This window comes from Bacillus siamensis, from assembly GCF_051628075.1.
GTDB classification, from domain to species: Bacteria; Bacillota; Bacilli; order Bacillales; family Bacillaceae; genus Bacillus; species Bacillus siamensis.
The window spans coordinates 2,222,053-2,276,887 of the sequence record NZ_CP155579.1 but is presented as its reverse complement, the minus strand read 5'-3'; the positions used below and the strand labels follow the sequence as shown (position 1 = coordinate 2,276,887).

Here is a 54,835-nt window from a genome sequence, read left to right as displayed (position 1 = left end):
TGCCGAAATCGGTTGAGACTCTTACACCGCGTATAGCCGCTATCGCTGATGACCTGCTTCAGGCCGTCCGTTCAAAAGGCAGGATGGACATTATTGAAGATTACGCATTTCCGCTTCCGATTATCGTGATCGCAGAGCTTTTAGGATTTCCTCCGAAAGACAGGGATATCTTTAAAAGCTGGGTCGACCAAAGCCAGAATGTAAAAGATGAAAAGAAAATGAATGAAGTGCAAAAGCAGATGATCGGATACTTCATGCAGTTTATTTTACAGCGGAGAAAACAGCCGGAAAATGATTTAATCAGCCATTTAATTTCAGCTGATTTAGACGGAGAGCCGCTGTCAGACAAGCAATTAATCGGTTTTTGCGGCTTGTTGATCGTCGCGGGGCACGTAACGACGGAAAATGTGATCGGAAATTCATTTCTCAGTCTCAAGGAGTTTCCGCATATTCTGCCCCGGCTGCTTGAAAATAAGGCGTTCCTCCCTGACTTTATTGAGGAAGTCATCCGTCTCAGACCTTCCATTCAGCGGGTAACCCGCTATACTGCGATTGAGAGCGAGATTGGCGGAAAAACGATTCCGGCCGGAGAAAAAGTGTATGCGTGGATTGGATCGGCGAACAGAGATGAAAAGAAGTTTGAAAATGCCGATCAAATTGATTTGGGACGAAAGCCGAATCAGCATTTGTCATTCGGTCAGGGCAGCCATTATTGTTTAGGAGCGCCGCTGGCCCGGCTTGAAGCGAACATTGCGCTTTCTCACTTTTTTGAACAGATGCCCGCATGGCGTTTTACTGAGGATCAAGAGCCGAATCTGGTTCCGAGCCCTGTATTTCACGGCGTTGACAGGCTGCTTGTTGAGTTTTGAGCGAAAAAATAAAAGAGGCTTCACGTGAAGCCTCTTTACTCTGGGGGCTTGGAGAAATGAATGTAGGAATCGAAGCAATGAACGTGTTTGGCGGAACCGCGTATGTAGACGTCATGGAGCTTGCGGAACATCGGAATCTGGATAAAAAAAGGTTTGAGAACCTGCTGATGAAAGAAAAAGTGGTGGCGCTTCCGTTTGAAGATCCGATTACGTTCGCCGTAAATGCCGCAAAACCGATTATCGATTCTCTGTCAGAAAAGGAACGGAATCAGATTGAAATGGTCATTACCTGTACGGAATCCGGGATTGATTTTGGCAAATCCATCAGTACATACGTCCATGATTATTTGCAGCTGAAGCGGAATTGCCGGTTATTTGAGGTGAAACAGGCTTGCTATTCTTTAACGGCCGGATTTCAAATGGGCGTGAATTTCATCTTATCGCAAACATCACCGGGAGCGAAAGCGCTCATCATCGGAACGGATATTTCCCGTTTTTTAGTGGCTGAAGGCGGTGACGCGTTGACGGAGGAATGGTCCTATGCCGAACCGAGTGCGGGGGCGGGAGCTGTGGCGCTTTTAGTCAGCAGCACCCCTCATGTCTTTTTGCTTGATCAAGGCGCAAGCGGGTATTACGGGTATGAAGTCATGGATACCTGCCGCCCGATTCCGGATAGTGAAGCGGGGGATGCTGATCTGTCGCTCATGTCTTATTTGGACTGCTGTGAAAAATCATTTCAGGAATACCGAAAGCGTGTGAGCGGTGCGGATTATAAGAGTACATTTCAATACCTTTCTTTTCATACTCCGTTTGGCGGAATGGTAAAAGGAGCGCATCGGACGATGATGAGAAAATTGGCAAAGACTAAGCCGCAAGACATTGAAGCGGATTTTCAGCAACGCGTGCTGCCTGGGATTCAATACTGTCAGCGCGTCGGCAACATCATGGGGGCCACCGTATTTTTATCTCTTGCCAGCACGATTGATAACGGCTCTTTTGAAACGCCGAAACGCGTCGGCTGTTTTTCATACGGTTCGGGCTGCTGCTCTGAATTTTACAGCGGTGTCGTTATGCCGCAAAGCCGGACGCGGCAGAATCAATTTCAGATCAGCCGGCATTTGGATGAACGCGTCCGTTTATCGATGGCTGATTATGATCGGCTGCTCCAAGACAGCGGCATCGTAAAATTCGGCACAAGAAATGCCGCGCCCGCAGCAGACATCCCGAATGCGCATCAAGGAAAAACGCGATTGGTGCTGACTGAAATAAAAGAGTTTCACAGAAAGTATGAATGGGCGACCTAATATCAGAAACACTCAGAGCCGGAAAGGCTTGAATATTTTTTAAGAAGCGGAGAATAAACATGAATCCAATGATTGATGTACAGGAAACAGAACCGGGCATTGTGCAGGTCACAATGCAGGATACGGCCGGGAAAAACGGGCTGTCAGAAGAATTTGTAAGAGAGCTGCACCGGGTATTCCAAGACATCAATGCCCATCCGTCCTATAAAACGGTCCTTCTGACGGGTTATGGAAATTATTTCTGCACGGGAGGAACGCAGGAGGGGCTTTTGACCATTCAGAGCGGAAAGCTCCAATTTACAGATTTAAAGCTTCACAGTCTTTTATTGGATTGCAGGATTCCCGTGATTTCCGTCATGCAGGGGCATGCGATCGGAGCCGGCTTTACGATCGGTCTGAGCTCGGATTTCGTGATTTTAAGCAGAGAGAGTTTTTATTCTTGTAATTATATGAAGTACGGATTTACACCGGGAATGGGCGCGACGTATATTGTGCCTGAAAAACTGGGAATTGTCCTCGGGGAAGAAATGCTGTTTACGGCCGCGAATTTCAGCGGCGCCGCTCTGGAAAAAAGGGGAGTTCCGTTTGAAGTGCTGCCGAAAAAAGACGTCCTTCAAAGAGGCCGCGAATTGGCCCGGCTGCTGGCGGATAAACCGAGAGCCTCACTGGTTGCGCTGAAAACCAATGTGACCGCACGGATCAAAAGAGAGCTGACAAAAGCGGTTGAGGAAGAGGTGAACATGCACGAAGCCACATTCCATCTTCCAGAAGTAAAAGAGAGAATCAGCCGCTTATACGGCAGTTAAACAGAATGAAAAAAGCATGGGGAGCCCCCATGCTTTATGATTGGTCCGTCTTTTGCAGCACGGAGCCTGCGAATTGTTCTTTAATTTCGGCGCTTCGGGCTGCGGTTTCTGTAATGCAGTGAATGATGGCTTCTTCAAAGCGGCGCTCGTTTAATGCGCGAAGGCCTGCTTCAGTTGTGCCGCCAGGGCTTGTGATTTCCTTGCGCAGGCGCTCAGGGCGTTTGCTGCTTTTTCTGAGCATTTCCGTCGCCCCGGCCATGGTTTGTAAAATCAGCTCTTTTGCCTTTTCTTCCGGCAGACCGACTTGAAGGGCGGCTTTTTCCATCGCTTCGACATACCGGTACACATAGGCGGGGCCGCTCCCGGCGATGGCTGTGACGGCATCAAGGTGTTTTTCTTCAAAGAGCGTCGCTTCTCCGATTGTTTCCAGCAGCTCTTTTGCCGTCCGGATTTCTGCCTCACTCGCCTCAGAGCTTGCGGAAAAACCGGTCGCCGATTGCTGAATGGCCGCGGATGTATTCGGCATCGCGCGGATGATGGTGAGCTTTCTGCCGAAATATTGCTGAATGGTGTGAATCGTCAGCCCTGCGATGACAGAAATCACAAGCTGATCTTTCACGTATTCGCGAATGTTTTCAATGCTTTCTGCCGCATCTTTCGGTTTAAAGGCGAGAACGATAATGTCGGTCTTGCTGAAAAACTCTTCTTTATCCCGGCACGGTTTCACTCCGTACGTTTTATGGAGCTCTTCAAGCCGGCTGTCATTTGACCGGTTTGTCATGTATATATGCCCGGGGGCTGTCAGTCCGCTTTGCAGCAGTCCGTTCACCATTGCTTCCGCCATTGATCCGGCTCCGATAAACCCGATTTTCTTCATATAAATCCTCCTTCTTTCCAAAACACAAAAAAACCTTCCCGTCAAAAAGGACGAAAAGGTTTCGCGGTACCACCTTACATTAGCACGAATCAGCCGTGCTCAGCTCAAATCCCGTAACGAGGGGATACGTTTAGGTTTTCCTAACCGCTCTGAGGGCAGGTTCTGTAAACAAGAGGGCCGCAATGTCTTTCAGCCGGGGACATTGCTCTCTGCTGCCGTTGTTTATATACTAGTTCCTCGTCATCGCGTTCCGTGTTTTCTAGTTTGTTGTTCATTATGCTATGCGGCAGAGCGGGATGTCAATCTTTTTTTCTGATATACGGCAATAATGACACAGGGAAGAGAAAAGGCTAAAATATGAGTATTCAGGAATGAAAAGAACGAAGGAGCGTAAATATGGCAGCGAGAAAGATCATTCCGATACGTGTACCGACTCCCTTTGCAGTCGGCGACGTTATCGTTTATTTAGTAAAAGATGAAGCCTTAACCCTCATTGATTGCGGCCCGAATACAAAGGAAGCGGCTGAATCGCTCTTCATGCAGCTTAAAGAACACGGCGTTTCTGCGGCGGATATAGATCAGGTGGTGCTCACTCATCATCACGCAGATCATTCAGGTTTGCTGCACCTTTTTTCCGATGATACGGAAGTAATCGGGCATCCGCTGAATGACAGGTATATTACTCAGAACCAGTCGTATATCGCCCGGCAGGAGGATTTTTTTCTGTCGCTTATGACAGAGATGGGCATTCCTCTGACATATGAAGACATACATAAAACAGTTAAGCTGTCATACTTATTTTCTGCAAACCGTCCGTTAACGAAAACAGTGGGCGAAGGCGGAAAAATTGACGGGCTGGACGGCTGGACGGTGCTCGAAATCCCGGGGCATGCCGCGTCTCACATTGCGCTTTATCATGAAAAAAACGGTGAAATGTTCAGCGGCGATCTGCTTTTGTCCAACAGCTCCACAAATCCGATTTTGGAGGCTCCGGAAAAGGGGAGCGTGCGCACGTCTCCGATGCTGGACTATTTGAAATCAATGAAGCGGCTGTATGATATCAACCCGACCCTTTTATATCCGGGACACGGCGAGCTGCTGAAAGACGTTAGGTCTGCTGCTGACAGGCGGCTCGAAAAACAGCGAAACCGGGCGGAATATGTGCTGCACCTGCTGTCAGAGGAAACGCTGACGGCTTTCCAAGTATGCCGGCGGCTGTTTCCGGCTGTGTACGAAAATGAATTGTTTTTAACGATGTCAGAAACGATCGGCCATCTTGACGTGCTGGCTGCAAAAGGGAAGGCCGAATCCTTTCAGTCGGGAAATACTCTGATGTTTAAAGCTGTGAAGGGGTGAAGGTAATGGGCAGATTAACGGATAAGCGGATTTGGATCACCGGGGCATCCGGCGGACTCGGAGAACGGCTTGCATATTCCTGCGCGGCAGAAGGGGCTCATGTTTTTTTATCCGCAAGGCGGGAGGACCGCTTGCAGGAAGTAAAAAAAACGATTACTTCGCGGGGCGGACAGTGTGATGTCATTCCGTTTGACGTCCGGCATGCAGAAGAGGCTGAAAACGTAAGGCGTTTGATCGGTCATGTTGACGTATTAATCAATAACGCCGGGTTCGGCATTTTTGAAACTGCCGCTGATGCATCTTTGGATGATATGAAGGCGATGTTTGAAGTCAATGTATTCGGATTAATTGCCTGTACGAAAGCCTGTCTTCCGGTGATGCTTCACGCCAAAAGCGGCCATATTATCAATATCGCTTCACAGGCCGGCAAACTGGCGACGCCGAAATCAAGCCTTTATTCCGCTACGAAACACGCCGTTTTAGGGTATTCCAATGCGCTGCGGCTTGAGCTGGCCGGTTCGGGTGTAGCTGTGACAACGGTTAATCCCGGCCCGATCAAAACAGACTTCTTTACAATTGCAGATAAAGAGGGCGGTTATGTGAAAAGCGTCGGCAGGTGGATGCTTGATGCCGACTATGTGGCAGAGCGCATTACGTCCGTGATTTTGACGGATAAACGGGAAATGAATCTTCCGCGATGGATGAGTTTCGGGACGAAGCTGTATCAGCTTTTCCCATCGTTTACAGAAAAACTGGCCGGCCGCGCATTAAAGAAAAAGTAACAAGGGGGAGACAGCAAATGTCCAATCGGGATATACGCACGGCATTGATGGAAGAGCCTTTAGTCAGACAAATGGCGGAGGCGCGGGAAGTATTTTGGATCAACCCGCATAAAACCGATGATCCCGTAATACATGGCGCTGAATGGGAAAAGGAGATTGCCGAAGCGGAAGAAAGGCTGCGCCGGTTTGCGCCTTATATCGCGTCGGCTTTTCCGGAGACGGAAGAGGCGGGGGGCCTCATTGAATCTCCGCTTGTCTTGATTAATGAAATGAAGAAGCGTCTGGAACACAGCGCCGCTCAGGCTTTTCCCGGACGCCTGCTTTTGAAGTGCGACCATCAACTTCCGATTTCCGGTTCCATTAAAGCGCGCGGCGGGATTTACGAAGTGCTGAAGCATGCCGAAGATCTCGCGGTAAAAGCGGGAATGCTCTCAGCAGACGACGATTACAGCATATTGACTGAGGAACGGTTTACCGCTTTTTTCTCGAAATATTCTATAGCCGTTGGTTCTACGGGCAATTTAGGTTTGAGTATCGGCATAATCGGCGCGAAGCTCGGTTTTTGTGTGACCGTGCATATGTCGAGTGACGCCAAGCAGTGGAAAAAAGAGCTGCTCCGGGAAAAAGGGGTTCGGGTCATCGAATACGAAGCAGACTACAGTCTGGCTGTCAAAGAAGGGCGCATTCAGGCGGAGCAGGACCCTTATTGTTATTTTATTGATGATGAGCATTCCCGGGATCTGTTTTTAGGGTATGCAGTTGCGGGAAGCCGTGTAAAAAAGCAGCTGGATCAAATGAACATTAAGCCTGCTGCAGATGAGCCGCTTTTCGTCTATCTGCCGTGCGGGGTCGGAGGAGGCCCAGGCGGCGTCGCGCTCGCCCTAAAGCTGATCTATGGCGAACATGTCCATATTTTTTTCGGTGAGCCGACGCATTCACCGTGTATGCTGTTAGGCCTGTTTTCCGGCTTGCATGACGGAATCAGCGTGCAGGATATCGGTCTTGATAATCAAACGGCCGCCGACGGACTTGCGGTGGGAAGGCCGTCCGGACTGGCCGGCCCTCTGATGGAACCTATACTCAGCGGCTGTTATACCGCCGATGACGGCACGCTTTTTTCGCTGCTCTATCAATTAAGAGCCGCCGAGAATAAGAGCCTTGAGCCTTCTGCCCTCGCCGGCATGGCAGGAGCTGTCAAGTTCGTTCAGACTGAAGCGGGTAACCGTTACATAAAAGAGCGGGGGCTTGAGATGGAAAATGCCGTGCACCTTGTGTGGAGCACCGGCGGGAGCATGGTTCCGGAGAAGGAAATGGAAGAGTACAGCAAGCTCGGTTCCTCATTTGCGAAAAAAATGGGCAGACAGTAGATCGGTTTTCCGTTACAATCTTTGTAAGCGTTTGTTTTTTTACCGGAAAGCCATACAGAGAGATTGGTGTGAATTGTGAAAAGTAAAGAATTGAACTTACATACATTGTACACGCAGCACAGCCGCGAGTCTTGGGCCGGATTCGGCGGTCATCTTTCCATTGCCGTTTCAGAAGAAGAAGCCAAGGCCGTAGAGGGGCTGAATGACTACCTATCGGTGGAAGAAGTAGAAACGATTTATATTCCGCTTGTGCGCCTGCTCCATCTTCATGTCACGTCTGCTGCAAGACGGAATCAGCATGTCAACGTGTTTTTGAAGCATCCGCATTCAGCGAAAATCCCGTTTATCATCGGAATCGCGGGCAGCGTCGCCGTCGGTAAAAGCACCACCGCAAGAATTTTGCAAAAGCTTCTTTCCCGTCTGCCTGACAGGCCGAAGGTGAGCCTGGTGACAACTGACGGTTTCTTGTATCCGACGGCGGAATTAAAAAGGAAAAACCTTCTGTCCAGAAAGGGATTCCCAGAAAGTTACGACGTGAAAGCGCTGCTAGAGTTTCTGAATGATATAAAATCAGGGAAAGAGAGAGTGGAGGCGCCCGTATATTCCCATCTTACGTATGACAGGGAAGAGGGCGCCGTCGAAGTGGTCGAAGGTGCGGATATCGTTATTATCGAAGGAATCAACGTCTTGCAGTCGCCGACCTTAGAGGACGACAGGGAAGATCCGCGGATTTTTGTATCGGATTTCTTTGATTTTTCAATTTATGTGGATGCCGAAGAAAGTCGGATTTTTACGTGGTATTTGGAGCGTTTCCGTCTTTTGAGGGAAACCGCTTTTCAGGACCCGGCCTCTTATTTTCATAAATTTAAGGATTTATCTGATGCAGAAGCGGATACCATGGCCGCCTCCATTTGGGAGAGCGTCAACCGTCCGAATCTGTATGAAAATATTCTGCCGACAAAATTCAGGTCGGATTTGATTTTGAGAAAAGGTGACGGCCATAAAGTTGAAGAGGTGCTGGTAAGGCGTGTGTGATGTGAGGAGGAAGCGAATATGATGATGCATCATATTGAATTGTATGTATCTGACTTGAAAGCCTCCGCCCGGTTTTGGGGATGGTTTTTAGGTGAGCTCGGTTATACGGAATTTCAAAATTGGGACTCCGGCATCAGCTGGAAAAACGCAGGATTTTATGTTGTGCTTGTTCAGACAAAGGAGCGTTTTTTAACACCGGAGTACCACAGATGCCGGGTCGGGCTGAACCATCTGGCTTTTCATGCTGCATCAAGAGAGCAGGTTGACGAGATGACAGAAAAGCTGCTTGCCAGAGGATGCACCGTGCTTTACAGGGACCGCCATCCATATGCAGGCGGAAGCACGCATTACGCCGTATTCACGGAAGACCCGGATCGGATAAAGGTAGAGCTGGCTGCTCCTGCCTCTGATTCTGAATGAACTATACCTTTTCGTTTTTTTCTTCGCGCAGCGCGTCGAGTTTCTTTTCGATTCTGTCCAATTGTATGCGGCGCTTGTTCAAGCTTCTGAATACATATATCACGGCAAACAGGAAAACCGCGGCTGCGGCGAATGAAATCAATTGAAAAATGACATCACCGATGTTCATCTTTTTACCTCCGTGTGCGGCGGGCTTCCTCAGCCCGTCGTTTTTCATTTTAGTGTCTCTCTAGCCTTGTTTTTTTCTCAGTATGAACAGTTTCTGCATGTGGCTTATGATCACCTTTGCAACCGCATATCCCGGAATGGCCAGCAGCATCCCGGCAATTCCTGAGAATTTGCCGGCGGCAAGCAGAAGAAAAATAATGGTCAGCGGGTGAATGTCCAGCTTCCGGCCCATAATTTGCGGGGAAATCAGCTGGCTTTCAAGCTGCTGGACAATGACGACAACCGTAATCACAAGCACCGCCTGCGTCGGTGAGTCGAACAATCCGACAATGACTCCGGGAAATGTGCCGATCCAAGGTCCGATAAACGGAATCAGGTTTGTCACCATGGCGAACGCGCCCAGAACGAGCGGATAATCGAGCCCGATGATGAAATAGCCGATCGTGACGAGAACGCCGACACAGAAACTGACGAGCAGCTGTCCTTGTATGTATGAACTGAGAGCCTCATCCATGTCCCGAAGGATTTGTTTTCCTTCCTTTTGATGTTTTTCCGGAAGAAGCCGGAGCAGCCGCCGGGGCGCTTTATTTCCTTCTTTTAACATATAATACAGCGCAAACGGAATAATGGCGGCGGTGATGGCGGCATTGGCCGCCGCACCGGCCAGGCTGCTGAGAGAATCAGCGATTGAACCGGAATAATTTGCGGCTTTGTCTGCTAATTTTTTGAAGGAATCCTCATGCTGAAGCCGGGAAAACCATTTACTGTCCTGGAGATGCCCGATCCAATTTTCAGCTTTTGCGGAAAGCTCGGGAATGTGATCTGTGAAGGCTGTAAACTGTTTTTGAACGGCAGGGCCCGCCGTGTAAAGGAAGAGGACAAAAAGGCCGGCTGTTCCCGCATAAATCGCTAAAATCGCGATTCCTTCGGGCAGCTTTAATTTCGCATGCAGCACTTTGACGAGCGGGCGGCACAAATAGTAAAGGACGCCCGATAATACAATGGGCGGAAACAAGGTTTTAACCGTAATCACAACAGGCTGGAACAAAAAGTCTATCAATGTTCCGAGATAAATGATGAGAAATAACAGAAGAACGGCATAGCCGATCTTGAAATAAGGCCCGACAGGCATATTCTGCACCACGCAATCTTTAAGGGTTTACTCTCGATCGTTTCCCTTATCGCCCGGCGCATAAACGTCCGTGTCAGGAGAACTGCCCCTGATTGGTGACATAATCGTAGATAATATCTTCTACATGGGCATGGAGGTCCTCATCGGGTTCTTCGTTCCTTCTTTCTTCCAAAGCTTTTTTCAAACTCTGTTTTTCATAGGGGCTCAGCGGATCTGTCGACACATTCCGTCCATACTGGCGGAGGGCCTGTCCCAGCATTTTTTCTATAAATTGATCCATCGTATATTCTCCTATTCTTATCATTCATCTTTATTCTACTAAATATCATGTGATCCTCCCACTCTTCTATCATATTTTCTGTCAGGACGATTTAGGTTCTTTTATTCCAGTTCAGCTGAGAGAATAAGATGAAACGGCAGGGTTAACGCATCTTCATCGTTTATGATTTTTAAACGTTTTTCGTCATGCTTCACTTGTTTTACCCATCCCCAAAACCGGCGGGGGCCGTGTGCGGAAGCGTAGGTGACTGAGATGGCCCTGTCTTCTTCAATCGACGCCGCAATGATGCGGTTCATGTCGTTCATTTGCTCTTCGCTCAGTTCCGGCGGCCGGAATTCCCGTTCTTTTCGTTTCTTTGCAAGCAGCTGCTCCCGATGTTCGGGGAGCATCATCCGGCTTGACTCCCACATGACATTATATCCGGGTGTTAATTTGTTCGGATTCATGTATATCACCTCAATTATTTGTAATGCCCGCCGATTTTTTCAGCCCGGTGAAAGGCTTGGCCGGCCTCTGTCAGCGACGCGGCATGGAGGAGCGACGCCGGGCCGTACCGTTCATGGATATCATCCAATACTTTGCCGAGACTGATCTTTTTTTCCTGGGCATCGAACAGGCTCAGCTGAACATAATCACAGGGCTCCAGCTGGGAAAGGGAGACGCCGGCGCTGCGGACGGGCTCCCCGTTCCAATGCTCTTTAAAGAGCTTGACCGCCGTTTTAAAAATATCCATTCCGAAATTGGTCGGAGAGACGAGCTTTCTCTGTCTGTGAAAACCTGAAGGGAAATCAAAATCGGCGCCCCTGATGCTGACTGAAACCGTATGGCCGATGTATTGTTTAAAACGGGCGCGGCGGGCCACTTCTTCGCTTAACTCCAGCAATACGACTTTGATATCCTCAAAGCGGCTGTAGTCTCTCGGAAGGGTCATGTTATGGCCGATCGCTTTTTGCCGGCTGTGCGTGTTGACGGTGACCGGAGAGGGATCGATGCCGCGGGCTGTCCGCTGAAGCAATTCGCCATTAATGCCCCAGCGCTTTTTCAGCAGTTCGGGAGGATGCCCGGCAAGCCCGCCGATTGTGCTGATGCCCATCCGCCTTAAATGATGCTCCATCCGTTTTCCGATGCCGAATAATTTTCCGACCGGCAGCGGCCACAGATCCTGCCTGATATTTGACATATCCAATCTGTGAATGCCGGATGCGTTTTTTTTGGCAAAATGGTCGCAAGCCATTTTCGCAAGCGCCTTATTCGGCCCGATGCCGACACGGGCATAAATACCGAATTCACGCATAATCGCTTGTTGAATGTTTTTGGCGATTGTAAAAGGATCACCGAACAGCCGCCTGCTCCCGGTCACGTCGAGAAACTGCTCATCAATGGAGTAGGGTTCTACAAGATCGGTATACCGCTCGAACAGCTCGGTAATCATAACGGAGACATCAATATACCGCTGCATCCGCGGACGGACGATAACGGCGTCTGGACATTTGGCCTGCGCTTCCCCCAGCCGTTCAGCGTTTTTTACGCCGTATCGTTTGGCGAGCGGACAAGCCGCAAGCACGACGCCGCTGCGTCTTTCGGGATCTCCCGAGACAATGACGGGCCGGTTTTTAAGATGAGGCGCTTCCGCTTTTTCCACAGACGCATAAAACGATTGCATATCAACAAGAAGAATATCAGCCATAAAAAACCTCCGGGAACGTTTGTTCTGTTTTTCATTTTACCCGAACAATGACCGCGTTTATACTGGTAAATCATTCCCCGGTTGGAAGACGGGCTGATTCGTCCGCTTGAAAAGAAATCATTTACAATTGCAAACAACCCACATATAATTTTTTATATTCCAATGAAAGAAGCTGACATTCATTTTGCCGGACGAAAAGGAGAGTCAATCGATTATGGATATTCGAACAATTACCTCTGAAGACTATGAAATGGTTACGTCTGTTTTGAATGAATGGTGGGGCGGCAGGCAGATGAAAGACAAACTGCCGCGCTTGTTTTTTGAACATTTTCAGGACACAAGCTTTATTACGTTCGGGCCGGAGGGAATGACCGGTTTTTTAATCGGGTTTCAGTCACAATCAGACCCTGAGACGGCATATATTCATTTTTCCGGTGTGCATCCGGATTTCAGAAAAATGCAAATTGGAAAACAGCTCTATGACCGATTTATAGAGACGGTGAAAGAAAGGGGCTGCACAAAAGTCAATTGCGTGACGGCGCCTGTCAATAAAGTATCAATCGCCTATCATACAAAGTTAGGCTTTGAAGCTGAAAAAGGAACCAAAACCGTAAACGGAATCCCTGTTTTTGCGAATTATGACGGTCCGGGCCAGGATCGGATTCTGTTTGTGAAATACATATAGAGGAGGCCGAAAATGGGTTTTTTAGCTGACACGCCCAACCCGCCTTATGATGCGGTCATTTTTTCATCAATCAAGAGAGAATATGATGAGGAATATGAACAAACGGCAGAGCGCATCACGGTTTCCTGCTGGGACAGCATGGATGCGATTAAACGGTGGAAAGACCGGGCGGCAAAACAAAAAGGAAAAATCGCCTGGTATGAAGCGTACGCGGTCCGCATGACGAGGACGGAGCCGCAGCGGATGTTTGCGTCAAAAGGAGCGGAAGATTGATTGCATTTTTACAGCATAAAGAAGAACAGACGGCGCGGGAAATTGCGGCGGTTCAGCGCTGCTCTTATCAAAAAGAAGCCGAGCTGATCGGCTTTTTCGGCATTCCCGGGCTGCATGAAACAGCCGAAGACATACAGCGGTCACAGGAGACGTTTGCCGGTTTCAGAGTAAAAGATCGGCTCGCAGGCGTCATTTCGTATGAAAAAAAGGGATATGATCTTGTCATATGCCGGCTGACGGTGCACCCGTCCGGCTTTCGGAAAGGAATCGGACGGGCGCTCATTCAATTTGTGTTAGACGAGAACCGGGACGCCCAAAAAATAGAGACGGCTACCGCCAGCCAAAACGTTCCGGCAGTCTCTCTCTATTTAAAAGCAGGGTTCACGGAAGCCGGACAGACTGAGACGCCGGAAGGGCTGACTCTCTCATTTTTTCATCTTTATCCGAAGAGAAAAGCGGAAGTGATTCCGCATCAGCCGGAATGGAAAGAGATGTTTGAAAGAGAAAAGGCGGATTTGATCCGAATCTTCGGCCGCGCACTCCATTCGGTCAGCCACATCGGCAGCACCTCCATCCCCGGGATGGCCGCAAAACCCGTCATCGATATACTGGCGGAGGTCAACAATATTTCGGATGCTGACCGATTCAGTCCGCAGTTGGAAGCACTCGGCTATGAGGCGAAAGGAGAAAACGGGATAGAAGGCCGGCGTTTCTTTCAAAAAGGCGGCAACAGGCGCACACACCACGTCCACATATACGAAACAGGCCATCCGGACGCGGGGCGTCATCTGCTGTTCCGGGATTACCTCACCGCAAAGCCTGAAAAAGCGGCTCAATACATGAAGCTGAAAAAGCGGCTCGCTGAGACATACCCGTACGATATGGCAAAGTATATTGAAGGGAAAAAGGACTGGATCAAGGCGGCTGAACAAGAGGCAAAGGACTGGGAGAGCGGGCTGCTGTAAAGAAAGCAGAAACAATGCATACAGCGGTCCGGTATGCTACAATGGCGAAAATGAAAAACGGAGGATCACCTATGCAAATACATGTGACGGATGCGGCGAAACACACGCTTTTGCAGGCGATGGACGCCAACCCGGAGAAAAAAGCGCAGCTCCGCTATGACGCAGAAGGCTGCGGGTGCGCGGTCAGCGGCGTGCCGGCCATCTGGCTGGCGGACGAATTAACGGGACAATGCGAACGCATTGAAACCAACGGACTTCCGCTTTACATCCAGACCTCTCAAAAAGTGTTTTTTGACGAGGAAATGACAATCGATTACAATGAAAAGGCAAAAACGCTCGTCTTAAAAAGCCCGGCAGAAATGCTGAGCCCGAGAATGAGCATATTAGTAAAGCAGGGAGAAACTGAAAGTGAATCAAAAGCTGAAAGCCATTAAACAGACGGCACAGCATAAAACGTGGGTATCCTTTTTGAACAACAACCATCCGTACAGTCTGCTGCACTGGTCCATCGGGGGCGCTGAATCCGTACAAAAGGATGTCTGGCTGCTTCAGGATGAGATGACCTTCAAAGCGCAGGAGTTTACGACAATCGACCTCGCCATTGACTGGATCGGAGAAAATATGGACGGGATTACCGACGTTTTATGATGGGAAAGCGAAAGAACCAGTATACGTTCTTTCGCTTTTTTACGTTTGCGTTACGGTATCTAAAAAGGTTTGCACGGCTTTGCGGTAGCTCTCCGGATTTTTGGTGTACGACATGGCATGCCCGCCCGATTCGGCCAGATACAGCATCTTCGGGCCGCGTTTTCTGCGGTGCAGCATTTCGGAGGAAGCGGGAGGTATATAATCATCCTCCTTACTGTGGATAAACAGAACGGGCTGCCGGATGCGGCTGATAACCGATAAAGGCGAGACATCACGGATGCGGTATCCTTCTCTCACCAGCAAAAAGAAATCAGCCAAAGGCAGCAGCGGCCACCGAGGCAGCCGGAATTCCCGCTTCAGTCTGTAGGCTAACTGATCGTGAAAACTTGCGAACGGACAGTCCGCAATATAAAAATCAGCGCCGTCTCCATTCTGATGATCTCCCGCGTATAATAAGGCCGTCACCGCTCCCATTGATTCGCCGTGGACACCGATTTGACCGCCGTCCCCGGTTTTGTTTCTCACCCAATTCACGGCTTCTTCCAAATCATCTTTTTCAAAATAACCGTAGCTCGTTGTTCGGCCGCCGCTTTTTCCGTGCCGGCGGTGGTCATACACGAGCACATTCCAGCCTAAATCCAGAAACAAATCCATGTATTTCAATGAATTAAACAAATTGACGGTAACACCGTGACAAATAATCATCGTGTTTGCCGTATGATGCGGGGCGATGTAAAAGCCTTTGATCTCATACCCGTGGCGTGACAAGATGACGGCCTCTTCTTTTTCCATGGCCTGAAAGGAATCAAATACCCCACGCCAGTCTGCCGTTTCTCTTTTCATGATGTCTTCATCCGTCTTTTTCTTCATAAACATGATCAGATTCGTAAAAGCAAATCCGGCGGCCAAAAAGACAGCGCAAGCCGAACCGAACACCGCTAGCCATTTTTTCATGCAGACACCCTCCTTTAATATGAAAAATCCTTCCCTCTGAACGTTGCCGGCCTCCGCGCTCCATGGTACACTTGCTTCACCATTATTCAGATACGGGGGGCATAATTGATGAAAAAGCAGCTGCCTAAAGAAAAACACAGCTTAAAAGACAATCTGGAGGAAGATCTGAAGGCCAGGCTTTTGCAAATGAAAAGTGAGCTGAAGGAAGAAGACGAGAAAAAACAAGCGCAGCAAAAGGCGGAACAAATCAGAAAACGAAAAGAAAAAGAAAAAAATAAAAGCTTTGAAGAGCTGCTGAATGAAAGCAGTCTCGATTGGCACAAATATAAATAAACCGGCATCTGACAAGGTGCCGGTTTTATTGTTTAAGAACGATGGGCTTCGTATACGTCCTGTTTTGTATGGTATTGCAGGGCTTTGATTTCCTGACTGCTTAAACGCCGGGCCTCTAGAGCCGAACAGTTTTCTCTCAGCTGCTCAGGCGAGCTTGCTCCGGTGATGACAGAAGCAACGGCCGGCTGTGAAAGCAAGTATTGAAGAGAAAGCTCCGTCATGCTCAGATCAGGCACGGCAGCGTTAATCGCTTTTTTGGTTTCTGCCAGTTCTTCGAAAGAATATGTTAAATAGCCGTTCTCTTTTACGCTTGCGGCCGCTTGATCGAGCGGTTTTTCCGTAAGAAGCCCTTTAGCGACAGGCCCTCTGGCAACGACGCTGATTCCGTTCTCCTCTAAAAGGGGAAGCCACTCCTCGGGACGCCGGTCCAGCAGGCTGTATTGCATCATAATACTTGTGATATTTGATTTTTTCACATATTCTTTAATGACATTCGGACGAATCGAGGAAATGCCGTAATACCGGATGACACCTTCCTGTTTTAAGTCCTCGAACGCTTCGATCGTTTCATCAATCTGATCCTCCATCGTGCCGCCATGCAGCTGATAAAGGTCGATATAGTCCGTTTTCAGCCGGCGCAGACTGTTTTTGACCGCTTCTTTTATGTATCCTTTGGAAGCGTCCCAATGCCAGCCGTCTTTCTCATCATTCCAGCGGTTTCCGGCTTTCGTGGCTAAAATGATGTCGTGTCTGCGGTTTTTGACGGCCTCCCCGACGATTTCCTCATTTCTGCCGAAATCATAAAGATCAGCGGTATCTAAATAATTGATTCCAAGCTCGATCGCTTCATCCAAAATAGACAGCGCCTTAGCTTTATCCGTGCCGAGCGACATACAGCCGAGCCCGATTTCGCTTATTTCTAAATCAGAACGTCCCAATTTGCGTTTTCTCATCATTTTGCTCCTTTTTATGGTCTTTTATTGACCGTAATATAAAGGCGCGAAGTTTTCAACTGTTAAGGCCCGGTGATCCAATCTCCGACATAGCGGAATGTCCGTCCGTACTCTTTCAATTTAGCCCGCACTTCCCAAGCCTTTCCGACCAATACGATGCTCTTATCCTTCCGGTACACCTTCAATCGAAAAGCACCTCCCTCTTATGCATGTATGATAAAATATATGAGGCATAATAGAGAGACAGAACGGGAGATGACATGATGAAACATTTAGAAGAAAAAACACTTGCGAAGAAAAAGCTGTATGACGGGAAAGTCATAGATCTTTACTTAGAGGATGTAGAGCTCCCGAACGGAAAAACAAGCAAGCGGGAAATCGTCAAACATCCGGGAGCAGTGGCCGTACTTGCGATAACCGAAGAAGGAAAAATCATTTTGGTGAACCAGTTCAGAAAACCGCTGGAACGGACAATCGTTGAAATTCCGGCCGGCAAGCTGGAAAAAGGAGAAGAGCCCGAACATACCGCATTAAGAGAGCTCGAAGAAGAAACGGGATATACGGCGGAAACCTTGACGAAAATCACCGCTTTTTATACATCACCCGGATTTGCTGATGAAATTGTGCATCTCTTTCTTGCTGAAGGGCTTTCGTTGCTTGAAGAAAAGCGCGAACTGGATGAGGATGAATTTGTCGAAGTGATGCAGGTCACGCTTGAAGAGGCCGTGAAGCTGGTTGAATCCCGCCAGGTGTATGACGCTAAAACGGCATACGCGATTCAGTATCTCCAGCTGAAAGAAGCGCTGAAGGAAAAATGATGAAAACCGTTTATGCGGATCTGCATATTCATATCGGGCGCACCTATACGGGGAGACCGGTCAAAATCACCGGGGCTAAAACATTGACGCTGCAGCGGATTTTGGAAGAAGCAAGCGAGGGGAAGGGAATTGAGCTTTTGGGCATCATCGACTGCCATTCCCCGGAAGTCATGGAAGAAATCGAGCACGGAATTGATGAAGGCAGATACCGTGAGCTGAAAGAAGGCGGCATCCGTTATCGGAATACGACGCTTCTGTTGGGCAGTGAGCTTGAAATTTATGACCACACATGCCGCGGGCCGATTCACGTTCTCGTCTTTATGCCGGCTCTTGCCGAAATGAAGATGTTTTCTGAGTGGCTCGCAAAAAGGCTTAAAAATATCCATCTCAGTTCCCAGCGCATTTACGAGACCGGTTTGAATCTTCAAAAGAAAACAAAGGAATTGGGCGGGCTGTTTATCCCCGCCCACATGTTCACCCCGCATAAAAGCCTGTACGGAAAAGGGGTCAGATCTTCTTTGACAGAAGTTTTCGACCCGGCGCTTATTGACGCGGCGGAACTCGGATTAAGCTGCGACACTGACATGGCTTCACGGTTAACGGAACTTGATCCGTATACATTTTTAACAAATTCTGATGCACATTCCTTGGGGAAAATCGGCAGAGAATATAATGAAATGCTTCTGAAGGAAGCGAACTTTACGGAATTTTCGCTGGCTCTAAAAGGGAAGGGCGGAAGAAAAATCACGGCGAATTACGGACTGAACCCGAAGCTCGGGAAGTATTACAGGACGGCTTGCGACCGCTGCGGCAGCCCGGCTGAAAAAGGAGCTTTAAAATGTACGGAATGCGGCGGGAAAACAATGACAAAAGGGGTCAGTGAACGGCTGGAGGAACTGAGCGGACCGAAAAAAAGCCGCGTGCCGCGGCCTCCGTATATTCATCAAATCCCTCTGCAGTTCATTCCCGGGGTCGGGCCGAAAACATTGGAAAAACTAAAGCGGACTTTCGGGACGGAAATGGCGATTCTTCATCAGGCAGAAGAAGAGGACTTGGCACGCGTCGTGCAGCCTAAAATAGCGGCTGTCATTCATAAAGCGCGCACCGGGCAGCTCGCCCTTGAGGCCGGAGGCGGAGGAACATACGGCCGAATCAAGCCGTAAAGCCGGTTTTTAGCGGAGCTCCTCCTGCACCTTTTTTTTCGTGCGGACAAACGCAATCAATTCGATGATTTCATCCTGATTAAGCGGCTCCCCGTCAACGGTCAGTGTGCCGCGGCCTTGTGCGGCTTTTGTTAATTCGATGGTCTGGGCAAACGGCTCCGCCTTTTTTTCAGTGCGCCCCAGTAAATCGTCGCACGTCGTGTCAAACAGATCGGCAAGCGTGCCCAGCGCTTCGAATGACGGGCGCCGGTAGCCTGACTCATACCCGGCGTATGTGCTTTTTGCGATGCCGAGCCGGTCAGCCGTATATTGAAGAGACCAATTTTTCTTTTTTCTCAGTTCAGTTAAACGATCTAAATTCATATTCAAAACCGCTCCTTTTCACTTGAGCAAAATTATATCATATCGATGTGTAAAAGTGTACGCGAATTGAATAATAATCACTTGATTAATTTCATTCGTCTGTCTATAATTTGATTAAAAGTATGCGAAAAGCGAATGCTTAAACATCTTGAGAAATGATGAAGAGGTGCAGGGTATGAAAAAATTATTGCTGTTAACAACCGGAGGAACAATCGCCTCAGTCGAAGGAGAAAACGGGCTTGCACCCGGGGTAAAAGCAGACGAATTGTTAACCTACGTATCAAAACTTGATAACGATTACACGATGGAGACCCATTCGTTAATGAACATCGACAGCACCAATATGCAGCCTGAATACTGGGTCCAAATAGCTGATGCTGTCAAAGAAAAATATGACGCGTACGACGGGTTCGTCATCACGCACGGCACAGACACAATGGCTTATACATCAGCGGCGCTGTCTTATATGCTTCAGCATGCCGATAAACCGATCGTCATTACGGGTTCGCAAATCCCGATTACATTTCAAAAAACCGATGCCAAAAAAAATATCACAGACGCGATCCGCTTCGCATGTGAAGGGGTGGGCGGCGTATACGTTGTATTTGACGGCAGAGTCATTCAAGGCACCCGCGCCATTAAATTAAGAACGAAAAGCTATGACGCATTTGAGAGCATTAACTACCCGTATATCGCGTTTATTACCGAAAACGGAATTGAATACAACAAACACGTGCACATGCCAAAAGATGACGCCTTTACGGTGAACACTTCACTTTGCACGGACGTGTGCCTGCTCAAACTCCATCCGGGGCTTAAACCGGAAATGTTTGACGCGTTAAAGGGGATGTACAAAGGAATCGTCATTGAAAGCTACGGCAGCGGCGGCGTGCCGTTTGAAGGAAGAGACATTCTCGCCAAAGTCAATGAAATGATTGAAAGCGGCATTGTCGTTGTCATTACGACACAATGTCTTGAAGAAGGAGAAGACATGAGTGTCTATGAAGTCGGACGGAGAGTCAATCAAGATCTCATCATCCGTTCAAGAAATATGAACACAGAAGCCATCGTGCCGAAATTAATGTGGGCGCTCGGCCAGTCTCACAATTTGGCCGAAGTCAAAAACATAATGGAGACACCGATCGCAGACGACGTTGTACTGTAAAAAAGACCACCATCAAAGAGAAAGTAGGGTTTTAGCATGACAAACGCGCAAAAAGAATATCGTCAGGAAAAAGATTTCCTCGGAGAAAAACAAATTGAAGCTGATGTGTATTACGGAATCCAAACGCTGCGCGCGAAAGAAAATTTTCCGATTACCGGCTACCGCATCCATGAAGAAATGATTAATGCGCTCGCCATCGTCAAAAAAGCGGCGGCGCTTGCCAATATGGATGTAAAGCGCCTCTATGAAGGAATCGGCAACGCGATTGTCCAGGCCGCAGACGAGATTCTTGAAGGTAAATGGCATGACCAATTCATCGTCGATCCGATCCAAGGGGGAGCCGGAACGTCCATGAACATGAATGCCAACGAAGTAATCGGCAACAGAGCGCTTGAAATCATGGGACATAAAAAAGGTGAATACATTCATCTCAGCCCAAACACACATGTCAATATGTCACAATCGACAAACGACGTGTTTCCGACGGCGATTCATATTTCTACCTTAAAACTTCTGGATAAGCTCCTTGATACAATGGCGCATATGCTGAGTGTCTTTAAAGATAAAGCGAAACAATTTGATTCTGTCATTAAAATGGGGCGCACACACCTTCAGGACGCTGTGCCGATCCGTCTCGGACAGGAATTTGAAGCGTACAGCCGCGTGCTTGAGCGTGATATAAAGCGAATTAAACAATCCCGCCAGCATCTGTATGAAGTAAACATGGGAGCAACGGCTGTAGGTACGGGACTTAACGCTGATCCGCGCTACATAGAACAGGTTGTAAAGCACCTGGCTGACATCAGCGGACTGCCTCTTGTCGGCGCCGGCCATTTGGTTGATGCCACACAAAACACTGATGCTTATACGGAAGTTTCAGCCGCGTTGAAGGTATGCATGATGAATATGTCTAAAATCGCCAACGATCTGCGCTTAATGGCCTCAGGTCCGCGCGCGGGACTTGCGGAAATTTCACTGCCCGCCCGTCAGCCGGGATCATCCATTATGCCGGGGAAAGTCAACCCTGTAATGGCAGAGCTGATCAACCAAATCGCCTTCCAGGTCATTGGGAATGACAATACGATCTGCCTCGCTTCAGAAGCGGGCCAGCTGGAGCTTAACGTAATGGAGCCGGTGCTCGTATTTAACCTGCTTCAATCCATCAGCATTATGAACAACGGTTTCCGCTCATTTACCGATCATTGTCTGGCGGGGATTGAAGCCAACGAAAAACGCCTGAAGCAATACGTGGAAAAAAGCGTCGGCGTCATTACAGCGGTCAACCCGCACCTTGGATATGAGGCAGCTGCGCGAATTGCCCGTGAAGCAATCATGACGGGGCAATCTGTAAGAGATCTCTGTCTCCAAAACGATGTACTGACAGAAGAAGAATTGGATATCATTTTGAATCCGTATGAAATGACAAAACCGGGGATTGCCGGAAAAGATCTTTTAGAAAAATAAATTTTGAAGCAACAACAGCCGCCTTTTCACGTTTTTCAGTGAATAGGCGGTTGCCATACAAAGGGATGAGGAAGTATAGTGTAATTTGTTATATCATTTGATGAAAGCGTTTTAGCTTTTTCTTCTAGGGGGATTTTTTTGTGAAAGAGGTCAGATTGCCAAATTTATTGGAAATTATTATCTTATTATTCGGGTTTTTAGCGCTTGTTTTGTCATTCACAGTGTTTTTAGACCTGCCGATCCAGCTTGCTCTCTTTATATCCTGGTTTATCGCTATTATTCTCGGAATCAGGCTGGGATATTCATATAAAGACTTGCAGTCCTCCATTGTCACCGGGATATCAAACGGTCTTGAAGCCGTTCTGATTCTAGTTTCGGTCGGTGCGCTTATCGGGACATGGATTGCCGGCGGCGTTGTGCCGACGTTAATTTATTATGGTTTAGAGTTTATTAATCCTCATGTGTTCCTGCTTGCTACATTGGTTATTTGTTCGGTTATGTCCGTTGCGACCGGGACGTCCTGGGGAACCGTGGGAACGGCGGGAATCGCCATGATTGCCATCGGAGAGGGAATGGGCATACCGCTTCCGATCGTGGCGGGGGCCGTTTTGTCCGGCGCTTACTTCGGGGACAAGCTTTCACCGCTGTCTGACAGTACGGTGCTTGCCTCCACGCTTTCTAAGGTGGATGTGCTGTCACACGTCAGAGCGATGATGTATCTGTCCATTCCGTCCTATATCATTACGGCCATTCTTTTTACCGTAACGGGATTTATATACGGCGGAAAAAATATTGATCTTGATAAAGTGGAATTTTTAAAGTCTGCATTGCAGAAAACGTTTGATATTCATATATGGATGCTCTTCCCGGCGGTTGTCGTCGTCGTCCTTCTGATTTTGAAAAAGCCGTCTATGCCCGTCATTGTCATCGGTGCCTTGCTTGGCGCAATCTGGGCTTCTGTTTTTCAGGGAATGAATTTTGCCAGTGCCATCGCGACTGCTTACAATGGTTTTTCCATTAAAACGGACGTCGAATTTTTAAATGGCCTGTTAAACCGCGGAGGCATGACCGGCATGCTGGATACGTTGGTCGTTATCCTTTTCGGTCTCGGTTTTGGAGGAATTCTCGAGAAGCTCGGCGTATTAAAAGTGATTGTCTCAACTTTTGAGAAAAAACTGACCACACCGGGAAATGTAACGCTTTCGACGCTGATCGTCGCCCTTTTAGCAAACATTTTCGGCTGTGCGATGTATGTGTCATTGATACTGACGCCGAAAATTATGGAGAACAGTTATGATAAACTGAAACTTGACAGAAGAATTTTATCCCGGAATGCCGAGGTGGGCGGCACGCTTACTTCAGGGATGGTGCCATGGTCTGACAACGGCATCTATATGGCCGGCATTCTCGGCGTCTCAACGTTTTCTTATCTGCCGTTCATGTGGCTCAGTTTTGTATCTATCGGACTGGCCATATTGTACGGATACACGGGTAAATTCATTTGGTACACGAAAGAAAAATCCTTGCAATCTCAAAAACTGGGTTAGGGGGTTATTTTATGATTACAAAGCATATGATTCGGACGTTAATGATAGAAACGCCGACTGTTCCCGGAAATCTGGGAAAAGTGGCAACGGCCATCGGAGTGATGGGCGGAGATATCGGAGAAGTTGAAACCGTTAAAGTCGGCCCGAACTACACCATGCGCAACATTACGGTGCAGGCCGAAAATGATGAGCAGCTGCAGGAAATCATTCAAGCCATTGAAGCTCTCGGTGAAGGCATCCGCCTTCATACCGTCTCAGATGAAGTGCTCTCTGCTCATGAAGGCGGAAAAATTCAGATGAAAAGCAAAATGCCGATCCGGACACTGGCTGAGCTTGGCCGTGTTTATACGCCGGGCGTGGCCGATGTGTGCAGACTGATCGAAAGCGAGCCTGAAAAAGCATCCATCTATACGACCATCAGCAATTCTGTCGCCATTGTCACCGACGGAACGGCGATTCTCGGTCTCGGCAACATCGGCTCTGTCGCCGGAATGCCCGTAATGGAAGGGAAGGCAGCGCTTTTTGACCAGCTGGCAGGCATCAGCGGTATTCCGATTTTGCTCGACACTTCTGATCCGGAAGAAATCATCCGCACGGTAAAACATATTTCTCCGGGATTCAGCGGAATTCTGCTTGAAGATATCGGTTCGCCTCACTGCTTTGACATTGAAGACCGCCTGAAGGAAGAATTGGACATTCCGGTTATGCACGACGACCAGCACGGCACGGCGGTCGTCACTCTCGCCGCCGCCATTTCCGCTTGTAAAAGCGCAGGTCTTGATTTAAAAGAAGCGAAAGTCGGCCAGATCGGTCTCGGCGCGGCGGGCGTCGCCATCTGCCGCATGTTTATGGCATACGGAGTCAAAGCGGTCTGCGGAACGGACAAGTCAGAAGAAGCAATGAACCGCCTCGCTCAATACGGAGGTCAGCCGCTTGAAAGCATTAAAGATTTAATGGACACGTGTGACATTGTGATCAGCACCACAGGAGTTCCGGGGCTCATTAAAAAAGAGGATGTCAGAAAAGGACAAGTCATTCTGGCTTTATCTAATCCGAAGCCGGAGATTGAACCGGAAGAGGCGCTGCAGGCCGGAGCCGCTTATGCAGCCGACGGCCGTTCAGTCAATAATGTTCTCGGCTTCCCGGGTATTTTCCGCGGCGCGCTGAACGCCAAAAGCAAGAAAATAGACCATGGAATGCTTGTGGCGGCCGCTGAAGCCATCGCTTCTTGTACGAAACACGGTGATCTCGTGCCACAGCCTTTGGACGCGGACGTGCATCAGGCCGTATCGGCAGCTGTAGAGCGGGCCGCGGCGGGAAAATAAATAACGCTCACAGCACCGGATATGTATCCGGTGCTTTTTTTATCATGAATAGGAAGCGGAATTCTTTGGCAGGCTAACAAATAGCAAAAGACGGAATAAAGAGGTGTCAATGTGGATTATTTTCCGCTGATCCATACAAATATTTGGGATGCTGTGATCGGCGTGCCGGTCGTCTTATGCGTCACACAGCTGATCAAAGTGTTCTGCAGGGTTCCCGGCATATTCGTCCCCACGATTGCCCTTGTTGTCGGAAATATTGTGTCTATCGTTTTCGGTCACCACGAACACGTGTATGAGGGGAGCTTTATGGGATTCTTTTACGGATACGCCGCAATGGGGAGTTTTTCATCTGCCAAAACATCTATGCGCGCCTACCGGAAGAAACATGAGCCGTATTCATGAACACACCTGGATTTTTTTGTTATGATAGAGAAAAGGCAAAAAAGGAGCGATCGGCACATGGCGAAAAGCAAAGCGAAAAAAATGCGGGAGCATCTCAGAAGAAACGGGATGCGTGACGCAGTCTTATCAAGGGGGATGGCCCCGTCTTTCAGCACGCATGAAAGAGTGACAAAAACTAAAAAAGACAGGCTGGAGAGAATAAAGCATAAAAAAAGGAATCCCCATGGTCACAAGAGTGATGGCGGGGATTCTTTTTTTTTGCCGGAATCTCGGAGCCTTTCTATGATTTCTCTGTCATGTTTTCTCTTTTCTTTCATACAATCTACTAAATCAAGTCAATAGATTAGCGGGAGGAAAGCGGTATGAGGAAACAATCGTACAAAGAACTGTTTTTTCGCCATATGAAGGATCATCTGTCACTTTATATATTTGTGTTTGTCTTGTTTTTAATGGGTGTCATTTTCGGCGCGATCATTGTCAACAGCATGACAATCACGCAGAAAGAAGATTTGTATTACTATTTAAGCAAATTCTTCGGACAGCTGTCTGACGGAAAACATGCCGGCGCCTCAGACATGTTTTGGCAGGCCGTCTTTCATGATGTAAAATATTTGGGGCTGATGTGGATTCTGGGTATTTCCGTAATCGGTCTCCCGGTGATTTTCATCATGGTGTTTTTGAAAGGAATCGTCGTCGGTTTTACGGTCGGATTTTTAGTGAATCAAATGGGGATGAACGGATTTTTCCTGTCCTTCATCTCGGTGCTGCCGCAAAACATTGTTCTCATTCCGGCATACCTTATCATGGGGACATGCTCTATCGCTTTTTCGCTGAAACTGATCCGGCAGCTGTTTGTCAAACGCAGCCTCCACGACACGCCGATCCAATGGTTCGGACGCTACGCCTTCGTGCTGATTCTCATCATTTTCTTCTCGGTCATCGCTTCACTGCTGGAAGCATATGTGTCTCCGCTGTTTATGGAAAAGCTTTCATCACGGATCTTTTAGAATGATTATCACAAAATAATACTTTTATTTATCAGTTTATAATAATTATAGTTGGAACTCTGCGCGTATTTTGTTATAATGAGTCATGGAATGCGGCGTAGGAGGGAAAGACATGGAAAACCGTATTGATCGAATTAAAAAGCAACTGCACTCGTCAAGCTACAAGCTTACGCCACAGCGTGAAGCAACGGTAAGAGTGCTGCTTGAAAATGAAGAAGACCATTTAAGCGCAGAAGATGTATACCTCCTCGTAAAAGAGAAATCTCCTGAAATTGGTCTCGCTACAGTATATCGTACATTAGAATTATTAACAGAATTAAAAGTCGTTGATAAAATTAACTTCGGGGACGGCGTATCCCGCTACGACCTTCGCAAAGAGGGCGCGGCCCACTTCCATCATCATCTGGTGTGCATGGAGTGCGGAGCCGTCGATGAAATTGAAGAAGATCTGCTTGAAGACGTTGAAGAAGTGATTGAACGTGATTGGAAATTTAAAATTAAAGATCATAGATTGACTTTTCACGGAATCTGCCACCGCTGCGGCGGGAATGAAACAGAATAAAAGCCTATGAACCTTTTCTGCCAGGAAAGGGTTTTTTGCTGTTTTTATGTATAAAAGCCTTTGAAATTGGCATAAGGTGTACTAACAGCCGCCAAAGAAAGGATCGATCGAAAGATGGGCAGATTCCTAAAAACAGCAGCGGATACGATCAAAGTGTTTATTCTGTTCACAGGTTTTACCGCGCTGTTCTATTATGCTATGATATGGGTGAATTCAGAGTATGAAAACTATCATCGGTACGATAAACCGGAAGGCTCCGCCGTCAAAGTGGCCAAAACGGAACATGAGGAGAAGGACGGCTGGTTCGGCCGGTTGATCTTTTTTTACCAAAACGGGGAGTAGATCAAGAGTGAAGGATCAAATTAAGGATTTCATCCATTATGTGAGGGTTGAAAGAGGGCTGTCCCAAAATACGATGATGTCTTATGAGCGTGATCTGAAAAGTTATTCTCTCTTCTTAACTGAAACCCTTCAGATCACTTCATGGAATGATGTGACCCGTCTTCATATTATTCAATATTTAAAGCATTTGAAGGATTCGGGGAAATCAGGGAAGACGTCTGCCAGGCATTTGGCGTCAATCCGGTCTTTTCATCAATTTCTGTTAAGGGAGAAAGCCGCGGATAAAGATCCTTCGGTACATATTGAAACACAAAAAACAGAGCGGGCCCTCCCAAAAGTGCTTGCGCTGAACGAAGTAGAGCGGTTATTGGACACGCCTAAGCTTGACAGCCCGTTCGGTCTCAGGGATAAAGCCATGCTCGAATTGCTGTATGCAACCGGCATCAGGGTCAGCGAGATGATTGAGCTGAAATTATCTGACGTTCATTTGACGATGGGATTTGTCCGCTGCTTCGGAAAAGGCCGGAAAGAGCGGATTGTGCCGATCGGTGAAGCCGCCTCCCATGCGATCGAAGCATACATCGAAAAAGCCAGAGGGAAATTATTAAAGAAAAATGTGACCGAAGCGCTTTTTCTGAATCATCACGGCAGGCAGATCAGCCGTCAGGGATTTTGGAAAAACCTGAAGAAAATCGCCCTTGAGGCAGGCATTAAAAAAGAACTGACACCGCACACGCTCCGGCACTCTTTTGCAACGCACCTGCTTGAAAACGGGGCGGACCTGCGCGCCGTACAGGAGATGCTCGGACATGCCGATATTTCCACGACGCAAATTTACACGCATGTGACGAAAACAAGGCTGAAGGACGTGTACAAGCAGTATCATCCGCGCGCCTAGGAGCCGCTGGCAAAGGTGCCGCGGCTTTTTTCTGTCCGATTGGCGGAATACAGAGAAGGTTCTTATTATTTGAATAGGCATTGTCAACAAGAATGTAAACGGTTTATACTTGAGTTGTCTGACCTCTGTAAGCTAAAATGGACAGATGGAAGAAAAGGAGGCTTTTATGATGTCTGAATACAAATATAAACGTGTGTTTTTGATCGTAATGGATTCGGTCGGAATCGGCGAAGCGCCGGACGCCGCCGATTTTAATGATATAGGCGCAAATACGCTCGGACATATCGCAGAGCACATGAACGGTTTACATATGCCCCATATGGCACAGCTCGGTCTCGGACTGATCGGGGATATTAAGGGTGTGGAAAAAACGGAGCAGCCTCTGGCGTACTACGGTAAAATGCAGGAGGCGTCAAACGGAAAAGATACGATGACGGGGCACTGGGAGATTATGGGCCTCTACATTGAAAAACCGTTTAAAGTGTTCCCGGAAGGATTTCCGGATGAGCTTCTTCAGGAGCTTGAAAAGCGTTCCGGACGCAAAATCATCGGGAATAAGCCGGCTTCAGGGACGGCGATTCTGGACGAGCTCGGAAAAGAACATATGAAAACGGGTGCGCTGATCGTTTATACATCAGCAGATTCCGTTTTGCAGATTGCGGCTCACGAAGATGTCGTTCCGCTTGACGAGCTGTACAGCATCTGTGAAACAGCCAGAGAACTGACGCTTGATCCGAAGTACATGGTCGGCCGGATTATCGCAAGACCGTTCATCGGAGAACCGGGCAGCTTCAAACGCACGCCGAACCGCCATGATTATGCGCTCAAACCGTTCGGCCGCACGGTAATGAACGGAATGAAAGACAGCGGATTAGACGTCATTTCCATCGGTAAAATTTCTGATATTTACGACGGAGAAGGCATCACATCTTCCCGCCGCACGGTATCTAACATGGACGGCATGGACAAAGTGATTGAAACGCTCGGTGAAGATTTTACGGGCCTGAGCTTTGCCAACCTCGTTGATTTTGATGCGCTGTACGGACACCGCCGTGATCCGGAAGGGTACGGAAAAGCGCTTGAGGAATTCGACGCAAGGCTTCCGGAAGTGTTTGAAAAAATGAAAGAGGACGATCTGCTCATCATCACGGCGGATCACGGCAATGATCCTGTCCATCACGGGACGGATCACACGCGGGAGTATGTGCCGCTTCTTGTCTACAGCAAAAAGCATAAACACACCGAACAGCTGCCGCTTGCGGATACATTTGCCGATATCGGCGCAACCATTGCGGACAATTTCAAAACGGAAAAGCCGGAATACGGAAAAAGCTTTTTATCAAGATTACAGTAGGGGGACTTTTTTTGAAACAAAAGATCGAACGTGCTGCTGCATTTATTAAAGAACACGTGAAAGAAACACCGAAGATCGGTCTGATTTTAGGTTCAGGGCTCGGCGTATTGGCCGATGAAATTGAAGGAGCCGTCAAGCTTACATATGAAACGATCCCTGATTTTCCGGTCTCAACGGTAGAAGGCCATGCCGGCCAGCTTGTGATGGGAACGCTTGAAGGTGTGCAGGTCATCGCGATGCAGGGCCGCTTTCATTATTATGAAGGCTACTCAATGGATCAGGTAACGTTCCCGGTCCGCGTGATGAAGGCGCTCGGCGTTGAATCTCTCATCGTGACGAACGCAGCGGGCGGTATCAACACTGACTTCCGCGCCGGTGATCTGATGATTATTACCGACCATATCAACTTTACGGGCACCAACCCGCTAATCGGTCCGAACGAAGCGGAATTCGGAGCCAGATTCCCGGACATGTCAGAAGCCTATGACAAAGAGTTTTCAGGCTTGGCTGAAAAAACGGCGGCTGAGCTTGGCATCCCTGTTCAAAAAGGTGTGTACACGGCTGTTACGGGGCCATCTTACGAAACGCCGGCTGAAGTCCGGTTTTTAAGAACGATGGGGTCTGACGCTGTCGGAATGTCGACCGTGCCGGAAGTCATCGTCGCCAACCACGCGGGAATGCGCGTGCTCGGCATCTCTTGCATTTCCAACGCGGCAGCCGGCATTCTTGACCAGCCGTTATCCCATGATGAAGTAATGGAAATGACGGAAAAAGTAAAAGGCGGCTTTTTAAAGCTTGTAAAAGCCGTAGTCGCACGATCTCAAAACTAAATCAGCATAGATCAGCTGTTTCTTCGGAAGCAGCTGTTTTTTTATGTCCTCAAAACGAAACATTTTCCATATGAGGCGTATAAAACCACCGGGCTTGGAAAAAATAAAAAGGATTATGAAATGGAGGGCTTTGGAGATGAAACGTCTTATATCCACTTTGTTGATTGGCATTTTAATAACCGCATCAGCACCGTCCGCTTTTGCAAAGCCGGACGGAAAACATACATCGGAGCTCGCTCATGAAGCCAAAAGCGCCGTGCTGATTGAACGCGATACGGGAAACATTCTTTACAACAAGAACAGCCGGGAGCGTCTGGCGCCGGCAAGCATGACAAAAATCATGACCATGCTTTTAATTATGGAAGCGCTTGACAAAGGAAACATTAAGATGAGCGATAAAGTCAGGACCAGTGAGCATGCCGCATCCATGGGCGGATCGCAGATTTTCCTCGAACCCGGTGAGGAAATGACGGTAAAAGAAATGCTCAAAGGAATTGCGATAGCTTCCGGAAATGACGCATCCGTCGCGATGGCAGAGTATATCGCCGGTTCGGAAGAGGATTTCGTCAATCAGATGAACAAAAAAGCAAAAGAATTGGGATTGAAAGATACCTCCTTCAAAAACCCGACGGGATTGCCTGAAAAAGGCCACTACAGCTCTGCTTATGACATGGCGAAAATGGCGAAGGAATTATTGAAGTATGATAAAATCACTCAATTTACGGGAACGTATGAAGATTATTTAAGAGAAAACACAGACAAAAAGTTCTGGCTCGTCAATACAAACCGGCTGATCAAATTTTATCCGGGTGTTGACGGCGTGAAAACGGGTTTTACAGGCGAAGCAAAGTATTGTTTAACCGCCACCGCTAAAAAAGGAAATATGAGGGTCATCGCAGTCGTTTTCGGAGCCAGCACTCCGAAAGAAAGAAATGCCCAAGTGACAAAAATGCTTGATTATGCCTTCAGCCAGTTCAAAACACACCCGCTGTATAAACGGAATCAAATCATCGGAACGGTAAAAGTGAAAAAAGGAAAACAGAAACTGATCAAGCTGACCACATCTGAACCGATTTCCCTCCTAGCGAAAAAAGGAGAGAACATGGACAAAGTAAAAAAAGAAGTGAAAATCAACAGCAATATAACAGCCCCGGTTAAAAAAGGGGAGGTGCTCGGCAGCCTCGTGCTGAAAAAAGACGGAAAAGTGCTCGTTGAAAGCCCGGTCACGGCAAAAGACGACATGGAAAAAGCGGGTTTTCTCACTTTTCTGAAGCGGACGATGGGAGATTGGACAAAATTTAAATAATCGTGGCGAACGGGCACTAGTTTTGTCATGGTGAAGGAATTGCATTCCCGAAAATCGAAACACTCATTATCCGATCATATCAAGGAGGAATGAGCATGAGCCTTGGAATTGACTTGCATGTCAAAGAATCCGTGCTTTGTATTCGATTAACTGGTGAACTCGATCACCATACGGCAGAATCATTAAAACAAAAGGTTGCTGAATCGCTGGAGGCTGACGGCATCCGTCACATCGTGCTGAACCTTGAAGATCTTTCCTTCATGGACAGCTCCGGCCTCGGCGTGATTTTAGGACGTTATAAACAAATTAAACAGCTCGGCGGAGAAATGGTCGTGTGCGCGATTTCGCCTGCGGTGAGACGTCTGTTTGACATGTCGGGCCTGTTTAAAATCATCAGGTTCGAACAATCAGAACAAAAAGCGCTTTTAACACTGGGGGTGGCATCATGAAAAACGAGATGCATCTTGAATTTTCAGCCCTCAGTCAGAATGAATCGTTTGCGCGTGTAACGGTTGCTTCTTTTATCGCGCAGCTCGATCCGACGATGGACGAGCTGACAGAAATCAAAACCGTCGTATCAGAAGCGGTAACAAACGCAATCATCCACGGCTATGAAGAAAACTGCGACGGAAAGGTGTACATCTCCGTTACCTTAAAGGATCATGTCGTTTATCTGACCATACGTGACGAAGGCCTCGGGATCACGGATCTTGAGGAAGCGCGCCAGCCGCTCTTTACGACAAAACCCGAGCTTGAGCGCTCCGGAATGGGCTTTACCATTATGGAAAACTTCATGGATGATGTCTCGATTGATTCCTCGCCGGAGATGGGGACGACGATACGCTTAACAAAACACCTATCAAAAAGCAAAGCGCTTTGTAATTAAGGAGATTTGTTATGGATGTGGAGGTTAAGAAAAACAGCAAAAACGCGCAGCTCAAGGACCATGAAGTCAAAGAATTGATCAAAAAGAGCCAAGAGGGCGACCAGCAGGCAAGAGACCTCCTCATAGAAAAAAACATGCGTCTTGTATGGTCCGTCGTGCAAAGGTTCTTAAACAGGGGCTATGAGCCGGACGATCTGTTTCAGATCGGCTGTATCGGATTGTTAAAATCCGTTGATAAATTCGATTTGTCCTATGATGTCCGTTTTTCAACTTATGCCGTGCCGATGATTATCGGAGAAATCCAGCGCTTCATCCGGGATGACGGAACCGTCAAAGTATCAAGATCTTTAAAAGAGCTCGGCAATAAAATCCGCCGGGCGAAAGATGAACTGTCAAAAACATACGGAAGAGTGCCGACCGTCCAGGAAATCGCTGACCACCTGGAGATTGAGGCGGAGGACGTGGTGCTTGCGCAGGAAGCGGTGCGGGCGCCTTCGTCCATTCATGAAACGGTGTATGAAAATGACGGAGACCCGATCACCCTGCTCGATCAGATCGCCGATCATTCAGAAGAGAAATGGTTTGACAAAATCGCTCTCAAGGAAGCGATCAGTGATTTGGAAGAACGGGAAAAGCTCATTGTCTATCTGAGGTATTACAAGGATCAGACGCAGTCGGAAGTAGCCGAACGGCTCGGGATTTCACAAGTCCAGGTATCGAGGCTGGAGAAAAAAATATTGAAGCAGATTAAAGTGCAGATGGATCATACGGAAAGCTGACCTTTTACAGGCCGGCTTTTTTTATTTGCACCTGAATGGTAATTTATGGTCTTTTGCCGCTGATGAATGAGAACAAAAGTGAACCACATACTACATATATAACCACCCGAAAGATGGTGATGCAAGATGGAAAGACGAATATTTCTCAGACTTCGCCACCGCGTGAAGGCTCATACCGGAGATATCATCACAGTCGGTGACGCCGCCCAGATCGCAGGACAGCAAAAGCTGAAAAAAAAACTGTCGGCACTGCCGCTGTATCAGATCACGAAAAAAGACAAAAATATCGTCGTGCTGGACATCATAAAAGTGCTGAAGGCCATTCATACCGCTTTTCCCGCTCTTGATGTGCAGACCGTCGGCGGCGCTGAGACGATAGTGGAAATCCATTACCAGAAAAAGCAGCTGTCAGCCGTTTTGTTCGTCGGTGTCTGGCTGCTGCTTTTTATCGGTTCATGTCTCGCCATTATGAATTTTCATGAAGATGTCAGCATGAGAGAAGTTCATATCGCCTTATATGAAATCATAACGGGCAGGCGGAATGAGTATCCGTACCTGCTTCAGATTCCGTACAGCATCGGCCTCGGTCTCGGGATGATCGTCTTTTTTAATCACATCTTTAAAAAACGCCTGAATGAAGAGCCAAGCCCGCTGGAGGTCGAGATGTTTAATTATCAGCTTGATCTCGATCATTATGTCGCAATACACGAAAACGAAGAGACGATGAAAGATCTGCATGATCGTTAGCATTCTTTTCGTTATGTTTGTCGGGCTTGGCGGAGGGCTGACCGTGGGAGCGGGCTTTGTGGCTTTTTTAACCGTTATGGGAATCATCCCCCGCCTTATGCAGCTGACAAAAACCATGCGCTTTGTACAGGCCTACGAAGGGGCTGTTATTTCCGGGGCGGTGTTCGGCGGCTGGGAAACCTTAAATATGAATCATTTTTTTTTATCTGAATGGCTTGCCGTTCCGGTCGGGCTTCTGGCCGGCATGTTTGTCGGCATGCTGGCCGCGGCGCTTACAGAAGTGCTGAACGTGCTTCCCATTCTTGCCAAACGGATCGGTTTCGGGAGCAAAATCATCATTTTGCTGATGGCCATCGTGTTCGGCAAAATAGCCGGCTCATTATTTCATTGGCTGTATTTTATCCATCATTCATAAGGAGGAACAGACGTGACAAACTTAAAAGAAAATTACAAAACAAAAGTGAAAGACTATCAGCCGAAACCGCCATACGTCTGGAATTGTGTCAAAGCCTTTCTGATCGGCGGTTTGATTTGTCTGATCGGGCAGGCTCTTCAAGACTTTTACATCCACTTTTTTAATTTTAATGAAAAAACAGCGGGAAACCCGACGTCCGCCACTCTTATTTTAATTTCAGCCCTCTTGACCGGATTCGGCATTTATGACAGGCTCGGTCAGTTTGCCGGAGCGGGTTCAGCCGTGCCGGTGACGGGATTTGCAAACAGTATGACAAGCGCGGCTCTGGAACATAGAAGTGAAGGGCTTGTGCTCGGTGTAGCGACAAACATGTTTAAACTGGCGGGAAACGTCATTGTATTCGGCGTCGTGGCGGCCTATATCGTAGGGCTGATACGGTTTGCTTGTGAAAAACTGTTTTCATAGGAGGAGAAAAAATGAAATTGACCGGAAAGCAAACCTGGGTGTTTGAAAACCCGTTATTTATAAATGCGGCGGGAACGGCAGCCGGACCGAAAGAAAAAGACGGCCCGCTCGGCTCGCTGTTTGATAAAACATACGATGAAATGCATTGCAATCAGAAAAACTGGGAAATGGCGGAACGTCAATTAATGGAAGATGCCATCAACTCCGCTTTGCAAAAACAGAATTTGAAAAAGAGTGACATCGATTTGTTACTCGCTGGCGATCTTTTAAATCAAAACGTGACGGCCAATTACGTCGCAAGACATCTGAAAATTCCGTTCCTCTGCCTGTTCGGCGCCTGCTCGACGTCAATGGAAACGGTCGCCGTCGCATCCGCGCTTATTGACGGCGGTTTTGCGAACCGGGCGATTGCAGCGACGAGCAGCCATAATGCGACGGCTGAAAGACAATTCCGTAATCCGACGGAGTATGGCGGGCAAAAACCGGATACCGCCACGTCAACGGTCACGGGGGGCGGGGCGGTCATCATCAGCCAAAACCCTTCTGATATCCGGATTACAAGCGCGACAGTAGGAAAAGTAAGCGACCTCGGAATTACAGACCCGTTTGATATGGGCTCAGCCATGGCGCCCGCTGCGGCCGATACAATCAAACAGCACCTGAAGGATTTGAACCGCACGGCGGATGATTACGATCTGATTTTAACGGGAGACCTTTCAGGCGTAGGCTCGCCGATCTTAAAAGATTTGCTTAAGGAAGAAGGCTATCCCGCGGGAACGAAACACGATGACTGCGGTCTTCTCATCTATACGCCGGATCAGCAGGTGTTTGCGGGCGGAAGCGGCTGCGCCTGCTCCGCGCTCGTTACGTACACACATATCTTTAATCAACTGAAATCGGGCTCTCTTAACAGGGTTCTCGTTGTCGCGACAGGAGCGCTTTTAAGTCCGACAATGATTCAGCAGAAGGAAACCATTCCGACCATCGCCCACGGTGTGGTATTTGAGCGAGCGGGAGGTGCATCATAAATGGAATATCTGATGGCTTTTGTTTGCGGAGGAATCATATGCATTATCGGTCAGCTGCTGCTGGACATTTTTAAACTGACACCCGCCCATGTGATGACAACCTTTGTCGTCATCGGCACCTTATTAGACGGGTTCGGAATTTATGATAAATTTATCGAATTCGCAGGCGCGGGCGCGACGGTTCCCATCGTCAGCTTCGGGCACAGCTTATTGCACGGCGCCATGCATCAGGCTCACGAGCATGGATTTATCGGGATCGGCATGGGGATTTTTGAACTGACCTCCGCCGGTATATCTTCAGCGATTTTATTCGCATTTCTTGTAGCCGTTATTTTTAAACCGAAAGGATAATGTCTGATGACGAAACGGAAGGTCATCCTTGTGACAGACGGAGACGTATACGCCGCCAAAACGATTGAATATGCCGCGGAAAAAGCAGGCGGACGATGTATTTCCCAATCAAAAGGCAATCCGTCAACCAGAACCGGTCCGGAACTCGTTCAGCTGATTAAAGCCGCGCCGCATGACCCGGTGTTTGTCATGTTTGACGATTCCGGCCTGCAAGGGGAAGGGCCGGGCGAAACGGCGCTGAAATATGTCGCCTCACATCAAGACATTGAAGTGCTTGGGGTAATTGCGGTCGCTTCTAAAACCCATCAGGCTGAATGGACAAAAGTCGATGTCTCCATTGACCGTGATGGAGAAGTGACGGAGTTTGGCGTCGATAAAACCGGAATGAGAGAAATGGACGAGCACAGAATGAACGGAGATACGGTGTATTGTCTTGACAAACTGGACGTTCCTCTCGTTGTGGGCATCGGCGATATAGGAAAAATGGGAAGAAAAGATGACATATCCAAAGGCTCGCCGATTACGATGAAGGCTGTCGAATTCATTTTAGAAAGGAGCGAATATCATGCCGGAAAAACCGGAAAACATGATAAAAGTATACCGGGATCCTAGAAAAAATGAACAATTTTTTAAAGACCGCGTCGGTATGGGAACGAGCTACGATATCGGAGTCCGCAAAGTTCAAGTATTAGACCGGGAAGTCCAGATTTACTTTGTCAATGGGTTAACCGATACATTGTTTATCATTCATTTAATAGAACAGCTCGTCGATGTCAATAATTATGACGAGAACGCGGATGAAGCGCTTGATGTTGTTGAAAACAGGCTTGTGAACCAGCAGGTCCAAAAAGTCAAAACGCTCGACGAAGCGACGGATCAAGTGCTTTCCGGACTTGTGGCCGTTATCGTAGAAGACGCCGGTTTCGCCTTCGTCGTTGACGTCAGAAATTACCCCGGACGCACACCCGAAGAGCCGGATACAGAGAAGGTCGTTCGCGGGGCCAGAGACGGATTTATCGAAAGTATCGTCATTAACACAGCGTTAATCAGAAGAAGGATCAGAGACGAAAGGCTCCGCGTCAAAATTACGAAAGTCGGCGAGCGTTCTAAAACGGATCTTGCCATTGTGTATATAGAGGACATCGCGGATCCGGACCTTGTCAGCATCGTCGAAAACGAAGTGAATGCGATTGACATTGACGGACTGACGATGGCTGATAAAACGGTGGAAGAATTTATCGTCAAACAAGGCTACAACCCGTTTCCGATGGTCAGATACACGGAGCGTCCTGATGTGGCCGCCAATCATATTTTAGAAGGGCACGTCATTATCGTCGTCGATACGTCACCGAGCGTGATCATAACGCCCACAACGATTTTTCACCACGTTCAGCATGCGGAAGAATACAGACAGGCCCCTTCTGTCGGAACATTTTTAAGATGGATCAGGTTTTTCGGTATTATCGCTTCAACTGTTCTGCTTCCGATCTGGTTCCTCTTTGTTCTCGACCCGTCACTTCTGCCTGAAAGATTGGATTTTATCGGCTTAAATAAAAATACGCACATTCCGATCATTCTGCAGATCTTTCTGGCTGATTTGGGGATTGAGTTTCTCAGGATGGCCGCGATCCATACGCCGACCGCTTTATCGACTGCCATGGGCCTGATAGCGGCGGTGCTGATCGGACAAATTGCCATAGCGGTGGGGCTGTTTTCAGCCGAAGTCATTCTGTACGTATCGATCGCCGCCATCGGATCATTTACCACGCCGAGCTATGAACTCAGCCTCGCCAATAAAATGATACGTCTCATCTTAATGGTGCTCGTGGCCATTTTTAAAGTAAAAGGCTTTGTTATCGGCTTTACATTGCTGCTGATTTTAATGGCGGGTATCCGCTCGTTTCATACACCGTATTTATGGCCGTTTTTACCGTTTAACGGAAAGGCGCTGTGGCAGGTGCTCGTCAGGACGACAGTGCCGGGAGCGAAAGTCAGACCGAGCATTGTTCACCCGAAAGACCGTCAAAGACAGCCAAGCGGTTCATAATCGCATTGAAACCGACAGAAGATTATGATATTGTATGTCTTAACTTATGCGGGACTTGTATAAGGACAGCTCAAAAAAAGCTGTCCTTTTCACCCATATGCGGATCAGAAAGAGGGAATGAGCATTGTTCTTACATGGCACAAGCAGACAAAACAAACTAGGTCATCTGGAAATCGGAGGTGTGGATGCGCTGTATTTAGCGGAGCATTACGGCACGCCTCTTTATGTTTATGACGTGGCTTTAATACGTGAGCGCGCTAAAAGCTTTAAACAGGCATTCATTGACGCGGATTTAAAAGCGCAGGTCGCATACGCGAGCAAGGCGTTTTCCTCCGTTGCAATGATACAGCTTGCTGAGCAGGAGGGGCTCTCACTGGACGTTGTATCCGGCGGAGAGCTGTTTACGGCGGTTTCGGCTGGTTTTCCGGCTGACCGGATTCATTTTCACGGCAATAACAAAAGCAGAGAAGAATTGAAAATGGCGCTCGATCATCAAATCGGCTGCATCGTCGTTGATAATTTTTATGAAATATCCTTACTCGCGGAACTGTGCAGCAAATCAGGGCGCACCATGGATGTGCTTCTGCGGATCACTCCGGGGGTAGAGGCGCACACGCATGATTATATTACGACCGGACAGGAAGATTCCAAATTCGGCTTTGATCTGCATAACGGGCAAATAGAAAAGGCGATTGAGCAAGTGCTGCAGTCAGAACATATCCATCTTCTCGGCGTTCACTGCCACATCGGATCACAAATTTTTGATACGGCGGGCTTTGTGCTGGCCGCAGAAAAAATCTTCGCAAAACTGAGTGAATGGAGAGAATCTTTCGGCTTCGTTTCTGAAGTGCTGAATTTAGGGGGCGGCTTCGGCATCCGTTACACGGAAGAGGATGAACCTCTTCATCCTGCCGTCTACGTTGAAAAAATAATCGAAGCGGTAAAAGAAAACGCAGCGCTGCATGCTTTTGACATTCCGGAAATATGGATTGAACCGGGGCGCTCGCTCGTCGGCGACGCCGGAACGACGCTTTATACCATCGGCTCGCAAAAAGAAGTCCCCGGCACCCGTAAATATGCAGCGGTTGACGGAGGAATGAGCGACAATATCCGTCCTGCGCTTTATCAGGCCAAATATGAAGCCGTTTCGGCAAACAGAATCGGAGAACACCACGACACGACGGTGTCCATCGCAGGTAAGTGCTGTGAAAGCGGAGATATGCTCATCTGGGATATAGATCTTCCGGAAGTGAAAGAAGGCGATCTTCTCGCCGTCTTCTGCACAGGAGCATACGGGTACAGTATGGCTAACAACTACAACCGCATTCCGCGGCCTGCCGTCGTATTTGTGGAAGACGGCGAAGCGCATCTTGTCATTAAAAGGGAAACTTATGAAGACATCGTAAAGCTGGATCTGCCGTTTAAGACGGGGGTCAAACAATAAATAAAAAAAAGAGACCGGAACAATGGAGTCCGGTCTCTTTTTTGTCTCAGCTGTTTGAAGAAGCTGATCCGCTGTCTCCTGTAAATACAGACACGATCGCATTCCAAATTGAAGCGAAGAAATCAATGACTTTTTGAATAAAGCTTTTGCCTTCATCGGATTGAATGAACTTTGTGATTTTGTCTTTTGCCTTATCGAGCTGATTGCCGACTTGGCCCCAATCAATCTTGGCATTTTTCATTTTATTAAACAATGAAATTAACTGGTCTTTTTGAGCGTCAGTCAGTGTAATGTTAAGGTTTGATGCCGCATCATCGACTTTTTTCTCGATTCCTTCTTTTGTATCGGGCACACCGTTTTTCGCGAAATCGTCTTTAATGTTTGCGATAAGCGCGGAGGCGTTTTTATCTCCGATTTTTTCCCCGAGATTTGAAGTTGTGACAAGCTCTTGGTTGGCGACCTGTTTTACGTCTTCTGAAATCGCTTTGTCTGATGAAACTTCATACGCTTTAATGATTCCCGTCAATGCGGCGGTTCCTGATACCTCAAACGGCGCCGTCACGTATACTTTTGCATCTTTCACGCCTGCTGTCATCAGGGCGTTTAAGTACATCTCATCCGTAATGGAATCAATATTATGGGTTTGGACGTCAAGTCCGGACCCTTTCTTTTCCACCGTGATGGATGATGAAGAAATGGCTCTTGTGCCGATTTGGGCATTCGATATATATTTTCCCAGATATTCATGTTCTTCTTTATTAGTGACCGTCACCTTTGTCGCGTTATCAGGGACATTTAATTCGTCAAGCACTTTCTGACGGTCTGCGTTTGACAGATCTGCCCCCAGTGTGACGATAACATCTCCGACTGCGGCATCGGCCAGGCTGATTTTCGGTATTGTGCACAATACTGCGGCCGCCGCCAGCAATCCAATCCACATTTTTTTCAAAGCGGTTAACCTCCTTCTTTTCACAAATGCCGTTTTGAAGCGGTTTGTGAGGGACTGCGTGAAGCAGTTCCGTTACATAGACGGCTGTGAAGCTGTTCTGGTTTCATTTTCTTTCTTTGGAAGCGGGGAGATTCGTTTTCCGGCTGAAGGTGTGGTATAATAGCCGCGAAAAGAAGAGCAGACGCATCTTCCTTCAAAAGAATATCAAAAAGAAAGCCGGCTTACAATTGAAATTCATATTGAAGAAGGCTTTGACAAAAAACATATGGAAGTAGGAATGAGAATGAAAACTGGTTACATCGAAATGGAGAACGGCAGCAGAATCGAATTTGAACTTTACCCTAATGAAGCGCCTAATACAGTCGCTAACTTTGAAAACCTGGCGAATACAGGTTTTTATGACGGCGTTATTTTTCACCGCGTGATTCCGGGCTTTGTCAGCCAAGGCGGAGATCCGACTGGGACAGGCATGGGCGGAAGCGGAAAAACGATCAAATGTGAAACAGAAGGCAATCCGCATAAGCACGAAGCCGGTTCTTTATCAATGGCGCATGCCGGTAAAGACACGGGTTCAAGCCAATTCTTCATCGTACATGAGCCTCAGCCGCATTTAAACGGCGTTCATACTGTATTCGGAAAAGTGACAAGCGGTTTAGAGCATGCGAAAAACATGTCTAACGGAGACAAAATGAAAGAAGTCCGTGTAGAAGGATAATGACCGAAAAACCCGCCTTTTGGAGGCGGGTTTTTTTATGTATATGAAAATTCTCATGTGTAAATCATGAAAAAATACATATATGAACTTCCGCGGTCACTCTGGTATAGTGTAAAAGACCGATTACAACAATGAAAAGAGGTAAAAACGTTGGTTCAATTGGCAACCGTTTTATTTGTCATTATTATTATCGCACTTATCTTTTGGTTCAGACTGAAAAAGGGAAACAGGCCGATTAAAGGCGGCGGCTTCGGCATCATTCTCCCGCTTTTGATTATCGCCGTCATTTTTTCATTGAGCATCAGCCAGCTCATGAATATCCCGGGAAAGCCGTTTCATCTTCCCGCTGTTTGGGAGCTCGCCATCGCCGGGCTGTTAGGCGCGGTATTTGGCGCCATCATGCTGTCGCAAACCGCATATGAAATCCGGGAAGACGGCTTTGTGTACTCTAAGCGGAATAAAAACTTTAAATATGTCATTATCGCGATTATTGCGATCCGTATCGTGCTCAGTCAATATTTCAAAAACATTGACGCGACGGAATTTGCCGTTTTAACAATGGAGCTTGCTTTTGTGTATTTGTGCATTTGGCGGATCGGAAGCTTCGTAAAATACCGTAAAATCAGCAGATCCGGCTTATAAAATGAAAAAAATGGATGAGGTGCGGGGCTTATTTGCCCTCTGTGCAGGGATTCATGGTAAAATAAAAACGACCATGGCTAATGGGAGGAAATCACTTGAAATCAGAAAAAGAAAAAACTTCTAAAAAAAGCGCCGTACTTGATTGGGCGAAAGCCATTATCATCGCTGTCGTTCTCGCATTGCTCATCCGCAACTTTTTATTTGCTCCTTATCTCGTTGACGGAAGATCAATGGAACCGACGCTGCATGACCGCGAGAGAATCTTTGTTAATATGACGGTCAAATACATAAGCGACTTCAAACGCGGCCAGATCGTCGTTCTGAACGGAGAAAACGAACACTATGTCAAACGGATTATCGGACTTCCCGGCGACACGGTGCAAATGAAAAACGACCAGCTGTACATCAACGGCAAAAAAGTGTCCGAACCGTATTTAGCGGCAAACAAGAAAAAAGCGAAGCAAGACGGCTATGACCGGCTGACGGAAGACTTCGGCCCGGTGAAAGTGCCGGACGACAAATATTTCGTCATGGGTGATAACCGCAGAGAATCTATGGACAGCCGTAACGGCCTCGGTCTTTTTACGAAAAAACAAATCGCGGGCACATCAAAATTCGTCTTCTTCCCGTTTAACGAAATCCGCAAGACGAAATAAACCGTACGGCAGTTTTCTTTATGAGAAAACTGCTTTTTTTATATAAATTAATCTCCCTACCCACAAAAACAGAACATAAATTCGTATAACTATTTAATAGATAGAAAGTTTTACAGATACATGAAACATCTTCCCTTGACGAAACGTTATATGAATAACTCACGCAGGGAAGAACGGTTTTCTATTCATGAAAAAAAGGAATATGACATAGTAATGAATAGATTGATACGGGCTGGAGGTAGAAAAATGGGAAGTATTAAAACAAAAGCAGCCATTTTACTTGTACTGCTGCTGTTATTGGCGGGCGGTTTTATGGTCATAAACGATATTGAGCTGAAAGACGTGCCGACGGCTATCGGACAAACCCTGTCTCAGGAAAAAGAAGAATATACAGTGAAAACATATAAAATTACGAAAATAGAAGGAACCGAATACCACGGCACGGCAGCAAACGGCACAAAAATCATTTTTAACGGCGACAAGCTGAAGCAGGATCTCTCCGATGTGAAAAAAGGAGATAAGATTAAAGCGTATTTCAGCAAATCAAACCGGATTGACGGCTTATTGAAGGTTGTTAAAGTAAACGAATAAATAAAGGCGCCTTTTTTGGAACAAGGGCGCTTTTTATTTTTTCTGAAAAATCAGGTGCAAATTCATTGCGCCTGCCGCAAAGGATGTTATAATAGCGGATAAGGACAAAAAAATATTGATTGTATCCTTCGGGGCTGGGTGAAAATCCCGACCGGCGGTAATAAGGCGTTTTGCGCTTTACAGCCCGTGACCCGTATGCATTTGTATACGGTGGATTCAGTGAAAAGCTGAAGCCGACAGTGAAAGTCTGGATGGGAGAAGGATGAGAGAAGCTATGCAAAAAATAATCTTACTGTATAGTCTTATTTCCTATGGATTAAAACTGGCAAAGCCCCGAACTGTGTAAACATTCGGGGCTTTTTTGACGCCAAATTGCGTGGAAGAAGGGAGGGATAACGATGGAAGAATATTATATGAATACGGCAATAGAGCTTGCCAGACGCGGTGAAGGGCAGACGCAGTCCAATCCTCTTGTCGGTGCTGTCGTCGTCAAAAACGGCCAGATCGTCGGAATGGGCGCCCATTTGCAATACGGGGAAGCCCATGCGGAAGTGCACGCGATCAATATGGCAGGCAGTCACGCAAAAGACGCAGATATGTATGTGACGCTGGAGCCTTGCAGCCATTACGGAAAAACACCGCCATGCGCCGAACTGATGATAAAGTCGGGGATAAAAAGAGTATTTGTCGCTATGACAGATCCAAATCCGCTAGTCGCCGGAAAAGGCATCAGAATGCTGGAAGCAGCGGGCATCGAAGTGAAAACCGGAATTCTCAGGCAACAGGCAGAAGAGCTGAATAAAATGTTTCTTCACTTCATGAGGACCGGACTTCCGTATGTCACCTTGAAAGCGGCCGCAAGCCTTGACGGGAAAACAGCGACTGAAACTGGTGACAGCAAATGGATTACTTCAGAGGCGGCAAGGCTTGATGCCCAGCAATACAGGAAATCGCATCAAAGCATTCTTGTCGGAGCAGGCACAGTCAAAGCCGATAATCCGAGCCTGACCTGCAGGCTGCCCGATGCGGTCAAGCAGCCGGTCAGAGTCATTCTTGATACAAAGCTGACCATTCCGGAAACGGCAAATGTGGTCACTGACGGCGCCGCGCCGACATGGATATTTACGGCCAAAGGCGCTGACGTGCAAAAGAAAGAGCGGCTGACCGCACTCGGAATAAAAGTCTTTTCGCTTGAAACAGACCGCATTCACATTCCTGAGGTGCTCAGCATTCTAGCTGAAAACGGCATAATGTCCGTTTATGTGGAAGGCGGCGCATCCGTACACGGAAGTTTTGTCAAGGAAGGCTGTTTCGAGGAGCTTCATTTCTATTTCGCCCCTAAATTAATCGGAGGAACGCTTGCTCCCAGCTTGATCTCCGGTGAAGGTTTTCAATCAATGAAAGATGTCCCCCATTTACAATTCACACAAATCACCCAAATCGGGCCGGATATAAAACTGACGGCCATACCTAAAGACGGAAAGGATGGTGACGATGTTTACAGGAATCGTTGAAGAAACAGGCACGATCCAAGCAATCAAAAAGACAGGCCTTTCCATGGCATTAACCATCGCCGCTTCAAAAGTGACAAGCGATGTAAAACTTGGCGACAGCATCGCCGTAAACGGCATCTGCCTGACCGTAACCGGATTTTCTGATAAACAATTTACGGTTGATGTCATGCCGGAAACCGTAAAAGCCACTTCGCTGAACGGCTTGTCAAAAGGCAGCAAAGTCAATTTGGAAAGAGCGATGTCCGCCAACGGACGCTTCGGCGGCCACTTTGTATCCGGGCATGTGGACGGAACGGCGGAAATTACCCGGATTGAGAAAAAAAGCAACGCGGTTTATTACGATTTAAAACTTTCGCCTGAATTGACGAAAACGCTCGTCTTGAAAGGTTCGATTACGGTAGATGGCGTGAGCCTGACAATTTTCGGTTTATCAGACGAAAGCGTGACGGTATCCGTTATTCCGCATACCATTTCAGAAACGATTTTTCAGACGAAAACAGTCGGCTCGACCGTAAATATTGAGTGTGACATGATCGGCAAATACTTATACCGCTTTTTGCACAAAACAGAACAAACGAAAAGCAATCAAACGATCACAGAAGCTTTTTTAAGCGAGAACGGCTTTTAGAAAGGAAGATCAATATGTTTCATCCAATAGAAGAGGCGTTAGATGCGCTGAAAAAAGGTGAAGTCATCATCGTTGTCGATGATGAAGACAGAGAAAACGAAGGAGATTTCGTAGCGCTCGCTGAGCATGCCACACCCGAAGTGGTCAATTTTATGGCGACCCATGGGAGGGGCCTGATCTGCACGCCGCTTTCTGAAGATATTGCCGGCCGGCTGGATCTTCACCCGATGGTCGATCATAATACGGACTCACATGGAACCGCGTTTACGGTCAGCATTGACCACAGACTGACAAAAACAGGTATCAGCGCTCAAGAACGTTCTTTTACGATTCAGGCGCTGTTGAATGAGGAATCTGTGTCTGACGATTTTCAGCGTCCGGGCCACATTTTTCCCTTAATCGCAAAAAAAGGAGGCGTCCTGAAGCGGGCGGGCCACACGGAAGCAGCCGTTGACCTTGCAAAAGCATGCGGCTCTCAAGGAGCGGGCGTCATTTGTGAAATTATGAATGAAGACGGCACAATGGCCAGAGTGCCTGAGTTATCAGAAATCGCCAAACGCCACCAGCTGAAAATGATTACGATAAAAGACTTAATAGAATACCGCTACAACATTACGACACTTGTGAACCGAGAAGTTGACATTACGCTGCCGACTGATTTCGGCACGTTCCGGGTTTACGGATATACAAACGAGGTTGACGGAAAAGAACACCTCGCCTTTGTTATGGGTGATGTCCCGTTTAGCAGCGAACCCGTTCTTGTCAGAGTGCACTCAGAATGCCTGACGGGCGATGTGTTTGCATCCCACCGCTGTGATTGCGGGCCTCAGCTTCATGCCGCGCTTGCGCAAATTGCCGAAGAAGGCCGAGGCGTCTTATTGTATTTGCGTCAGGAAGGAAGAGGAATCGGTTTAATCAATAAGCTGAAAGCGTATCGATTGCAGGAAGAGGGGTATGACACGGTTGAAGCGAACGAAGCGCTCGGCTTTCTGCCTGACCTGCGCAACTACGGGATCGGTGCCCAGATTCTCCGCGATTTGGGGGTTCAGCATATGAAACTTTTAACCAATAATCCCCGGAAAATCGCCGGCCTTGAAGGATACGGACTGAGCATTTCAGAACGGGTGCCGCTTCAAATGGAAGCGGGTGAGCATAACAGGAATTACTTACAAACCAAAATGAACAAACTCGGACACTTGCTTCATTTCTAAAAACAAATCTCACAAAAAAGGATGGATAACATATGAATATCATACAAGGAAACTTAGTAGGAACAGGACTTAAAATCGGAATCGTCGTCGGCAGATTTAATGAATTTATTACGAGCAAGCTGTTAAGCGGAGCGGAAGATACATTGCTTCGCCACGGTGTAGAATCAAATGACATTGACGTTGCTTGGGTGCCGGGAGCGTTTGAAATCCCGTTTGCGGCAAAAAAAATGGCGGAAACGAAAAAATACGATGCCGTTATTACACTCGGCACGGTGATCAGAGGAGCGACAACGCATTATGACTATGTCTGCAACGAAGCGGCAAAAGGCATCGCTCAAGCGGGCACCGCGACGGGCGTCCCGGTTATCTTCGGTATCGTAACGACTGAAACCATTGAGCAGGCGATCGAACGCGCCGGAACAAAAGCCGGAAATAAGGGAGCGGATTGCGCAGTATCCGCCATTGAAATGGCGAATCTAAACCGTTCATTTGAATAATTTGTTGAAAAGCGTTTAAAACAGCGGCGAAAATGATATAATGTGAGGAAACGGATCGCCTTTATTCATCCGTTTGCTAGGACATGAATGGACATTTTGGATATAGAGGGGTTTTTATGTTAATTCGTTATAAAAAATCGTTTGAAAAGATTGCAATGGGTCTTCTGTCATTTATGCCGAATGAAAAAGATCTCAAGCAGCTTCAGCAGACAATAAAGGACTATGAAACGGATACTGGCCGCCAGCTCTTTCTTTGGAAAGAGGATGAAGATATCGTCGGAGCGATCGGAGTTGAAAAAAAAGACTCAGAGGTTGAAATCCGCCATATCAGCGTGAATCCTTCTCACCGCCATCAAGGAATCGGAAAGCAAATGATGGACGCCTTAAAACGTCTGTTCAAAACGGAGGCACTCGTTCCGAATGAATTAACGCAAAGCTTTTTTGAACGCTGTCAACATCAAAAAGATCAGGATATTTCATATAATAACTGACAAATGCTCCCGGAATCTTCACGGTTTCGGGAGCTGTTTTTTATGCAGAAAAAGCAGGGCTGTCCGTCAGCCTCTGCTTTTTTTTCTTCTCTCCATTTCCCGTTCGCGTTCCTTAATGACATCCGTCCTGTCCCGCAGGCGGTGTTTATGAATAAGAAAGGTGTCTGATACGCCGGCCTGCCCCCATGTATAGCCTTTGCGGCGGCATTCGGCAAGACACGCTTCTTTCAGAGTGTCATCTGTAATCGGCAGCATAACACTTTTGTACGGGCGGCCGGCTTTTATATCGTCTGACAGCGACTCTATCAGCTCTATCAGCTTTGGATGGCTGAGGCCGAGAGAGCTGACAGCCTGTTTTTCAGCCCTCAGAATGCGTAAGCTGTTGGCGATCAGCCGTTTCGCCCCGGCTTCATTTCCCCTCCGCTGATGATACAGAGCGACGGCTAACTGAATCAGGCCGACCCAATGAATGCTCCGCTCCTCAGGCGGGCTTTTTTTCCAATATTCCTCTAACAGTTCATGACACTCAAAATAATCTCTTGATGCGTGAAATTCGGCCAAAAAGCCGATATAAGCTTTTGGATACAAGCCGCTTCCTCCTTTTGCTAAAACCAGTGTACCACAGCGTTATGAAAAGGAAAAAAAGAGCGGCTTGGTGTCTGAAACGTGAAGAACTAGCAGATATAAGATGCCCCTACGACAATAAGCAAAATAAACAGAACGACAATTAATGCAAAACCTCCGCCGAAACAAGCTCCGCCCATCTGAAATCAGCCTCCCTTTGTTTCATGTTTACACGGCTATCATATGTGCATCCGCCTTTAAAGGTATAGGCGTATACCTTCTTTTTCAGTATTTTCTAAATAACGAAGCACAATTAGAAAAGTATTGGACGAGAGCATTTCGGTGGATTATACTAAAGGGTAGCCAGTTTTTCCGGCAATGAGAGTGATATTGAAAATGGTGAGATAATGGTAGAATATCAAGTGAAAATTGATACGTTTGAAGGCCCATTGGACCTGCTGCTTCATCTGATTAACCGTCTTGAAATCGACATATACGACATACCCGTGGCAACCATTACTGAACAATATTTATTATATGTACATACAATGCAAGTGCTTGAACTTGATGTCGCCAGTGAATATCTGGTCATGGCGGCGACGCTTCTCAGCATTAAAAGCAGAATGCTGCTTCCGAAACAAGAGGAAGAGCTGTTTGAAGATGAAATGCTTGAAGAGGAAGACCCTCGGGACGAGCTGATTGAAAAGCTGATTGAGTATAGAAAATATAAAACCGCTGCGAATGATTTAAAAGAGCGGGAAGAAGAAAGACAAAAGTCATTTACAAAGCCGCCGAGTGATTTAAGTGAGTATGCAAAAGAAATCAAACAGACGGAGCAGAGGCTGTCGGTGACCGTTTATGACATGATCGGTGCGTTTCAAAAGGTGCTTCAGCGTAAAAAAATCTCGCGGCCGAAAGAAACGACCATTACAAGACAGGAAATACCGATTGAAGACAGAATGAACGAAATCGTAAAAAGCTTAAAGACGGCGGGAAGAAGAATCAACTTTACGGAGCTTTTTCCTTCTCGGCAAAGAGACCATCTCGTCGTGACGTTTTTAGCCGTTCTGGAGCTGATGAAAAATCAGCAGATTATCATCGAACAAGAAGAAAACTTTTCAGATATATACATTACGGGGAGTGAATCCATTCATGGCGCTTGATATCGTGAATTGGAAAGCGATTGTGGAGGCCTTGCTGTACGCGGCGGGTGATGAAGGGCTGACCAAAAAGCAATTGGTGACGGTGCTTGAAATAGAAGAAGCGGAACTGGCCGGAATCATGGAAGAAGTGGCCGCCCAGTACAAGGAAGACGGCAGGGGCATTGAGCTGACCGAATATGCGGATACGTATATGCTTGCAACGAAAAAAGAATTCGTGCCTTATTTGAAAAAATTAATCGAGGTGCCGTCAAAGGGACTGTCACAGGCTTCTTTAGAAGTGCTGGCGATCGTTTCATACAAGCAGCCGATCACACGGGCGGAAATTGAAGATATTCGGGGCGTGAAGTCTGAGCGGATTCTGCACAGTCTCGTGTCAAAAGCGCTGCTGTGTGAGGTGGGACGCGCCGACGGTCCCGGCCGGGCGATTTTATACGGCACGACCCCGGTATTTCTTGAACAATTCGGCTTAAAAACACTGGACGAGCTTCCGCCTCTTCCTGAAAATGCGGAAGAAGACGTTCTCCAGGAGGAAGCCGACTTATTCTTTGAAAACTTCAACCAAACTTTTGAGGATATTAAATAATAACGGTTTTTCATCATACGATAATAGGGAAAGGCCATTGATGAATAACGCAAATTGACGAAGTACAAGAGAGGAAGGAAACGGACGGAAATGGGAAATTCGATTGTGAGGGCCCATACTGAAGAAACTGGTGAATTTTTAGCCGAGGTTGTCACGATGGTCAACAGTTATTTAAATCATACGACATTACCGGAAATGCAGGCTTCTGGAAAGGCGGATGAGGCATACTGCCGCGATGTGCTCAGTGTGCTGAGAAGGATGACCGTCTTTTGCGAAGGCGCCCAGGAAGCCTGCCGCCGGCTCTTAATGCAGGAGCCGTTTCATGAGGCGAGAGCGGAAAAAACGCTGTATAAAGTGTATCATCAGTGCGTGGAAGAATTTTTCATGCCGAAAAAGGATACGTGGTACGAAAACAGCCGCGCCGCTTATACAGGCCAAAGTGCGATTGAATTTTATCAGCATGTGCCCGATTCGCTGCGGAGCCTTCTGCTTTCACTGAGCAGTGAGTTTCTGCGCATGCGTGAAGAATTGGCGCAATATGAAGCATCAGGCTCGAATATGGTATCATCCAGATAAAAAAACTCTCCCAAAGGGAGAGTTTTTTTACGTAAAAGAGATGCAATTGGTATTCATAAGTCATGGACATGCGCATAAACTTGTACAAACCCACAACAAGGACGTGAGCATTCATGCGCTTTCTCAAAAAAGCTGCCGTATTTCTTTTGATTTTTGTTATTTTGTTTTCTATTACAGACGGAAATACGGCACATGCCCAAATACATGTCAGCGCAAAAAGCGCGATTATAATCGACGGTGCATCAGGCAGGGTGTTGTTTGCTAAGGACGAACACCATAAGCGGCGGATCGCGAGCATTACGAAAATCATGACGGCGGTGCTGGCGATTGAATCTGGGAAGATGGAAGAGATGGTGACGGTTTCGCCGAATGCCGTAAAAACGGAAGGCTCGGCCATTTATCTTCAGCCTGGACAGAAAGTAAAACTGAAGGACCTCGTTTACGGGCTTATGCTGAGGTCAGGAAATGACGCCGCTGCGGCCATTGCTGAATATGTCGGCGGAAGTCTTGACGGTTTTGTATTTATGATGAACCACAAAGCCGAGCAAATCGGAATGGAAAATACAAAATTTCAAAACCCGCACGGGCTGGACGACCATGAAAATTTATATTCAACGGCGTATGATATGGCGCTTTTGACTAAATACGCGATGAAGATCAAGGAATACCGGACTGTTTCGGGCACCAAAGTGTATAAAGCGGAAACGATGGACCGGGTATGGAAAAATAAAAACAAGCTTCTGACAGGGCTTTATCGTTACAGCACAGGCGGAAAAACGGGGTACACAAAAATCGCGAAACGGACGCTCGTTTCGACGGCTTCAAAAGGCGGAACGGATCTGATCGCAGTCACCATAAATGATCCGGATGACTGGGATGACCATATGAATATGTTTAATTATGTCTTTGAGCACTATAAAACCTATGTTGTCGCCAAAAAAGGCGGCATCCCGAAGCTGAAAAAGACGTTTTACGGAAAACACGCTTTTATTTCCCGGGATGTCAAGTATTTGTTAAAAGAGGATGAGATCGATGATGTGAAAATCAGCACAACCTTAATAAAACCGAAAAAAGCCTGGAAAAAGGATGCTTCTCTCATTCCTGATGTCGTCGGCCGGATGACTGTTATGCATGATGGGAAAGTGATCGCCAAGGTCCCCGTCTATTATGAAAACGAGCACCTTAAAAAACCGAAAAAGCATTTCATTGAAACATTTACGAGCCTGTTTATGAGCGCGGCGGGCGGTTCAGCATGGTCAATTTAATCTGGGTCTGTCTGACGGTAATCGGACTGGTCTTTGCGATGTTTAACGGAACCTTGCAGGATGTGAATGAAGCAGTTTTTAAAGGAGCGAAAGAAGCGGTTACGATCTCGTTCGGATTAATGAGCGTCCTCGTGTTCTGGCTCGGCCTGATGAAAATAGCGGAGCAGTCCGGCCTTTTGGATATATTCAGCAAAATGTGCCGTCCGTTTATTTCTAAGCTGTTTCCTGATATTCCCCCTGATCATCCGGCAATGGGATACATCTTATCAAATCTCATGGCAAACTTTTTCGGATTGGGAAATGCGGCGACGCCCCTCGGCATTAAAGCCATGGAGCAGATGAAAAAGCTGAACGGAGGCAAGTCTGAGGCCAGCCGTTCCATGATTACCTTTTTGGCGGTAAATACTTCGAGCATTACATTGATACCGACAACCGTCATTGCCGTCCGCATGGCTTATTCGGCGAAATCACCGACCGATATCGTCGGACCGACCATCTTAGCGACTTTAATTTCGGGTATCGGCGCGATTTTCATTGACCGCTACTTCTGGTACCGCCGCAAAAGAAAAGGGAGGTAAGCGAATGGAAATGGTGAATTGGCTGTCTTTAGCCATGATTCCGATTATTATCGCCGGTGTATTGATATACGGCACGATCAAAAAAGTGCCGACATATGAATCATTCGTTGAAGGCGGAAAAGAAGGAATTGAGATTGCGTTTTCCATCATTCCGTATTTGGTCGGGATGCTTGTGGCGATAACCGTATTCCGGGCCTCGGGCGCGCTTGATTTTGTCATGGGGCTGTGCAAGCCTTTCTTTACGGCGCTCGGCATTCCCGCAGAGGTCGTGCCGCTTGCTCTGATCCGTCCGATTTCGGGTACGGCGGCGCTCGGCATGACGACGGATTTGATCGCCGTGTACGGGCCTGATTCATTTATCGGCAGACTGGCCTCGGTCATGCAGGGATCGACTGACACGACGCTGTATGTCCTGACTGTGTATTTTGGGGCGGTCGGCATCAAAAAAATGGGGGATGCTTTAAAGGTTGGTCTTCTTGCTGATCTGATCGGGGTGGTTGCATCAATCATCATAGTTACGTTATTATTTGGAAGCGCCTGATTGAGGCGCTTTTTATATATCAGAATAATGCTCCTTGAAAAAGCTTGTTTGTTCAAGGGGAAAAAAGTAAGATTATACTTGAGGTGAACGACATGGAAAGACTGCAAAAAGTTATTGCTCATGCCGGCGTGGCATCACGCAGAAAGGCAGAAGAGCTGATAAAAGAAGGAAAAGTAAAGGTGAATGGAAAAGTAATAACAGAGCTCGGCGTAAAAGTGACCGGTTCTGATCAGATTGAAGTAAACGGATTAAAGGTGGAGCGGGAAGAACCCGTGTACTTTCTGCTTTATAAACCGAGAGGAGTGATCTCAGCTTCTAATGACGATAAAGGGCGGAAAGTGGTAACCGACTTTTTCAAAGAAGTGCCGCAGCGTATTTATCCGATCGGCAGACTTGATTATGATACGAGCGGTCTTTTATTACTGACAAATGACGGCGAGTTTGCCAACAAACTCATGCACCCGAAATACGAAATTGATAAGACGTACGTCGCCAAAGTGAAGGGGATTCCTTCCAAGGAACTTCTCCGGAAGCTTGAGCGCGGCATTCAGCTTGAAGAAGGCAAGACAGCGCCGGCCAGAGCGAAAATGCTTTCTCTGGACAAAAGAAAGCAGACGAGCATTATTCAGCTGACAATTCATGAAGGACGGAACAGACAGGTCCGCCGTATGTTTGAGGCAATCGGTCATGACGTGCTGAAGCTCAAACGTGAAGAATACGCCTTTTTAGATTTAAGGGGCCTTCACACAGGAGACGCAAGAGAATTGACGCCGCATGAGGTGAAAAGGCTGCGGGCTTTAGCTGAACACGGTAAAAACGCTTTCTAATTTTCACATAACCTTCAAAAATTACAAAACGCGAAGATGATATAATTGAATGGATTTGCAGGCAGGGGAGGGGAGCAGTGTACAATGAACAAAAAACGGCGGCGTTTATTCATTCGGACCGGCATCCTTCTCATCTTACTCTGCGCGCTCGGATATACCGTCTATAATGCTGTTTACTCAAACGGCGAGCGTATATCTGAGGGGTCCAAAGCCCCGAATTTCGCGCTGAAAGATACAGAGGGCAGACTCATAGAACTGAGTCAGTTAAAAGGAAAAGGTGTTTTTCTGAATTTCTGGGGAACGTGGTGCGAGCCGTGCAAGCAGGAATTTCCCTATATGGAGAATCAATACAAGCATTTTAAAGACCTCGGTGTCGAGGTGATTGCGGTAAATGTCGGCGAATCAAAAATTGCAGTACATAATTTTATGAAAACATACGGCGTCAATTTCCCTGTTGCGCTTGATACTGACCGGCAAGTGCTGGACGCGTACGGCGTATCGCCTATCCCGACGACATTTTTGATCAATCCCGACGGAAAAGTCGTGAAAGTGGTGACCGGCACGATAACAGAACGCATGGTTCATGACTATATGAATTTAATTAAGCCGGAGGCGTCTTCATGAAAAAGGCTAAATGTGAATGCGGACACGTGAATCCAGCCGGGACGGTATTGTGCGAGTCATGCGGAAAGCCGCTTGATGATCAAAAGTCGCCGCTTGCCGATATGCGGTACGACGGCAGCGCAAGACGTTCGCAAACATATAACAAAACAATTGTAGATAAGGTATGGAATTTCTTTTCTTCCGTTAAAGTCGGAATATGGCTGATCGTCATTACTCTGGCGGCGTCGGCATTCGGCACGGTTTTTCCGCAGGAAGCTTATCTGCCGCCGGGCGCTCAGCCGGATACATACTATGAACAGCAGTACGGCACAATCGGCCAATTGTATTATCTGCTGGGGTTTCATCACCTGTACGGCTCATGGTGGTATATGCTTTTGATCGCATCAATCGGCGTATCACTTGTCATCTGCAGCCTGGATCGGGTGATTCCGTTGTACAGGGCGCTGAAAAATCAAGGCGTTCAGCGGAATCCGGTCTTTTTAAGGCGGCAGCGTCTATACAGCCGGACAGAAACTGAGCTGAGCGGAGATACGGCTGATGGCATCAGAACACGATTGAAAAAAAAGCATTATAGAGTGCGGGAACAAGAGGGAAGTATTCTCGCAGAAAAGGGCCGTT

70 protein-coding genes, 1 pseudogene and 1 riboswitch (2 of these 72 running past the window's edge) are annotated in these 54,835 nt (G+C 47.5%); of the genes and pseudogenes, 58 read left to right on the top strand and 13 right to left on the bottom strand.

Annotated features, from left to right (window positions below; all coding sequences use genetic code 11):
• The 3 genes in view from ABDB98_RS11190 to ABDB98_RS11180 are tightly spaced (at most 59 nt apart) and all read left to right on the top strand, a layout consistent with a single transcriptional unit that may run on beyond the window.
• Positions 1-869: the 3' portion of a cytochrome P450 gene (locus ABDB98_RS11190; RefSeq protein WP_438420174.1), read on the top strand. Its footprint begins 286 nt before the window's first position; the window shows 869 of its 1,155 coding nt (coding positions 287-1,155); its start codon lies off the left edge, out of view; it ends in the stop codon at positions 867-869.
• Between the two features lie 56 nt (positions 870-925).
• A complete protein-coding gene (locus ABDB98_RS11185; protein WP_438420173.1) occupies positions 926-2,173 on the top strand; it encodes a hydroxymethylglutaryl-CoA synthase family protein in 1,248 nt (415 codons plus the stop codon).
• Positions 2,174-2,232: 59 nt separating this feature from the next.
• Positions 2,233-2,979 carry a polyketide synthase gene (locus ABDB98_RS11180; protein WP_016939192.1) on the top strand — a complete coding sequence of 249 codons (747 nt, stop codon included), beginning with the start codon at positions 2,233-2,235 and terminating at the stop codon, positions 2,977-2,979.
• A gap of 34 nt (positions 2,980-3,013) precedes the next feature.
• Here the strand turns inward: ABDB98_RS11180 and proC are convergent, their stop codons facing one another.
• Complete coding sequence (proC, locus tag ABDB98_RS11175; protein WP_049628734.1) at positions 3,014-3,856, bottom strand: pyrroline-5-carboxylate reductase; 843 nt, start codon at positions 3,854-3,856, stop codon at positions 3,014-3,016.
• Positions 3,857-4,252: 396 nt separating this feature from the next.
• Here proC and ABDB98_RS11170 point away from each other — a divergent pair, with 396 nt between their 5' ends.
• The 5 genes from ABDB98_RS11170 (at position 4,253) to ABDB98_RS11150 (ending at position 8,816) form a co-directional block, all read left to right on the top strand.
• The gene (locus tag ABDB98_RS11170) at positions 4,253-5,212 is read left to right on the top strand and encodes an MBL fold metallo-hydrolase (RefSeq protein WP_438420172.1); all 960 of its coding nucleotides are present in this window, start codon (positions 4,253-4,255) and stop codon (positions 5,210-5,212) included.
• A gap of 5 nt (positions 5,213-5,217) precedes the next feature.
• Positions 5,218-5,994, top strand: a complete 777-nt coding sequence (locus ABDB98_RS11165) for an SDR family NAD(P)-dependent oxidoreductase (protein ID WP_438420171.1) — start codon at positions 5,218-5,220, stop codon at positions 5,992-5,994.
• A gap of 17 nt (positions 5,995-6,011) precedes the next feature.
• Positions 6,012-7,361, top strand: coding sequence for a D-serine ammonia-lyase (dsdA, locus tag ABDB98_RS11160; protein WP_438420170.1), 1,350 nt, complete (start codon positions 6,012-6,014; stop codon positions 7,359-7,361).
• Positions 7,362-7,436: 75 nt separating this feature from the next.
• Complete coding sequence (gene coaA, locus ABDB98_RS11155) at positions 7,437-8,396, top strand: type I pantothenate kinase (RefSeq protein ID WP_003153290.1); 960 nt, start codon at positions 7,437-7,439, stop codon at positions 8,394-8,396.
• Between the two features lie 24 nt (positions 8,397-8,420).
• Complete coding sequence (locus ABDB98_RS11150; protein WP_438422139.1) at positions 8,421-8,816, top strand: VOC family protein; 396 nt, start codon at positions 8,421-8,423, stop codon at positions 8,814-8,816.
• Between the two features lies 1 nt (position 8,817).
• Here the strand turns inward: ABDB98_RS11150 and ABDB98_RS11145 are convergent, their stop codons facing one another.
• The 5 genes from ABDB98_RS11145 to ABDB98_RS11125 all read right to left on the bottom strand — a co-directional run bounded on the left by ABDB98_RS11145 (position 8,818) and on the right by ABDB98_RS11125 (position 12,083).
• Positions 8,818-8,985, bottom strand: coding sequence for a DUF4083 family protein (locus tag ABDB98_RS11145; protein WP_095241772.1), 168 nt, complete (start codon positions 8,983-8,985; stop codon positions 8,818-8,820).
• Between the two features lie 60 nt (positions 8,986-9,045).
• A complete protein-coding gene (locus ABDB98_RS11140) occupies positions 9,046-10,116 on the bottom strand; it encodes an AI-2E family transporter (protein ID WP_438422137.1) in 1,071 nt (356 codons plus the stop codon).
• A gap of 73 nt (positions 10,117-10,189) precedes the next feature.
• Positions 10,190-10,396, bottom strand: coding sequence for a YqzH family protein (locus tag ABDB98_RS11135; RefSeq protein WP_003153294.1), 207 nt, complete (start codon positions 10,394-10,396; stop codon positions 10,190-10,192).
• A gap of 101 nt (positions 10,397-10,497) precedes the next feature.
• The gene (locus ABDB98_RS11130; protein ID WP_060964844.1) at positions 10,498-10,842 is read right to left on the bottom strand and encodes a YolD-like family protein; all 345 of its coding nucleotides are present in this window, start codon (positions 10,840-10,842) and stop codon (positions 10,498-10,500) included.
• 14 nt (positions 10,843-10,856) lie between these two features.
• Positions 10,857-12,083: a DNA polymerase IV gene (locus tag ABDB98_RS11125; protein ID WP_438420169.1), complete on the bottom strand. Its 1,227-nt coding sequence runs from the start codon at positions 12,081-12,083 to the stop codon at positions 10,857-10,859.
• Between the two features lie 214 nt (positions 12,084-12,297).
• Between ABDB98_RS11125 and ABDB98_RS11120 the strand changes: the two genes are divergently transcribed.
• The 5 genes from ABDB98_RS11120 (at position 12,298) to ABDB98_RS11100 (ending at position 14,654) form a co-directional block, all read left to right on the top strand.
• A complete protein-coding gene (locus tag ABDB98_RS11120; protein WP_438420168.1) occupies positions 12,298-12,768 on the top strand; it encodes a GNAT family N-acetyltransferase in 471 nt (156 codons plus the stop codon).
• 12 nt (positions 12,769-12,780) lie between these two features.
• Entirely contained in the window at positions 12,781-13,041 is a 261-nt protein-coding gene (locus ABDB98_RS11115; RefSeq protein ID WP_438420167.1) for an antibiotic biosynthesis monooxygenase, read from the top strand.
• Positions 13,038-14,006 carry a GNAT family N-acetyltransferase gene (locus ABDB98_RS11110; RefSeq protein WP_438420166.1) on the top strand — a complete coding sequence of 323 codons (969 nt, stop codon included), beginning with the start codon at positions 13,038-13,040 and terminating at the stop codon, positions 14,004-14,006. Before ABDB98_RS11115 ends, ABDB98_RS11110 begins: the two co-directional genes overlap by 4 nt.
• 71 nt (positions 14,007-14,077) lie before the next feature.
• On the top strand, positions 14,078-14,440 hold the full coding sequence (locus ABDB98_RS11105; RefSeq protein ID WP_047475681.1) for an iron-sulfur cluster biosynthesis family protein: 363 nt from the start codon (positions 14,078-14,080) through the stop codon (positions 14,438-14,440).
• A complete protein-coding gene (locus ABDB98_RS11100; protein WP_003153307.1) occupies positions 14,415-14,654 on the top strand; it encodes a DUF2552 family protein in 240 nt (79 codons plus the stop codon). Before ABDB98_RS11105 ends, ABDB98_RS11100 begins: the two co-directional genes overlap by 26 nt.
• A gap of 39 nt (positions 14,655-14,693) precedes the next feature.
• Here the strand turns inward: ABDB98_RS11100 and ABDB98_RS11095 are convergent, their stop codons facing one another.
• Entirely contained in the window at positions 14,694-15,608 is a 915-nt protein-coding gene (locus ABDB98_RS11095) for an alpha/beta hydrolase (protein WP_438420165.1), read from the bottom strand.
• Positions 15,609-15,716: 108 nt separating this feature from the next.
• On the opposite strand from ABDB98_RS11095, the gene ABDB98_RS11090 reads away from it, so the two are divergent.
• Complete coding sequence (locus ABDB98_RS11090) at positions 15,717-15,941, top strand: YqkE family protein (RefSeq protein ID WP_016939176.1); 225 nt, start codon at positions 15,717-15,719, stop codon at positions 15,939-15,941.
• 32 nt (positions 15,942-15,973) lie between these two features.
• On the opposite strand, the gene ABDB98_RS11085 is transcribed toward ABDB98_RS11090, so the two are convergent.
• Together ABDB98_RS11085 and mciZ are read right to left on the bottom strand one after the other, a co-directional pair.
• Complete coding sequence (locus ABDB98_RS11085) at positions 15,974-16,894, bottom strand: aldo/keto reductase (protein ID WP_438420164.1); 921 nt, start codon at positions 16,892-16,894, stop codon at positions 15,974-15,976.
• Positions 16,895-16,956: 62 nt separating this feature from the next.
• Positions 16,957-17,079: a Z-ring formation inhibitor MciZ gene (mciZ, locus tag ABDB98_RS11080; protein ID WP_003153315.1), complete on the bottom strand. Its 123-nt coding sequence runs from the start codon at positions 17,077-17,079 to the stop codon at positions 16,957-16,959.
• A 78-nt stretch (positions 17,080-17,157) separates the two neighbouring features.
• On the opposite strand from mciZ, the gene ABDB98_RS11075 reads away from it, so the two are divergent.
• The gene (locus ABDB98_RS11075) at positions 17,158-17,712 is read left to right on the top strand and encodes an NUDIX hydrolase (RefSeq protein WP_047475684.1); all 555 of its coding nucleotides are present in this window, start codon (positions 17,158-17,160) and stop codon (positions 17,710-17,712) included.
• Positions 17,712-18,875 (top strand): TIGR00375 family protein, encoded by a 1,164-nt coding sequence (locus ABDB98_RS11070; RefSeq protein WP_438420163.1) that lies wholly within the window; start codon positions 17,712-17,714, stop codon positions 18,873-18,875. Before ABDB98_RS11075 ends, ABDB98_RS11070 begins: the two co-directional genes overlap by 1 nt.
• A gap of 9 nt (positions 18,876-18,884) precedes the next feature.
• On the opposite strand, the gene ABDB98_RS11065 is transcribed toward ABDB98_RS11070, so the two are convergent.
• Complete coding sequence (locus tag ABDB98_RS11065) at positions 18,885-19,238, bottom strand: helix-turn-helix domain-containing protein (protein WP_016939172.1); 354 nt, start codon at positions 19,236-19,238, stop codon at positions 18,885-18,887.
• A gap of 175 nt (positions 19,239-19,413) precedes the next feature.
• Between ABDB98_RS11065 and ABDB98_RS11060 the strand changes: the two genes are divergently transcribed.
• From ABDB98_RS11060 to lysA, 24 genes and pseudogenes are all read left to right on the top strand, one after another.
• Positions 19,414-20,403, top strand: a complete 990-nt coding sequence (locus tag ABDB98_RS11060) for a type I asparaginase (protein ID WP_016939171.1) — start codon at positions 19,414-19,416, stop codon at positions 20,401-20,403.
• 36 nt (positions 20,404-20,439) lie between these two features.
• Positions 20,440-21,867 carry an aspartate ammonia-lyase gene (aspA, locus tag ABDB98_RS11055; RefSeq protein WP_003153322.1) on the top strand — a complete coding sequence of 476 codons (1,428 nt, stop codon included), beginning with the start codon at positions 20,440-20,442 and terminating at the stop codon, positions 21,865-21,867.
• Positions 21,868-22,007: 140 nt separating this feature from the next.
• Positions 22,008-23,414 carry a Na+/H+ antiporter NhaC gene (nhaC, locus tag ABDB98_RS11050; protein WP_438420162.1) on the top strand — a complete coding sequence of 469 codons (1,407 nt, stop codon included), beginning with the start codon at positions 22,008-22,010 and terminating at the stop codon, positions 23,412-23,414.
• Between the two features lie 11 nt (positions 23,415-23,425).
• Positions 23,426-24,739, top strand: a complete 1,314-nt coding sequence (locus ABDB98_RS11045; RefSeq protein ID WP_060964854.1) for an NAD-dependent malic enzyme — start codon at positions 23,426-23,428, stop codon at positions 24,737-24,739.
• A gap of 111 nt (positions 24,740-24,850) precedes the next feature.
• Positions 24,851-25,141, top strand: a complete 291-nt coding sequence (locus tag ABDB98_RS11040; RefSeq protein ID WP_438420161.1) for a hypothetical protein — start codon at positions 24,851-24,853, stop codon at positions 25,139-25,141.
• Positions 25,142-25,198: 57 nt separating this feature from the next.
• Positions 25,199-25,417 (top strand): annotated as a pseudogene (locus tag ABDB98_RS11035) (hypothetical protein); the annotation flags it as partial.
• Between the two features lie 86 nt (positions 25,418-25,503).
• Entirely contained in the window at positions 25,504-26,148 is a 645-nt protein-coding gene (gene spoIIM, locus ABDB98_RS11030) for a stage II sporulation protein M (RefSeq protein WP_016939166.1), read from the top strand.
• Between the two features lie 112 nt (positions 26,149-26,260).
• On the top strand, positions 26,261-26,710 hold the full coding sequence (gene fur, locus ABDB98_RS11025; protein WP_016939165.1) for a ferric iron uptake transcriptional regulator: 450 nt from the start codon (positions 26,261-26,263) through the stop codon (positions 26,708-26,710).
• A 114-nt stretch (positions 26,711-26,824) separates the two neighbouring features.
• Positions 26,825-27,052, top strand: coding sequence for a YqzK family protein (locus tag ABDB98_RS11020; protein WP_003153331.1), 228 nt, complete (start codon positions 26,825-26,827; stop codon positions 27,050-27,052).
• A gap of 7 nt (positions 27,053-27,059) precedes the next feature.
• On the top strand, positions 27,060-27,950 hold the full coding sequence (xerD, locus tag ABDB98_RS11015; protein WP_045925501.1) for a site-specific tyrosine recombinase XerD: 891 nt from the start codon (positions 27,060-27,062) through the stop codon (positions 27,948-27,950).
• 169 nt (positions 27,951-28,119) lie between these two features.
• Positions 28,120-29,304, top strand: coding sequence for a phosphopentomutase (gene deoB, locus ABDB98_RS11010; protein ID WP_438420160.1), 1,185 nt, complete (start codon positions 28,120-28,122; stop codon positions 29,302-29,304).
• Positions 29,305-29,315: 11 nt separating this feature from the next.
• Positions 29,316-30,134 (top strand): purine-nucleoside phosphorylase, encoded by an 819-nt coding sequence (locus ABDB98_RS11005; protein ID WP_438420159.1) that lies wholly within the window; start codon positions 29,316-29,318, stop codon positions 30,132-30,134.
• 136 nt (positions 30,135-30,270) lie between these two features.
• Complete coding sequence (locus ABDB98_RS11000; RefSeq protein WP_045925499.1) at positions 30,271-31,440, top strand: D-alanyl-D-alanine carboxypeptidase family protein; 1,170 nt, start codon at positions 30,271-30,273, stop codon at positions 31,438-31,440.
• Positions 31,441-31,535: 95 nt separating this feature from the next.
• Complete coding sequence (spoIIAA, locus tag ABDB98_RS10995) at positions 31,536-31,889, top strand: anti-sigma F factor antagonist (RefSeq protein WP_016939160.1); 354 nt, start codon at positions 31,536-31,538, stop codon at positions 31,887-31,889.
• Complete coding sequence (gene spoIIAB / locus ABDB98_RS10990; RefSeq protein ID WP_438420158.1) at positions 31,886-32,326, top strand: anti-sigma F factor; 441 nt, start codon at positions 31,886-31,888, stop codon at positions 32,324-32,326. The genes spoIIAA and spoIIAB overlap by 4 nt, the downstream gene beginning before the upstream one ends.
• An 11-nt stretch (positions 32,327-32,337) precedes the next feature.
• Complete coding sequence (gene sigF, locus ABDB98_RS10985; RefSeq protein WP_438420157.1) at positions 32,338-33,105, top strand: RNA polymerase sporulation sigma factor SigF; 768 nt, start codon at positions 32,338-32,340, stop codon at positions 33,103-33,105.
• Between the two features lie 126 nt (positions 33,106-33,231).
• Positions 33,232-33,852, top strand: coding sequence for a stage V sporulation protein AA (locus tag ABDB98_RS10980; RefSeq protein ID WP_016939157.1), 621 nt, complete (start codon positions 33,232-33,234; stop codon positions 33,850-33,852).
• On the top strand, positions 33,842-34,267 hold the full coding sequence (locus ABDB98_RS10975) for a stage V sporulation protein AB (protein ID WP_007409413.1): 426 nt from the start codon (positions 33,842-33,844) through the stop codon (positions 34,265-34,267). Before ABDB98_RS10980 ends, ABDB98_RS10975 begins: the two co-directional genes overlap by 11 nt.
• 12 nt (positions 34,268-34,279) lie before the next feature.
• Entirely contained in the window at positions 34,280-34,732 is a 453-nt protein-coding gene (spoVAC, locus tag ABDB98_RS10970) for a stage V sporulation protein AC (protein WP_007612334.1), read from the top strand.
• An 11-nt stretch (positions 34,733-34,743) separates the two neighbouring features.
• Positions 34,744-35,760, top strand: a complete 1,017-nt coding sequence (gene spoVAD, locus ABDB98_RS10965; RefSeq protein ID WP_016939156.1) for a stage V sporulation protein AD — start codon at positions 34,744-34,746, stop codon at positions 35,758-35,760.
• Complete coding sequence (gene spoVAE / locus ABDB98_RS10960; RefSeq protein WP_047475693.1) at positions 35,761-36,111, top strand: stage V sporulation protein AE; 351 nt, start codon at positions 35,761-35,763, stop codon at positions 36,109-36,111.
• Positions 36,112-36,114: 3 nt separating this feature from the next.
• Positions 36,115-36,723: a stage V sporulation protein AE gene (locus ABDB98_RS10955; protein ID WP_095241744.1), complete on the top strand. Its 609-nt coding sequence runs from the start codon at positions 36,115-36,117 to the stop codon at positions 36,721-36,723.
• Positions 36,677-38,158 carry a spore germination protein gene (locus tag ABDB98_RS10950; protein ID WP_045925497.1) on the top strand — a complete coding sequence of 494 codons (1,482 nt, stop codon included), beginning with the start codon at positions 36,677-36,679 and terminating at the stop codon, positions 38,156-38,158. The genes ABDB98_RS10955 and ABDB98_RS10950 overlap by 47 nt, the downstream gene beginning before the upstream one ends.
• Before the next feature lie 124 nt (positions 38,159-38,282).
• The gene (lysA, locus tag ABDB98_RS10945; RefSeq protein ID WP_438420156.1) at positions 38,283-39,602 is read left to right on the top strand and encodes a diaminopimelate decarboxylase; all 1,320 of its coding nucleotides are present in this window, start codon (positions 38,283-38,285) and stop codon (positions 39,600-39,602) included.
• 46 nt (positions 39,603-39,648) lie between these two features.
• Here lysA and ABDB98_RS10940 read toward each other — a convergent pair whose 3' ends face one another.
• Entirely contained in the window at positions 39,649-40,551 is a 903-nt protein-coding gene (locus tag ABDB98_RS10940; protein WP_438420155.1) for a DUF1002 domain-containing protein, read from the bottom strand.
• Between the two features lie 283 nt (positions 40,552-40,834).
• On the opposite strand from ABDB98_RS10940, the gene ABDB98_RS10935 reads away from it, so the two are divergent.
• The 9 genes from ABDB98_RS10935 (at position 40,835) to ribT (ending at position 47,496) form a co-directional block, all read left to right on the top strand.
• Entirely contained in the window at positions 40,835-41,266 is a 432-nt protein-coding gene (locus ABDB98_RS10935) for a peptidylprolyl isomerase (RefSeq protein ID WP_038463262.1), read from the top strand.
• A gap of 150 nt (positions 41,267-41,416) precedes the next feature.
• A complete protein-coding gene (locus ABDB98_RS10930; protein ID WP_060964862.1) occupies positions 41,417-41,908 on the top strand; it encodes a CcdC protein domain-containing protein in 492 nt (163 codons plus the stop codon).
• Positions 41,909-41,988: 80 nt separating this feature from the next.
• Positions 41,989-42,564 (top strand): signal peptidase I, encoded by a 576-nt coding sequence (lepB, locus tag ABDB98_RS10925; RefSeq protein WP_045925495.1) that lies wholly within the window; start codon positions 41,989-41,991, stop codon positions 42,562-42,564.
• A 246-nt stretch (positions 42,565-42,810) separates the two neighbouring features.
• On the top strand, positions 42,811-43,155 hold the full coding sequence (locus ABDB98_RS10920) for a hypothetical protein (protein WP_060964863.1): 345 nt from the start codon (positions 42,811-42,813) through the stop codon (positions 43,153-43,155).
• Between the two features lie 120 nt (positions 43,156-43,275).
• Positions 43,276-43,422: riboswitch (FMN riboswitch) on the top strand.
• Between the two features lie 131 nt (positions 43,423-43,553).
• A complete protein-coding gene (ribD, locus tag ABDB98_RS10915; protein ID WP_438420154.1) occupies positions 43,554-44,669 on the top strand; it encodes a bifunctional diaminohydroxyphosphoribosylaminopyrimidine deaminase/5-amino-6-(5-phosphoribosylamino)uracil reductase RibD in 1,116 nt (371 codons plus the stop codon).
• A complete protein-coding gene (gene ribE, locus ABDB98_RS10910; RefSeq protein ID WP_047475699.1) occupies positions 44,650-45,297 on the top strand; it encodes a riboflavin synthase in 648 nt (215 codons plus the stop codon). The genes ribD and ribE overlap by 20 nt, the downstream gene beginning before the upstream one ends.
• A 14-nt stretch (positions 45,298-45,311) precedes the next feature.
• Positions 45,312-46,508, top strand: a complete 1,197-nt coding sequence (locus ABDB98_RS10905; protein WP_438420153.1) for a bifunctional 3,4-dihydroxy-2-butanone-4-phosphate synthase/GTP cyclohydrolase II — start codon at positions 45,312-45,314, stop codon at positions 46,506-46,508.
• Positions 46,509-46,540: 32 nt separating this feature from the next.
• A complete protein-coding gene (gene ribH / locus ABDB98_RS10900) occupies positions 46,541-47,005 on the top strand; it encodes a 6,7-dimethyl-8-ribityllumazine synthase (RefSeq protein ID WP_003153372.1) in 465 nt (154 codons plus the stop codon).
• Positions 47,006-47,121: 116 nt separating this feature from the next.
• The gene (gene ribT / locus ABDB98_RS10895; protein WP_003153373.1) at positions 47,122-47,496 is read left to right on the top strand and encodes a GNAT family N-acetyltransferase RibT; all 375 of its coding nucleotides are present in this window, start codon (positions 47,122-47,124) and stop codon (positions 47,494-47,496) included.
• Positions 47,497-47,562: 66 nt separating this feature from the next.
• Here ribT and ABDB98_RS10890 read toward each other — a convergent pair whose 3' ends face one another.
• A complete protein-coding gene (locus ABDB98_RS10890; RefSeq protein ID WP_438420152.1) occupies positions 47,563-48,084 on the bottom strand; it encodes a DUF309 domain-containing protein in 522 nt (173 codons plus the stop codon).
• A gap of 86 nt (positions 48,085-48,170) precedes the next feature.
• Positions 48,171-48,260: a YjcZ family sporulation protein gene (locus tag ABDB98_RS10885; RefSeq protein WP_016939141.1), complete on the bottom strand. Its 90-nt coding sequence runs from the start codon at positions 48,258-48,260 to the stop codon at positions 48,171-48,173.
• A gap of 207 nt (positions 48,261-48,467) precedes the next feature.
• On the opposite strand from ABDB98_RS10885, the gene ABDB98_RS10880 reads away from it, so the two are divergent.
• The 9 genes from ABDB98_RS10880 to resB form a co-directional block, all read left to right on the top strand.
• Positions 48,468-49,223, top strand: a complete 756-nt coding sequence (locus ABDB98_RS10880; RefSeq protein ID WP_438420151.1) for a segregation/condensation protein A — start codon at positions 48,468-48,470, stop codon at positions 49,221-49,223.
• Positions 49,213-49,806 carry an SMC-Scp complex subunit ScpB gene (scpB, locus tag ABDB98_RS10875; protein ID WP_016939139.1) on the top strand — a complete coding sequence of 198 codons (594 nt, stop codon included), beginning with the start codon at positions 49,213-49,215 and terminating at the stop codon, positions 49,804-49,806. Before ABDB98_RS10880 ends, scpB begins: the two co-directional genes overlap by 11 nt.
• A 90-nt stretch (positions 49,807-49,896) precedes the next feature.
• Complete coding sequence (locus tag ABDB98_RS10870) at positions 49,897-50,382, top strand: DUF3907 family protein (RefSeq protein ID WP_016939138.1); 486 nt, start codon at positions 49,897-49,899, stop codon at positions 50,380-50,382.
• 113 nt (positions 50,383-50,495) lie between these two features.
• Positions 50,496-51,647 (top strand): D-alanyl-D-alanine carboxypeptidase family protein, encoded by a 1,152-nt coding sequence (locus tag ABDB98_RS10865; protein ID WP_438420150.1) that lies wholly within the window; start codon positions 50,496-50,498, stop codon positions 51,645-51,647.
• Positions 51,635-52,225, top strand: coding sequence for a nucleoside recognition domain-containing protein (locus ABDB98_RS10860; protein ID WP_224988080.1), 591 nt, complete (start codon positions 51,635-51,637; stop codon positions 52,223-52,225). The genes ABDB98_RS10865 and ABDB98_RS10860 overlap by 13 nt, the downstream gene beginning before the upstream one ends.
• A 4-nt stretch (positions 52,226-52,229) precedes the next feature.
• Entirely contained in the window at positions 52,230-52,766 is a 537-nt protein-coding gene (locus tag ABDB98_RS10855) for a spore maturation protein (RefSeq protein WP_224988082.1), read from the top strand.
• Positions 52,767-52,858: 92 nt separating this feature from the next.
• Positions 52,859-53,593, top strand: a complete 735-nt coding sequence (gene rluB, locus ABDB98_RS10850; protein ID WP_438420149.1) for a 23S rRNA pseudouridine(2605) synthase RluB — start codon at positions 52,859-52,861, stop codon at positions 53,591-53,593.
• An 84-nt stretch (positions 53,594-53,677) separates the two neighbouring features.
• Positions 53,678-54,217, top strand: a complete 540-nt coding sequence (gene resA / locus ABDB98_RS10845; protein WP_438420148.1) for a thiol-disulfide oxidoreductase ResA — start codon at positions 53,678-53,680, stop codon at positions 54,215-54,217.
• Positions 54,214-54,835 carry the 5' portion of a cytochrome c biogenesis protein ResB gene (resB, locus tag ABDB98_RS10840; protein ID WP_438420147.1) on the top strand. The gene runs 1,007 nt beyond the window's last position, so the window shows 622 of its 1,629 coding nt (coding positions 1-622); it begins with the start codon at positions 54,214-54,216; its stop codon lies off the right edge, out of view. Before resA ends, resB begins: the two co-directional genes overlap by 4 nt.

What these genes read in the sequence shown, in the direction of transcription:
- ribH (WP_003153372.1), top strand. Translation starts at nt 46,541, where the DNA reads ATGAATATCATACAAGGAAACTTAGTAGGAACAGGACTTAAAATCGGA.
- spoIIAB (WP_438420158.1), top strand. Translation starts at nt 31,886, where the DNA reads ATGAAAAACGAGATGCATCTTGAATTTTCAGCCCTCAGTCAGAATGAA.
- ribT (WP_003153373.1), top strand. Translation starts at nt 47,122, where the DNA reads ATGTTAATTCGTTATAAAAAATCGTTTGAAAAGATTGCAATGGGTCTT.
- ABDB98_RS11165 (WP_438420171.1), top strand. Translation starts at nt 5,218, where the DNA reads ATGGGCAGATTAACGGATAAGCGGATTTGGATCACCGGGGCATCCGGC.
- ABDB98_RS10980 (WP_016939157.1), top strand. Translation starts at nt 33,232, where the DNA reads ATGGAAAGACGAATATTTCTCAGACTTCGCCACCGCGTGAAGGCTCAT.
- ABDB98_RS11115 (WP_438420167.1), top strand. Translation starts at nt 12,781, where the DNA reads ATGGGTTTTTTAGCTGACACGCCCAACCCGCCTTATGATGCGGTCATT.
- ABDB98_RS11130 (WP_060964844.1), bottom strand. Translation starts at nt 10,842, where the DNA reads ATGAATCCGAACAAATTAACACCCGGATATAATGTCATGTGGGAGTCA.
- ABDB98_RS10975 (WP_007409413.1), top strand. Translation starts at nt 33,842, where the DNA reads ATGATCGTTAGCATTCTTTTCGTTATGTTTGTCGGGCTTGGCGGAGGG.
- ABDB98_RS10885 (WP_016939141.1), bottom strand. Translation starts at nt 48,260, where the DNA reads ATGGGCGGAGCTTGTTTCGGCGGAGGTTTTGCATTAATTGTCGTTCTG.
- ABDB98_RS11150 (WP_438422139.1), top strand. Translation starts at nt 8,421, where the DNA reads ATGCATCATATTGAATTGTATGTATCTGACTTGAAAGCCTCCGCCCGG.
- ribD (WP_438420154.1), top strand. Translation starts at nt 43,554, where the DNA reads ATGGAAGAATATTATATGAATACGGCAATAGAGCTTGCCAGACGCGGT.
- ABDB98_RS11120 (WP_438420168.1), top strand. Translation starts at nt 12,298, where the DNA reads ATGGATATTCGAACAATTACCTCTGAAGACTATGAAATGGTTACGTCT.
- rluB (WP_438420149.1), top strand. Translation starts at nt 52,859, where the DNA reads ATGGAAAGACTGCAAAAAGTTATTGCTCATGCCGGCGTGGCATCACGC.
- ABDB98_RS11125 (WP_438420169.1), bottom strand. Translation starts at nt 12,083, where the DNA reads ATGGCTGATATTCTTCTTGTTGATATGCAATCGTTTTATGCGTCTGTG.
- fur (WP_016939165.1), top strand. Translation starts at nt 26,261, where the DNA reads ATGGAAAACCGTATTGATCGAATTAAAAAGCAACTGCACTCGTCAAGC.
- ABDB98_RS11170 (WP_438420172.1), top strand. Translation starts at nt 4,253, where the DNA reads ATGGCAGCGAGAAAGATCATTCCGATACGTGTACCGACTCCCTTTGCA.
- ABDB98_RS11090 (WP_016939176.1), top strand. Translation starts at nt 15,717, where the DNA reads ATGAAAAAGCAGCTGCCTAAAGAAAAACACAGCTTAAAAGACAATCTG.
- ABDB98_RS10870 (WP_016939138.1), top strand. Translation starts at nt 49,897, where the DNA reads ATGGGAAATTCGATTGTGAGGGCCCATACTGAAGAAACTGGTGAATTT.
- ABDB98_RS11085 (WP_438420164.1), bottom strand. Translation starts at nt 16,894, where the DNA reads ATGAGAAAACGCAAATTGGGACGTTCTGATTTAGAAATAAGCGAAATC.
- ABDB98_RS10950 (WP_045925497.1), top strand. Translation starts at nt 36,677, where the DNA reads ATGCCGGAAAAACCGGAAAACATGATAAAAGTATACCGGGATCCTAGA.
- ABDB98_RS11135 (WP_003153294.1), bottom strand. Translation starts at nt 10,396, where the DNA reads ATGGATCAATTTATAGAAAAAATGCTGGGACAGGCCCTCCGCCAGTAT.
- ABDB98_RS11185 (WP_438420173.1), top strand. Translation starts at nt 926, where the DNA reads ATGAATGTAGGAATCGAAGCAATGAACGTGTTTGGCGGAACCGCGTAT.
- ABDB98_RS11000 (WP_045925499.1), top strand. Translation starts at nt 30,271, where the DNA reads ATGAAACGTCTTATATCCACTTTGTTGATTGGCATTTTAATAACCGCA.
- lepB (WP_045925495.1), top strand. Translation starts at nt 41,989, where the DNA reads ATGGGAGGAAATCACTTGAAATCAGAAAAAGAAAAAACTTCTAAAAAA.
- spoIIAA (WP_016939160.1), top strand. Translation starts at nt 31,536, where the DNA reads ATGAGCCTTGGAATTGACTTGCATGTCAAAGAATCCGTGCTTTGTATT.
- ABDB98_RS11045 (WP_060964854.1), top strand. Translation starts at nt 23,426, where the DNA reads ATGATTACAAAGCATATGATTCGGACGTTAATGATAGAAACGCCGACT.
- ABDB98_RS10855 (WP_224988082.1), top strand. Translation starts at nt 52,230, where the DNA reads ATGGAAATGGTGAATTGGCTGTCTTTAGCCATGATTCCGATTATTATC.
- ribE (WP_047475699.1), top strand. Translation starts at nt 44,650, where the DNA reads ATGTTTACAGGAATCGTTGAAGAAACAGGCACGATCCAAGCAATCAAA.
- ABDB98_RS11060 (WP_016939171.1), top strand. Translation starts at nt 19,414, where the DNA reads ATGAAAAAATTATTGCTGTTAACAACCGGAGGAACAATCGCCTCAGTC.
- resA (WP_438420148.1), top strand. Translation starts at nt 53,678, where the DNA reads ATGAACAAAAAACGGCGGCGTTTATTCATTCGGACCGGCATCCTTCTC.
- spoVAE (WP_047475693.1), top strand. Translation starts at nt 35,761, where the DNA reads ATGGAATATCTGATGGCTTTTGTTTGCGGAGGAATCATATGCATTATC.
- ABDB98_RS10935 (WP_038463262.1), top strand. Translation starts at nt 40,835, where the DNA reads ATGAAAACTGGTTACATCGAAATGGAGAACGGCAGCAGAATCGAATTT.
- sigF (WP_438420157.1), top strand. Translation starts at nt 32,338, where the DNA reads ATGGATGTGGAGGTTAAGAAAAACAGCAAAAACGCGCAGCTCAAGGAC.
- spoIIM (WP_016939166.1), top strand. Translation starts at nt 25,504, where the DNA reads ATGAGGAAACAATCGTACAAAGAACTGTTTTTTCGCCATATGAAGGAT.
- spoVAD (WP_016939156.1), top strand. Translation starts at nt 34,744, where the DNA reads ATGAAATTGACCGGAAAGCAAACCTGGGTGTTTGAAAACCCGTTATTT.
- ABDB98_RS11075 (WP_047475684.1), top strand. Translation starts at nt 17,158, where the DNA reads ATGAAACATTTAGAAGAAAAAACACTTGCGAAGAAAAAGCTGTATGAC.
- ABDB98_RS10920 (WP_060964863.1), top strand. Translation starts at nt 42,811, where the DNA reads ATGGGAAGTATTAAAACAAAAGCAGCCATTTTACTTGTACTGCTGCTG.
- ABDB98_RS11180 (WP_016939192.1), top strand. Translation starts at nt 2,233, where the DNA reads ATGAATCCAATGATTGATGTACAGGAAACAGAACCGGGCATTGTGCAG.
- deoB (WP_438420160.1), top strand. Translation starts at nt 28,120, where the DNA reads ATGTCTGAATACAAATATAAACGTGTGTTTTTGATCGTAATGGATTCG.
- ABDB98_RS11105 (WP_047475681.1), top strand. Translation starts at nt 14,078, where the DNA reads ATGCAAATACATGTGACGGATGCGGCGAAACACACGCTTTTGCAGGCG.
- scpB (WP_016939139.1), top strand. Translation starts at nt 49,213, where the DNA reads ATGGCGCTTGATATCGTGAATTGGAAAGCGATTGTGGAGGCCTTGCTG.
- dsdA (WP_438420170.1), top strand. Translation starts at nt 6,012, where the DNA reads ATGTCCAATCGGGATATACGCACGGCATTGATGGAAGAGCCTTTAGTC.
- ABDB98_RS11095 (WP_438420165.1), bottom strand. Translation starts at nt 15,608, where the DNA reads ATGAAAAAATGGCTAGCGGTGTTCGGTTCGGCTTGCGCTGTCTTTTTG.
- ABDB98_RS11070 (WP_438420163.1), top strand. Translation starts at nt 17,712, where the DNA reads ATGAAAACCGTTTATGCGGATCTGCATATTCATATCGGGCGCACCTAT.
- ABDB98_RS10905 (WP_438420153.1), top strand. Translation starts at nt 45,312, where the DNA reads ATGTTTCATCCAATAGAAGAGGCGTTAGATGCGCTGAAAAAAGGTGAA.
- ABDB98_RS11065 (WP_016939172.1), bottom strand. Translation starts at nt 19,238, where the DNA reads ATGAATTTAGATCGTTTAACTGAACTGAGAAAAAAGAAAAATTGGTCT.
- proC (WP_049628734.1), bottom strand. Translation starts at nt 3,856, where the DNA reads ATGAAGAAAATCGGGTTTATCGGAGCCGGATCAATGGCGGAAGCAATG.
- ABDB98_RS10880 (WP_438420151.1), top strand. Translation starts at nt 48,468, where the DNA reads ATGGTAGAATATCAAGTGAAAATTGATACGTTTGAAGGCCCATTGGAC.
- aspA (WP_003153322.1), top strand. Translation starts at nt 20,440, where the DNA reads ATGACAAACGCGCAAAAAGAATATCGTCAGGAAAAAGATTTCCTCGGA.
- ABDB98_RS11140 (WP_438422137.1), bottom strand. Translation starts at nt 10,116, where the DNA reads ATGCCTGTCGGGCCTTATTTCAAGATCGGCTATGCCGTTCTTCTGTTA.
- ABDB98_RS11145 (WP_095241772.1), bottom strand. Translation starts at nt 8,985, where the DNA reads ATGAACATCGGTGATGTCATTTTTCAATTGATTTCATTCGCCGCAGCC.
- ABDB98_RS10865 (WP_438420150.1), top strand. Translation starts at nt 50,496, where the DNA reads ATGCGCTTTCTCAAAAAAGCTGCCGTATTTCTTTTGATTTTTGTTATT.
- ABDB98_RS10860 (WP_224988080.1), top strand. Translation starts at nt 51,635, where the DNA reads ATGGTCAATTTAATCTGGGTCTGTCTGACGGTAATCGGACTGGTCTTT.
- ABDB98_RS11020 (WP_003153331.1), top strand. Translation starts at nt 26,825, where the DNA reads ATGGGCAGATTCCTAAAAACAGCAGCGGATACGATCAAAGTGTTTATT.